Source organism: Paenibacillus mesophilus, assembly GCF_005938385.1.
Taxonomy (GTDB): domain Bacteria; phylum Bacillota; class Bacilli; order Paenibacillales; family NBRC-103111; genus Paenibacillus_AB; species Paenibacillus_AB mesophilus.
Map to the genome: position 1 here is coordinate 188,206 of NZ_VCRA01000004.1, position 57,671 is coordinate 245,876.

The window sequence follows — 57,671 nt, forward strand, 5'->3', positions numbered from 1 at the left end:
CTGCTTCCACCCCGGCTCCGGCTGCTTCCACCCCGGCTCCGGCTGCTTCCACCCCGGCTCCGGCTGCTTCCACCCCGGCTCCGGCTGCTTCCACCCCGGCTCCGGCTGCTTCCACCCCGGCTCCGGCTGCTTCCACCCCGGCTCCGGCCGCCACAACCGCCTCCGTGAAAGCCGAGGAAATTTACAAGAACAACTGCATGTCCTGCCACGGCGGCAACCTCGAAGGCAAGCCGGGTCCGAACTTGCAGAAGATCGGCGCGAGCAAGACGAAAGATCAGATCATGACGCAAATCACCAAAGGCGGCACCAGAATGCCCGGCTTCGAGAAAAAGATCGAAGCGGCGGACATCGAGACGTTATCCGCTTGGCTGGCCGACAAAAAATGACGGAATACGCGAACGTCTTCCATAACGTTCGCTCCTCCCGCCCTCTTTTCCTTCCGGAAAAGGGGGCGCTTGTGTTATGAGGGCGGATATGGTATGGTTTTCGCTGATTTTACCCTAACCCTTAAGGAGCGGCGCAATAGATGGGATTTATATCCGTGCTAAGCTTCGCCCACAGCTGCATAGGAGAACGGCTTCAGCCCGGAGACGTCGCGATCGACGCCACTGCCGGCACCGGAGCGGACACGGCCTTTCTATGCACGGCGGTCGGAGCCAAAGGCACCGTATACGCCTTCGATATTCAACAGGAGGCGCTCGATCGGGCGGCCGAACGCGTCGGCCGCGGGCAGGAGGCCCGGGGGCGTCTCCATCTGCTTCTCGAGAGCCATGCGAACATGCGGCAGGCGGTACCGTCCTCCGATCACGGACGCGTATCCGCGGTCATGTTCAACCTCGGGTATTTGCCGGGCGGCGACAAGCGGGTCATCACCCGTCCCGAGTCGACTTTGCCCGCGCTTGACGCGGCTCTTTCCTTGCTGAAGCCGGGCGGTATCGCGACCGTCGTGCTGTACCCCGGACACGAAGGCGGGCGCGAGGAAGCGGAGCGCGTCGAACAATGGGCGGAATCGCTTCCCGAAGAACATTACCAAGCTATCGTCTACCGCTTCAAAAACCGGAGCAACAACCCGCCCTATGTCATTGCGGTGGAAAAAAGAAAGGTGTAGAGTAGAACCATGCGCGATACTAACGAAAGCGAGGCACGATGACAAGCATGAAACCTTATCCACTGAAATTCAAGCCGGAAATGAAAGAACGGGTTTGGGGCGGACGGGCGCTCGAGCAGTTCGGTCTGGAGCTCCCGGACGGCCCGATAGGAGAAGGCTGGATGATAGGAGATCATCCGAACGGCACGACTAAGGTCGTCAACGGCGAGCTGGCCGGCATGGGGCTCGATGAAGTGCGCGCTGCGTACGGCAAGACGATGTTCGGCACGAAAGGCAATTCCGAACAAAACGGCCGTTTTCCGTTGTTGATCAAACTGCTCGATTGCAATGACGATTTGTCCGTACAAGTGCATCCCGGCAACGATTACGCGGGGCTCCCCGAAGGAGAGCTCGGCAAAACCGAGATGTGGTACGTGCTCGACGCCAAGCCGGGGGCCAAAATCATCTACGGGCTCCAAGCTGGCATTGACCGTGAATCGTTCGCGCAAGGAATTGCGGACAACCGCATTATGGATTGCCTACAGGAGGTGGAAGTAAAGGCGGGGGATTCGTTCTACATTCCGGCCGGAACGGTGCATGCGCTGTGTGCCGGGGTGCTTGTGGCGGAAATTCAGCAAAATTCCGATACGACGTACCGTCTGTACGATTATGACCGGCTCGGACTGGACGGCAAGCCGCGCGAGCTTCATATCGAAGACTCGCTGAACGTGACCGCCTACAAAGGCAGCGGAGCGACCCGGATGACGACGGACGTCGGCGTTCCGAACGTTTGGCTGCGTCTGGCCTCCTCGCCTTATTTCATCGTCGAGAAAGGCGTCGCGGACGGTTCATGGGAGCTCGCAACCTCTCCGGAAAGCTTCACGATCATCGTCGTATGCGAAGGCACGGGTACGCTTGACTGGGCCGACGGCACCATCCCGCTCGAACGGGGCAATTGCTTCCTGCTGCCCGCCGATTTGGGCGCCTACTCGTTGAACGGCCGGCTGACCGTATTGCGCAGCTATTTGCCTTAACTTAAGAACGAAGCGAATAAACGGGCCCACTTGCCCGCACGGGAGCGATAACGCTGTGGATCATCCATCCATTGAAATGATTTTCTTCTTAGTTTCCATTGGCTTTGTCGCCTCATTCGTCGATTCCGTCGTAGGCGGGGGCGGCTTGATTTCCGTTCCCGCTCTTCTGTCGACCGGCCTGCCCCCGGCCATCGCACTCGGCACGAACAAGCTGGGCGGCACGATTTCTTCGCTGACAAGCTCGATCTCGTTTTTGCTATCCGGCAAAATGGATGTCAAGCTCGTGAAGAAATGGTTTCCGTTATCGCTGCTCGGATCGGTGGCCGGCGCCTATACGGTCCGGCTGATTCCCCCCGACTTTCTGAAGCCGCTGGTCATTATCCTCCTGATTGCGGTAACCTTGTATACGCTGTTCGGCAAAAAGCGCGCAGTCCGTCCGACCGCTCCGCAACTGACCGGGAAAATCATCGCGGCGGGAGCCGTCGTGGCCCTGCTGCTCGGCTACTACGACGGATTTTTCGGTCCGGGCACCGGTTCCTTCCTGCTGTTCGCCTTCTTGCTGCTCGGCTTCGATTTCGTCAAAGCGGCGGGCAACGCCAAGGCGCTCAATCTAGCCAGCAATGTCGGCAGTCTCATCACGTTTGCGCTTATGGGCAACGTGAATCTGTATTACGGAATTCCGATGGGAATCTCCATGATCGTGGGCGCGCTAATCGGCTCGCGAGTGGCGATCCGCAAAGGAGCGGGCTACGTCAAACCTTTATTTATCGCCGTTACGACGATCTTGATCGGCAAACAAATTTGGGACATGCTCCTTTAGTTCCCCTAGAAGTGAAGATTTGCTTCGCAGCTTATTCCTATTACTTCTGGGGGAGCCCCCCTGTAAGAAGCTGAACTCCCATCATTTCCAAACAATGAAGAAAAAGGCTGCCGCGTCCGCGACAGCCTCTTCATTTTCTTATTCTCCGGGAACCCGCGGAAGCATAATGCGAACTTCCGTCCCCGCCTTGTCTCCCGACAGCTCGTAATGGCCCCCCATTTTTTGCAGCACCACTTCGCAAAAGTTCAAACCGAGTCCGATCGAATCTTCCTTGGTCGTAAAAAACGGATCTTTGACCAGCTTCATCATATCGGCCGCAATGCCGGGTCCGGAATCCCGAATCGTAATCATCGACGCTTTGTCGGACATATGCACCGACAGCCGGACGCCTCCGCCGATACCGTTCGAAGCTTCGAACGCGTTTTTGATGAACTCGTTCAACACTTCGCGCAAGTAGTGGGGGTCGATCAGCAGTTGACCGTCTTCGGACGGAAACTCGCACACGAGCGGCACGCCTTTTTTGATCGCTTCCTTCTGCAGGTTCGGAACGTATGACTCCAAAAATGACGATATCAGAACCGGGCGAAGATCGAGATGGAACGGTTTGCCCAAATGCAGCCATCGTTGGACGTAATTGTTGATCTCCGTCACCTGGTGATTCGCCAGCGTGATGTAGTGCCCTACGCTCTGAGAGACGAGATGATCGGACAAATGACTGGAGGCGAGATTCGTCTTCAGCGTCGTTTCGATCAGCTGCAGGCTCCCGCGCACGACCGCCAGCGGATTCAGGATACTGTTGGCCGTACCGGCCGCCATTTCTCCGATCAGTTTGCGCTTCTCGTTCGCGAGCTTCATTTCGTAGAAGTGGATTAGGCCGGAAATATCGAACAGCGCCGTATGATAAATCGGTCCGCATTCCGCTTCCTGCCTGTAGCAGTATAGCATGAGCTGTAGCCTGCGGTCCCCCGCCATCTCGTCGATAACGACACCGGCTATGTCTTGCTGTTGTTGAATGGCCAAGGATACGACCTTGCGCAGCTGCGAAGCTTCCGGCAGCTCGTCTCCTTCGCCGATTCCGTACATCATTTTGAATTTCGCATTTACGGATATCAGTCTCAATAATTCGTCGATCGTTGCGAGGCAGAAATCAATATCCGGCGATTCTGTGATGAAGTCGATACCACTCATTCACCCAACGTCCTTTGGCTTCTTGCTGGATCGGTCCCGGACAGCACCGGCTGACCGCCGCAACGGAAGCGCGTGCAGCCGTATCCCTTATCCGCGGAAGACCGTGATAACGCAAGGGAAACGAAAAACGATCGCTGTGCTCCTCCGATTTCGAGTGTACCATGAGGAGCGGTAAAGAAAAAGCTATTTCCGTTCGCGCTTCTCGTTCGGTATAATGGAATCAGGAAGAAAATGGACCGACTGACGAGAGGAGCTTCCCACCATGAATCCGCTGCATAATGCCGTCTGGCTCTACCTCGGCTCCGAAGCCAGAAACGCCGAAGAAATCGCCGCTCTTGCCGACTGGTGCGAACGGAACCGGGTCGGTAAAGTGATCGTGTACCTGAGCATGGACGGCCGGCGCAACGAATCGGTCATCGATCGGGTCGCCATGCTGACCGAAGCGTGCGCAAGCCGGAATATCGAGGTCCACGGCATGGTATCGACGCTTATTCAACGCGCCGACGACCGGAGCAGTCTGATACTCCAGGACAAAGACTGCTACTGCGTTGACGCCCATGGCATCTCCACTTTCGAAGAGCCGATTACCGGCAAAGGCTTCGTGCTCGATCCGCGCCATCCCGAGGTGATCCGCACCGTTCCGGCCAAATGCGCCGAGCTGCTTCGCACGTTTCCCGGGTTATCCGGCATTCATCTGGACTTCATCCGGTATTATCATTATGAAAGCCGGCTCGAGATCGACACGAAAAGCGCCGGGCATTGGATCGGTTTGCCGAAGGCCGGACAGCCGATACGGCTGGAGACGGCCGACGGAATCCGCACGACCTATTTCATCGAGCAAGCGAGCAACGTGTACAACGATCCGCCGATCGGGGACAAGCTTGTGCTTGCCCGCTCGTACCGGTATTGCTTCTGTGACGATTGCTTATCCGGCTTCGAGCGGCACAGCGGGCTGGCCATCCCCGGAACGTTGGACGATACTGCCGGCAAGGCAAGATGGCTGCTGGAGCGGCATCCGGCCGAGTGGGCGGAATACCGCGCTTCCATCGTCACGGATCTCGTAGGCTCGATCCGTGAGGCGATACGCGAGGAACGTCCCGACGCGTCGTTGTCGGCGGCAATATGGTATAATGCCCCTTACGGGAATGAGCTGCGCGGAGAACCGTTCCTTCCGGACAGCGAGTACGAATGCTTCGGCCAGAAATGGTGGGAATGGGTCGAACGCGGATACGTCGATTTCGTATGTCCGATGGACTATTGGATGAAACCGGGCAGCTTCGGAGGAATCGTCGACGGACAAATCCGCAAATCGGACGGTCGCGTTCCGGTATACGCCGGGTTATTGAAAACTTCCGAATTCGAAATCGACCGGAACGGTTACGAAGAATACGCCCGGCTCGCGGAAGCGGGCGGAGCTGCGGGAATTTGCTTCTTTCATTACGGCTCCTGGAAGCAGCTGCTCTAGAAGCACGGCGCAGCATAATTAATATTTTCATTTTGTACGGGTTGGAAGGAGGTCCTCCATAGATGCAGCGCGTGAAAACCGTTTTGAAGGAATGGGTACCGCCGCTTGCCATAGCCATCATCCTCAGCCTGCTGATCCAGACGTACGTGGCCCAGGCGGTCAAAGTGCCGAGCGGCTCGATGGAGCCGAACATCAACATCAACGACAGACTCGTTATGGAGAAAATGCTCAAGTTCACCACTTTCGAGCACGGCGATATTGTCGTCTTCAATCATGCGGCAGAGAACAAGGATGAAGTTCGATACGTCAAAAGATTGATCGGCCTTCCGGGAGATACGATCGAGGTCAAAGATGGGGTACTGCACCGGAACGGCGAGGCGGTGGACGAGCCTTACCTGAAAGCGAAAATGAACTATACGCTGGAGCGGGTTACCGTTCCGGACAACAAATATTTCTTCTTGGGCGACAACCGTAACAACAGCTACGACGCTCACCTGTGGCCGAACCGGTATGTAGACAAAAGCGAACTCGTGGGCAAGGTGCTTTTCCGCTTTTATCCATTCAACGATGTAGGGCCGTTGTGAACGCAACGGTTCTTTTTTTATACCAGCATGATTTACCGACAATATTAAGTAATGAAAACGATGGCGGAATCTGTTACAATATAGTTACAGGTTAGATACATGTAATACAATCCTTATTCCGTCATTCTCATCATTCAGAAAGAGAAGGTGAACTCTATGAGCAAATTGGCCATCGATGGCGGTACTCCGGTCCGCAGCCGGCCTCTGCCGCCGAACTATCCCGGCGCTCTCGTGTACGGCAAAGAAGAAGCCGATTTTACTTCCAAAGTGATATACGCGCAATCCCCTTTCCGTTATTACGGACCCGATATGCAAAGCGCCGTGGAATCGCTGGAAAATGCGATGACCCGCGATTTCAACGTACCTTATGCGCTGGCCGTCACATCCGGAACCGCTGCGCTTGTCGTGGCCATGAAGGCGCTTGGGATCGGGTATGGCGACAAGGTCATCGTACCGGCGAATACGTTCCTCGCTACAGCCGGTGCAGTCGTATGCAGCAATGCTGTTCCCGTCTACTGCGACGTGGACGAAAGTCTGAATATCGATCCGACCGATTTGGAACGGGTGTATGACGAGGATGTGAAAGCGGTCATCGTCGTGCCGATTCTCGGCAATCCGGTCGACCTCGATCCGATACTCGCTTTCGCCAAAACGAAAAATATCGCCGTGATCGAAGATATGGCCCAGTCGTGCGGCGTCCGCTACAAGGGCCGTTATGCCGGCACGATCGGCGATATCGGCACGTACAGCTTCCAGATGAACAAGATCATCACATCCGGCGAAGGCGGCGCCGTTGTCACGCACGACGTCAAGCTTATGGAGCGGGCGATCCGTTATCACGATCAAGGCATATTGCGCCACCGGGCCAGATATGGCATAGACTCTCCCGATGAGCAGAACGCATTCTCCGGGCAAAATTACCGGATGAGCGAACTCGCCGGAGCGGTCATGCTGGAGCAATGGAAGAAGCTGCCCGCGATCGTAGGCAACATGAAGAAGCATCACGACCGTATTGCGGCGGCGCTTCAAGCCGAAATCCCCGGCATCCGATTCCGGGCTTGCCCCGACACGGAAGGACATATCGGCTCGAACCTGGGCATCATTTTCCCGACGGCGGAAGCGACGACCCTCTTCAATAAAGCGCTTAATGCGGAGAACGTGCAAGCCCATGTGCTGTACGGCGGCAAGCCGGTGTACATGAACCCGTCGCTGTATCATCAGCGCACGGCGGAGAAGGACAATTTTCCGTACAACTATCCGTTCAAGCGGCCGGTCGTCATTACGGAACATATGTGCCCCCGCGCGGTAGACTTGATTCCGCGAACGACCTATATCCCCATTTCGCCGGTTCTAACCGACGATGACGCCGCCGATATTATCGAATCGGTCTTGAAGGTGCACCGCAGTTTGCAAGTTGTGGTGTGAAGCTGCAAAAACGACGAAAAGCCATCGCGGCTCTCGCGACGGCTTTTCGTATTCGGAAGGATGCGGTTGAAGTACGAATCAAGAAAACAATTGATAGTCCAGCGAGTAAGTGCCTGCACCGGCCATGGCGACGGCTACCGCTATCGCGATCAGCGCTACGTTGTACTCAATGCCGTTCGAAGTGACCCAATAGCCGTTGCGGCCGTGCACTTTGACGATCGCAACCAGCATCGTGATGACGATAAAGGCGGCGGCTACCGGCGTGAACAAACCCGCCGCGAACATGAGCCCTCCGGCAAGCTCGAGCAGGCCGGCGATCAGTGCCATCAATACACCCGGACGAATGCCGATCGAATCCAGGAAGCCTCCCGTCCCCTTCAGTCCGTAACCCCCGAACCAGCCGAAAAGCTTCTGGGCGCCGTGTCCCGCAAACGTAAGTCCGATCACCAAACGAACAAGCAGCAAAGCCGAGCTTAACATACAAAAAACCTCCATTAATTAAATTTTGTTTGTTACTTATTTTTTGTAAGTTAAGAATACAAGGTAAGGCTTACTTTTGTCAAGTAACTATGTTAAAATATTTGTAGCGAAAGTTTTAGGAGATGATTCATATGGAACACGCGGACCATAAAATGCACCTGTGTCCCAAATTCGAGACGGCGTTCGAGCTGCTCGGCAAACGTTGGACCGGTCTGATTATCCAAGTTCTGATGGACGGTCCCAAGCGTTTCAAAGATATATCGTCGATGATTCCGGATATGAGCGACCGGATGCTGACCGAACGGTTCAAGGAACTGGAGCAGGCCGGGATCGTAGTCCGCAACGTATATCCGGAGATGCCGATCCGCATCGAGTACGAGCTGACCGAGAAAGGAAAGGCGCTCCGTCCCGTCATGGATGCGGTTCAAAGCTGGGGAGACCACTGGATTACAAAATGAAGACCCGATCCGGCGGAAAACGAATAAGGACATATCCATATGCGCCTCACGTTGGGCATTGGACATGTCCTTATTTTCATTTCCGCGTCTACACGCGGAATTTCGTGACCGACTGCTGCAGCCGTTCGGCCAGACGGCTCATCCGCTCGGCTTGATCGGCCAACTGCTCCATCGTCGCAAGCTGCTCCTCGGTGGAGGCGGATATCGTCTGAGTTCCTTCCGCGCCCATCGCGGTTATTCGCGACATTTCCTGAAGCGAGGCGGATATTTCCTCGGAGCTGGCCGACATTTGTTCGGCCGCGGAGGAAGCCTCCTGGATTTGCTCGACTACGCTGCGGGTTGCCTCCAAAATGCTTTTGAACGACTCTCCCGATTCCCTCGTCATCTCCGCACCGTCCCGGACTTCCCGCTCTCCTTCCGCCATAGCTTGAACGGCATAGCCGATATCCGTCTGGATCGCCGCAACGAGCCGAATGACTTCCTGCGCGGACGATTCCGATTGGACCGCCAGCTTCTTCACTTCCCCGGCCACGACGGCGAAGCCGCGTCCCTGTTCCCCGGCCCGGGCCGCTTCGATGGAGGCGTTCAAGGCGAGCAGACTCGTACTCGAAGCGATGTTCGTAATAACCTCGACGATATCCCCGACCTCTCTCGAGCGCTGGTCCAGCTTCTGGATAATAGAGGACAGATCGGCTACGGTCCGGCTAACGCGATTCATCTGCTCTACCGATTTCTGGATGTTGCCGTAGCCGGCCTCGGCCGCCTTGGACGTTCTCAGCGAGGCATCGAAAGCATTGGACGACGTTTCCGCGATTCTGCCGATGCCGGATGCCATCTCCTCCATCGCCCGCGAGCTTTCCGTCGTCGATTGCGCCTGCGTATCCATGCCCGTGGCGATTTGCTGTACGGACGATACGATGTCCCGCGAAGCTTTCGTCGTCTCGTCAATCGAAACGGAGAGATTCCGCGAGGAGGACAACACCTGTTCCGCTCCGTCCTGCACCTGCACGACGAGCTTCTTCAGATGTTCGTTCATGACGTTGAAATCGGCAGCGAGCTGCCCGATCTCGTCGCGATTGCGCACATCGAGCCCCGCCGAGGTAAGATCGCCTTCGGCGATGCGTTTCGTCCGTTCCGCTACGATAACGATCGGCTTGGAAATATGCCGGGCGAACAACCAAATGACGACGGCTCCCGCCGCCATGCATACGGCCAGCGTCACGATCAGATTGGATAGAATGCGCTTCTGTCCGCCGTTATAATCCTGCATGTACGAGCCGGCGGCCACGATCCAGCCCCATTTCGGATCGAGCTCGGCGTACGATATTTTCATCGCTTCCTTCGTCGAATTCGGCAGAGGCCAGTTATAATAAGTGTTTCCTCCGCCCGCTTGCGCCTTCTTCACCATATCCTGTATGTAATAATATCCGTTGCTTGTCTTCTTCTCCCAAATGTTCTGCCCTTCGAGGCTCGGGTGGGCAAGCAAAGTTCCCGTCGAATCCAGTACGAAGAAATACCCGTTCACGCCGATGTCGATTCTCGGGTTGATCGAGCGCTTCCCCTCTTTGTCCTTCTCGCCGAGCAGCATCACTCTGACTTGCTCCTTCGCCTCTTCGAGCGGCATTCGTCCGCTCTTGACGGAAGCGTCCATCAATTCGATCATCTCGATCGTCATTCGCACGTTGCTCTCCAGCTTGCTCTCGATCAATTTGTCCGACTCCGTCTTCGATACGCTGTAGCTGACGATACCGACGATCAGCGTAGGCAAGGCGAGCAAAAACAATGATACGGCAATCATTTTCTGCTGAATTTTCCAGCTTTTCCGTTGTCCGGCAGGCTTCATCCCTGTCCTCTCCCCTATTCTCTGTCTGGAACGTTCTTCCACTATATTTCGTCATCTTATCGCATATTCCTTTCATTTACAACATTGTTACATTCGAGTGTGCCCGGCATGCATAAATTGCGATTGTTGCCGAATACTACATGTACAGGCTTCCGATTCAGGAGCTATCCCTTCACGTTTCCGGAGGTGCCCCCGCTAATGAAATACAAAGCTACGCTGATTATGACGCTGTTCGGCTGTGCGCTGTGCTTATTCAATTACTCGGGTCTCGATCCGGACAATATTTATTTGTTTATGTTCAGCGTGCCTGTGTGGCTGATCGAAAGCGTCAGCGATATTCATTACTACAACATATTCGCCGTCTATTTCCTGACTATCGCTTCTTACGCCCTGTTCGGCGCGATCGGCGACTACTTCCGTTTAAGAAGAAGAGCCCGTTCCTGATCGGAAACGTCCGTTTCCGCCGGAAGGGCTCTTCTGGCTTTCTCGCTTAAATCGGAAATACGGTCCGAACGGCGGCGGCGATTTCCCGCGCCATCGTCAGTACCCGGTGAAGAGATGTGCTTTGCAAAATCCAATATTGCTTCGGTCCGTCCGCATTGACAATCGCCGCGATCGAATAACGGCCTACGGGAGGAAGCTTTCTGCCTACGGATTTACCGGGCTCAAGCGGATGATTGGCCACTTGGAACAAGCCGATCGATGTAGGGAGTCCGAGGCATGCATCGATCGCGACGGCGATTTTTCCGTCCGGAATTTCGGTCAGCCGACGTTCCAGATTGCTGGCATCGCAAGGGGTATCCAAAGTCCCGATCACCTGCCCGTATCCGGCCTCTCGCAGCAGCGTCCCGACAAGCGGCCCGAGAGCGTCCCCCGTAGACCGGTCGGTGCCGATACAGACGAACACGATATCTTCCACCGATATCCCTTGATCCCGGATGGATTTGAAAAACTCGGGAAGTCGGTCACCTTTCACTTTTTGCCGAACCGGTTCAAGCCCCATTACACCCCTCCTTCCCTTATCTCGTATCGCCTCGCCGATGTCATGACCGTATGGTACAATATAGTCGCTTAAGCACTATCACGTTACAACCTACCGTGATAGTTCCTTAATACGCACTCTGTTCATAAGGAGAACACCATGCGACTGCTCGACGCTTTAGCTACTCTTACGCTGCTATACTGGCTTATCGCCCTTAATTCGGCCCTGCCCGGCCTTAAATTGCTTCGGCCGCTTCCCCGTTCGTCGGATACAGGGAGCGATACCCCTCTCGTATCCGTCATTATAGCCGCGAAGGAAGAGGAGGCCTCCATCGCGGACACCGTGCGCCATCTGCTGGCCCAGGACTATCCCCGCATGGAAATCGTCGCCGTGAACGACCGTTCGCTGGACGGAACGGGCAAACGTCTGGACGAGCTGAAACGATGGTCCGAGCAGCGCCCGTCAACCCGCATACCGCTTCAGGTCGTGCACGTCACAACGCTTCCCGACGGCTGGCTCGGCAAAAATCATGCGTTATATCAAGGCTATTTGCAAGCCAAAGGGAAATATTTGCTGTTCACCGATGCGGACGTACGCTTCCATACGTCGACGATCCGGGATGCGGTCGAATACATCCGATCATCCGGAGCCGATCATTTGACGCTTGCCCCCATGATGGTCGCCAAACGTTACTGGCTGCGCGCCTTCGTTCAATATTTCATGTTCTCGCTGTTCCTGTTCTTGCGTCTGTGGCGCGCCAACGATGACCGGCAGCATCGCTTCGGCACCGGCATCGGGGCGTTCAATATGATTACCCGCAAAGCGTATGAGGCGATCGGCACCCACCGGGCGTTCGCGATGCGGCCCGACGACGATTTGCGTCTCGGTATGCTCGTCAAGAAAGCCCGCTTCAGGCAGCGTCTGCTTATCGGCAAAAACCACCTGGAGGTCGAATGGTACCCGTCTCTCCGGGAAGCGGTAAAAGGGCTGGAGAAAAATATGTTTTCCGGCTTCGGCTACCGTCTCCCGCTGGCGATCGGCGCCGTGATCGGACAAGTGCTGGCCTTTTTCGGACCGTTCGCCGGACTGCTGCTGCTGCCGCGGTGGAGCGGCTTCGCCTACGCCTGCAGCGCGGCCATTATGACCGTGCTTTATGTAGCCAGTACCCGGCGCCTGTCCCGTCATTCGGGTAGCGACGCCGTCGCGCTCCCCGTATCCGTCTGGATCCTCATCCTCGTGCTGTCGCGCTCCGTCTATTTGACGCTTCGCCGCGGAGGCATATATTGGCGCGGGACGTTTTACCCCTTGTCTCGGCTGCGGGACAAATAAATGAAAAAAGGAGGAAGGCGGGAACGCCTTCCTTGTCACGGTACTGCCTAAGTTGGTCTTCGAATTACTTTTTCAGCAGCCTCAGCTCTTCGCACAGCGCCTCGATTTCACGGATGCTGAAATGCTGCTTATTCATCACGACGTCATACATATCGCGCAAGTCTTCATACTTATCGAGATCGAAATGGTCCGGCTTGATCGACTGGGCCGCCACGACCTTCAGCTTCCCCTTGATTCCATCCACCATGAACGCCACATTATCCTCGGACTTGACGGTTAAATCCATCGATTCCATCCCTTTCTCCGGTTAGGATTCTTTACGGAACAACGTACCTGCTCTTTGATGACCGGATTTACCGACCACAAAGTCCCGGCTGTCAGTCAGGGCGGAAATTCCGTTAAAGTTCCTTAGCGTTTTTAACGATTGTACCATGTCGATCCGGGAATGCCCAGCTTTCACGACGAATCCATGCGCAATTTTCGGCGGCAGCGTTCGACCTCCAGTCCGGCCGGCGCCCATTTGCCTCGGGCATCCGTATATTCGACCACTCCGATGCGCACAGTATTACGTGTACGCACTCTTGAGGCGATATATACCGGAAAAGGAGCGAAAAAACGATGGAAAACAAAACGCATACCGGCAATTATCGAGGAACGGCCCATATGAAAGCGGAAAATCAGGACATGGCGTTCGTCAACGACATCGTTGAGAAAGAGCCGTCCGAACAAACCGTCCGCGGTGAAAAATCGGGCAAATCGGCAACCCATACGGAATTGGAAAAATTCGATTAATCCGGTTATCGGATCGGGCTCTGCCTTCCCATCCCCGCCCGATATAGCCTGACGATGTTCTCGGCCGCTTCCGCGAGCAGCGTATCGGCGCCCCGCATCGCCTCGTCCAGCGTCATCGGCCGGTTGGCGATACTGAATAAGGCCGCGATACCGTGCTCGTACAAGGCTTCCGAGCCTTCGCCAAGACCGCCGGACAAGCATACGACGGGCACGCCCGCACGGCCTGCCGCATCAGCAATGCCGGCAGGCACCTTACCGAAAGCAGTCTGCCCGTCGGTGCGTCCTTCGCCGGTAATGACGAGGCTGGCCCCTTCAGCCGCACGCTCGAAACCGGCCAGCTCCATGATGACGCGGATGCCCGGCTTCAGCTCGGCGTTGCAGAACGCAAGCAAGCCCGCTCCGAGTCCTCCGGCCGCACCCGCGCCCGGCACGTCGCGCACCAGCCGCCCGTTATGGGCGGCTATTCGCTCTGCGTAATGGGCCAGCCCGCTATCGAGCTTGTCCACCATCTCCGGCGTCGCTCCCTTCTGAGGTCCGTAAACGGCCGAAGCGCCTTCCGGTCCGCACAGCGGATTCGTAACGTCGCTCAGCACCGTAACTTCGGCTCCGGCGAGCCGCGGGTCGATGCCGGCCGCATCGATCGATGCAACGGAGGCGAGCAGACGGCCGCAGCCGTGCCCGGCTATTTCCCGGCCGTTCTCGTCGAGGAAGCGCACGCCGAGCGCCTGCGCCATTCCCATGCCTCCGTCATTCGTGGCGCTGCCGCCGAGTCCGATCAAGATCCTCGTCGCTCCCCGTCCCAATGCGTCGCGAATCAACTGTCCCGTCCCGTACGTCGTTGCCGCCATAGGGTCGCGCGCATCCGCCGCCAACAACGGCAAGCCGGAGGCGGCCGCCATCTCGATGACCGCTGTGCGTCCGTCATGAAGGACGCCGTATGCCGCTTTCACCGGCTCGCCGAGCGGACCGGCTACCGTCACAACGAGCCTCTCGCCGCCGGCCGCCGCAAGCACTGCGTCAACCGTACCTTCCCCGCCGTCCGCCATCGGCACGATCGTTACTTCCGCTCCGGAAACCGCCTTCATGACACCGGAACGGATCGCTTCCGCCGCTTCCACCGACGACAAACTGCCTTTAAACGAATCGGGCGCAACAACGACGCGAAAGCCGGAATCCGTCTTTCCACCGTTTGCTCCGATGTTGTCCATCCCGCTCATCCCAGCTTCCTCCCTTCTCATCCGATTCGATTCACTACATTAGCGGGCCTTCCGGCCAGAAATGCTTCCACATTCCTTGCCGCCATCTCCATCAGCCTAGCGCGCGCTTCGCCCGAAGCCCAGCCGATGTGCGGCGTAATGACGCAGTTTCGGGCAGACAACAGCGGGTTGTCGGCCGCCGGTGGCTCCGAGCACAGCACGTCCAATCCGGCTCCGGCTATCGCGCCCGAATTCAAAGCGTCGGCAAGCTCCTGCTCCCGGACGAGCTTGCCCCGTCCCGTATTGATCAGGAAAGCGTTCGGCTTCATTAGCGACAACGTTTCCGCCCGGATCAACCCTTCCGTCTCCGGCGTTAACGGACAATGCAGCGTAACGACATCGGCTTCCGCAAACAACCGCTCGAGAGGAACCAAGCCGACGCCTTCGGTTGCGGGCTTCTTGCCGCTGCGGTTCGTCGCGATTACGTTCATTCCGAATGCTTGTCCGATCGCGGCTACCTGCTCGCCGATGCCGCCGATTCCAACGATGCCGAGCGTCTTGCCGGCCAGCTCCACGAGCGGCGTCTTCCAGAAGCTGAAATCCGGGCTTGTCGCCCAAGCCCCGCCCCGGACCGCTTCGTCGTGCAGACCGACACGATGGCACAGCTCCAGCAGCAGCGAGAATACGAGCTGGGCGACCGAGGCGGAGCTGTATGCGGGCACATTCGTTACCGGGATGCCCCGCTTGGCCGCTTCGGCCGTATCGACAACATCATAGCCGGTGGCCAGCACCCCGATATAGGAGAGCTTCGGCAGGCGACCAAACACCTCGGCCCTCACAGGCGTTTTGTTCGTTAAAATAACGTCCGCGTCTATCGCCCGCTCCACAATCAATTCCGGCGGCGTTCTATCGTAAACCGTCAAATTCCCGAGACTCTCGAGCCTCGTCCAGCTCAAATCGCCCGGATTGAGCGTATACCCGTCCAACACTACGATATTCATTCATGATCCCCTCACCTTCTGATCTGTATAGCTGCATTTTAACTCAACCCCGCTTTCGGCGCCAATATTTCCTTGGCGAGCCACTTGCGCGGCATCCGCCGGCATGCATACAATTGATAAGATGAATGTTTCACGTCGTTAATTATGAATAGCAGGAAAATTGGAAAAGGGGGCCCATGATGAACGAGTGGATTTCCGACCTGCAAGCCCGATTCGCGGCCGTCACCGATCGGAAGGAAGCCACTGTGATGAAGGCGTACATGCGCGGACAGTTCGAATTTGCGGGGATCAAATCGCCGCTTCGCACAGCGATCGTCAGAGAATGGTTGTCAGGCCGTGGGGACGTGCCCGCCGCGCTGCTTGAAGAAACGGTACGCGGGCTATGGGAGCTGCCCGAACGCGAGTATACTTATGCTGCCTTGGATTTGCTGGCCAAGCAGGCGAAACGGTTGAACGAACGGCACCTCGAGCTGCTCGAAACACTCGTCGTGACAAATTCATGGTGGGACACGGTCGACGCTCTCGCCGCAAGCCTGATCGGCCCGCTCCTCCTCCGACACCCGCAGCTTGCCCCGGTTCATGCGGAGAAATGGATCGCCTCGGACAACATATGGCTGCAGCGAACCGCCCTGCTGTTTCAATTGAAATACAAACGGAGCACCGACCCCGATCGGCTGTTCGACTATATCCGCCGGACGGCGGACTCCCGGGAATTTTTCATTCGGAAAGCGATCGGCTGGGCGCTGCGGGAATATTCGAAAACCGATGCCGAGGCGGTCATCCGGTTCGTGGAGCTTGCGCCGCTGTCCCCTCTGAGCCGGCGCGAGGCGCTCAAATGGTTGGACCGGCAGTCCCCCGGGCATAGCCGCGGAAAAGAACGGACAACCTAGGTAGACCGGCGGTTCCCTCCCGCCTATGAGTACAGTCTTGGAGTAAGCGCCGTCAATATAAGCGGACCGTCCCGGGTTATGGCAACCGTATGCTCGTATTGGGCCGACCTTTTGCCGTCTACGGCCCTTGCGGTCCAGCCGTCGGATTCGATCTTCACCTTCGGTTTGCCGGCCGTCAAGATCGGCTCGATCGTGATGACCATCCCTTCCTCCAGCCGGATGCCTTTACCCGGCTTGCCCGTATGCCGGACAGGCGGCCATTCGTGAATGGAGCTGCCGATGCCGTGTCCGGTAAAATCGGAAAGCACCGCGTAGCCTTTGGCGGACGCAACTCGCTGGATCGCGTGCGCGATGTCGCCGATCCGGCTTCCGGGAACCGCTTGGGCGATTCCGGCGTACAAACATCTTTTGGCGGTCCGCATCAGCCGCAGAGACGACGCCGATACGCTGCCCGCGGCAAACGTCCAGGCCGAGTCGGCCAGCCAGCCGTCGCGGTTCACTACCATATCGACGGTAACGATATCCCCGTCGCGAAGCCGATCCCGGCTTGGCATGCCGTGGCAGGCGACATCATTGACGGAGGCGCAAGTGGCGTAAGGATAGCCCCGGTATCCTTTCTGTTCCGGAGTCGCCCCGCGCTCGGCCAGAAATTTCTCGACGAAGCCGTCTATCTCGAGCGTGGACACGCCGGGACGTATATATGTTTTCAACGCCTCTCTGCAGGAGGCGAGTATGGAGCCGGCCCTTGCCATGCGGGCGATTTGCTCCGGTGTTTTCCAGTCCGTCATTTTTTTCCTCCTGAGAGCTTTGCTTTAGCAAAGCTGACTTCGTAAGCATACTCTGAGCTTTGCGTAAGCAAAGCTGACTTCGTAAGCATACTCTGAGCTTTGCGTAAGCAAAGCTGGCTTCGTAAGCGTTACTGAGCTTTGCGTAAGCAAAGCTGGCTTCGTAAGCGTTACTGAGCTTTGCGTAAGCAAAGCTGACTTCGTAAGCATACTCTGAGCTCTGCGTAAGCAAAGCTGGCTTCGTAAGCGTTACTGAGCTTTGCGTGAGCAAAGCCCGCATTCTTCTAGGCAACCGCACCGTTTTGAAGTATACTCAATTAGAACTTTCGGCGTACATAAGCTTCATTTTCCTACGGAAAGGTAGAGATTCCTTTTGAGCAAACCGAAACTGCTGGAGCTGGACATTGTCCGCGCGGTCGCCATCGTCGCCGTGCTGCTCATTCACGCAACGTCCACGCCCCGGGTCGAACTGCCGCTCTGCTCCCGGTCGCATACGCTGTACTTCGGCATCAACAATATGAGCTACTTCCCGGTGCAGGCTTTCATCCTGTTGAGCGGACTCGTCTTGTTCTACAGCTACTTCGACAATTGGAGCGTTCGCCGCGTCCCCGGGTTTTACCGGAAAAGGCTGCAGTTCATCTTGATCCCGTACTTGATATGGTCTTGCTTCTATTACTTGTTCGATCAATGGCTGAATCCCGCGGTCGAGGTGCATTTCTCGCTGCAGGAGTTCGCCAAGCTGCTTCCATGGGCGGAAGCCGGCTACCATTTGTACTTCATGGCGCTTATCATGCAATTTTATGCGCTGTTTCCGGTTCTCGTTACACTGGCCAAGCTGTGGCGCCCGCTGGCCCGCTATTTGTGGCTGTTCGGCATTGTCGTGCAAATTGCCTTCAGCATTTACAGCCAGTACGCCGCCGAACCGCTCCCGCACGGCGACCGTCTGTTTATTTCATATTTCGCCCTATTCTGCATCGGAGGCTCGCTCGGCATGAACTACGAACGATTCGCCGGCTGGCTGAACCGCAATATTTATTGGGTAACCGCCGCCGCCGCGTCCACCGGCTTCGTTTTCCTGCTGCTCAGCCTGCAAGCGCAGTACGGTACGCAGTTCCGATCCTGGGAATTCGAGCTTCTGTTCAACGCTTACCCGATATTGGTCGCGATCAGCTTTATGTGGATCGGCCGGCACTGGCTATCCAGCGCTCCCCGATGGGCCGGCGCTCTATCGTCGCTCGGCGCGGCTTCGTTCGGCGTCTATTTCATTCATCCGGCGCTGCTCGGCTACTACACGATGCACGCTGCCGTCGCCCCCGGCGGGTGGGAGTACCATGCCGCTCTATGGGGAGGCATCGTCCTCATCCTTGTCGTCCCTTGGGTCATCGTCAATCAGCTGAAGCGGGTCAAAGCGTCCTGGATTTTGTTCGGCAAATGACGTCTGTTACTATGACGCGAAAGGAGCCTGCCCATGCATACGTTCTCCCTGATAACCCGCCAGCGTGATCAAATGATAGACATTACGCAGCAAGTTGCAGAGCTCGTGCTGCAAGAAAGCTTTCAGGAAGGGATTGCGGTCGTATACTGCCCGCATACGACCGCCGGTATCGCCATCAACGAGAACGCCGACCCGGACGTAAAGCACGACGTGCTTATGCGTCTGGACGAAATATACCCGTGGAACCATCCGAAATACCGGCATGCGGAGGGCAACACGGCTTCTCATCTGAAAGCGATCACGACCGGTACGTCCCAAACGGTCATCGTCCATAACGGCAGGCTCGTTCTGGGACGATGGCAGGGCATCTACTTCTGCGAGTTCGACGGTCCCCGTCAACGAACGTTCTATGTGAAATTGCTCAACGGATAAAGACGGCGGCAACGGCGAAGAGGGCGTTTCCATTAGGAAACCGCCCTGAGGCTGTTGAAAAAGTCTGCAGAGAGAAGAAGCGCTTAAGGCAAGAGGTGGGGGAATGCACTCCACTTCCGTTAAAATCGTGTTGTTTATTTGGAATTTAAGCGGGTACAACACGATTTTAAAGTCAGCCGCTTCGCTTTACGTACATCTCCCCCACCTCTTTTAGTATTCCAATTCTTACTTTGACTTTTTAATGTCAACGTCCCTCGAGCCGCCTTACGCGGTCTTCCAGCCGATCCACGCGTTGACGCAGACGGTCCACCTCGTTGTCGGTACGCCTCAATTGCTGCTGCAGACGATCGGTTTCCGTTTCCAGCCGGGCGACCCTCTGCTCGAGCTGCCGCCCTGGACCGGGTCCGGGAGGAAAGGGTCCGGGCCCCGGCGGAAACGGCCCCGGAGGCCGCGGAATGAAAATCGTTTGTCCGGCATAAACTTGCCCTGGCACCGTAATCCCGTTTGCCTGCATCAGCGACTGGACGGTTACCCCGTAACGGCTGGCGATCGAATACAGCGTATCCCCTGGCTGCACTACATAATTCATCGGAATTCCTCCAATATTGCCCATGATGAAGTACGATTATCCCGATTTCAATGTATGCGCCCGGTAGGTGTTTTGCCCAGGGCATTCGCCCGGATACGGCAACTTTTCGCGCTTAACCTACTTTCGAGCGGATTTGGACGACCTCAATCGTTTGGGCGGTAAAGCCCGCGTACAGCGACAGCGCGCCGACAACTGCATGCAGCACGTTCTCCGCCGTCTCCAAATGCATGGAGCCGAGCCACTCCGGCCGGATGAAGCCTATGATGCCCATAAGCCCGAAACCGATGCCTGCCGCTTTCGCAAACCATACCGCATTCTCTTCGCGGCCGGACGCCAATATTCCCGCAACGCCGACGATCAGGTGCACGACATTATACAAACCGTCGAAATGGATGAGGCCGAACAAATCCACTACGAACAAGCCGATAATCCCGAGAAGCAGAAACAACGCTCCGACCGCTCCGGCAAATCGCTTAACCATGCGATCCCTCCTTTCCGCAACATGCAATTACCTGCCTGATGCGACTTTGAGCCCGATAAAGCCGTTCGAACGATGTACTACAGCTTATGAGCCCGTCCGGTGAAAAAGACCTCTCGTCCGGCATTCGGCACGGCTCGTTTGCAGAACGCATTTTGTGATAGAATGAAGTCCAAACCATGGAATCAACAGAAAGGGGGACCGAGCGTGAGCATCCGGATTGTTTCACTGAATGTGGGGAAGCCGCAATCGTTCATCTATAAAGGAACCGACGTCCCGACCGGGATATTCAAAAAACCGGCCGACGAAGGTCCGATCGCTCTGTCCGCTTTGAACTTCGAGGGGGACGGACAAGCCGATTTAGTGAACCATGGGGGACTCGATAAAGCAATCTGCGTGTATTCGTACGAGTACTATGCTTATTGGGAGCAGGAGCTGCGGCGTAAGCTCGATTACGGAGCTTTCGGGGAAAACTTGACCGTGCTCGGCATGACCGAGGATCAAGTATGCATCGGCGACATTTACGCGATCGGCAACGTCCGCCTTCGGGTTACGCAGCCCAGACAGCCGTGCCACAAGCTGGCGAAAAAATACGACCTGCCCGAGCTTCCCCTGCTCGTACAAAACACCGGCTACACCGGCTTCTACATGAGGGTGCTCACTCCCGGACTGTTCGACCGCACCCTCCCGCTGACTTTGGAGCGCCGTCATCCGCACGGCATCACGGTCGCTTACGCCAACACGATCAAGCATCATGACAAGCATAACCTCGAAGGGATACAGGCTCTGCTTGCCGTCGAGGAGCTGTCTCGAAACTGGCGGGTTTCCTTCGAGAAGCGTCTCGCGGGCAACGAACCGTCTGCCGACGAAAGACTGAAAGGTACGAAGTGAATGCAAAGAAAAAACCGGCTGCGCGCTTTCCTGAAAGGATTAGCGTGTGCCGGTTCTATTCGATGGCTCGGTTTCGGTGCCAACTGGTTTAAAAGTATGGTCCTTGGTCGTCCGGATTACTTTCACCGAAATGATCGATGAAGCATGCGGCCGCTTCGGCTTGAATGTCAAATTCACAAAGTCGTTCAGCTCCAGCTCGAGCCCTATTTTCCGAAACGCTTCGATAAAATCGCCGACCGTGGGCTTCTTGCCGATATCGCAATAAATGTGCAATTCCTTGATCGCCTTGCCATACCGGTCTATATACTCTACGGTCGAGTAGTATCTTTCCTTCAGCATACGGCACCTCCTCGAGTTTAAACATATGATGGACCGAAAAGGTGTTGGACCGTCCGGACGTTCCCGACACATTCGGCGGCCCGGCGGCCGTAGACAGCTCCTTAGGCCCGTAGCTTTGCGTCCCCGCCTTTCGGCGAGTTTGCCTTTTTCCGATTGTTCGAATCTTCAATACCTCTTTATCATACAACACATATCGACACTTTCATAGACCATTTATCCTATTCATACAGCTACTTAGGACCTATTTTTTATGCCAAAAATGCCGGAGCTGCAGCGCCTGGTTTCCACTCAGGCCATACACCCCCGGCATTTGTAACAAAACTGAAATGTTATTTTCACTTTCCCTTAAGGTTCAAGCCCTATAATAAACCTCGACCCCCTTTTTCATATATAACATGGAAGACCCGCGGCCCGTTGCTTGCGGGTCGATTTTTTTTATTTGGACCTGTTAATCAAAAAAACGGAAGCTGCCTGTAATCCGACGTCTCGATGCGGTAAGTGCGATCGTCTACCAGCAGGTAGCCCGGCTTCCCGGACAAGGCGTCCGGATTCGCAATCGGGTCGTAGTTCCGGGCTTCGAATGTAAACGGCGCCTTGAATCGAAGGTACGGGGTAAATTGTCCGATTCTGCGGACAGCCCTCTCCGATCCTTCCCGGATGGCGCGGCAAGCGTCGGCGGAGCTCAAATGTTCGGCCGACTCCAGCCCCGTACCGACTTTCGTGACCGCCGTCTCGATATCCGGGATGAACATCCGCGCCTCCAGCGCGGCCTTATCGTCGCCCGCGAGAAAGATGGTAGGGACCCCGTGCATGCCCGCCCATTGGGCAAACGCCGCGAACTCGCCGATATAGACGCCGTTCAGCCGGTAATATTGGACCCTCAAGGAAGAATACGTATGACATAACGGTGCGTCGATCGTGCCGGCCATCGCATGCTGTCCGACATACAGCAGCGCGGTATAGTCCGGCAACGAATGATGCGGGAAATCTTTGCCGTACCGGATGTAGCGGCAGCCGCGCAAATCTTCCGGGTAAAGCCCCCCGTTTCCGTGCCCGTCGATCACGTCCACCTCCGCATCCGGATAAACCGCTCTGATTCCTTCCACGCAGGCGTTCGTTTCCAGCGCCAATTGCTTCATGCCGGGACGCTTCATCGCTTCGTCCGTCGTTCTCGTCTGACTGAAGCTGTCTACGCCGGCGGCCCCTTCCAAATCGGTCATGATCAAAAATTTCATATAATTCCCTCCACTATATGGGATGCACTCTCCCCGTCCGCACTCAGCTGGTCAGGGTAAGTCCTTGGTAGGTCACGTTTGCGGCGGTAACGGTCGTGGTTGCCGCCGCGTCCAATTCAATCGTCGTTTTGCTGTTTTTGATTACTCTGGCGTTTAACGCCGCTCCCCCCGCGCCGGCCCCGGCCACCGTAATATTCATCCCTTCCGGCAACCCCCTATAGTCCGCATTGACGGTATTCAAAGCGGTCAAAGTGGCGCTTCCCGCATTGATCGACGCCGTCACGACCACTCCCGTGTAAAGAGACCCGAAACCGATTGCAGGGCCGCTGACATACCATTCCGGCTTGCCCGACGCATTGCAGATCATATCGCCGAATTTCTGCGTCAAATTATCGGTCGGTGCAGCTGACCACTGCACGGGCAAGTTGGCAGCCCCGAGGTACGCGGTGCCGCCGGCGGCCAAATGCTTGATCGCATTGTTCCGCAGTTGCACGGAAAGGAAGCGGGAATCGGCTCTGATGCCGAATTTCGGCCTCTTGGAAGCATCTGTCGGGCTGACGGTATTGTTCTCGATCAGGCAGTTGTAAATCCCCCAGGAGGCAAGACGTATCGCCGCGGTCGAAACGGTTTTCCCGCCCCGGCAATTTCGCAGCGTGTTCCCGCCGATAACGCCGTCGTTCGTATAATAATATAGAATAATTCCATTTTGAGCATATTCATCGGCCGTATTGTTCGTTATGCTGAAATTTCGGACGGAATGGAGCGAAATCGCTCCGATCGTATCGCCCGACTCCACCGTACCGCCGAAGCCCGTAATCCGGTTTCGGTTAATAATGACACCTTCCGCCGGACTCGTATCTTTTCCTTGTACGACAATGCCGTAATACCCGTTCCCCCCGGTTCCCTGAACGACCACGTTACCTTCGATCACCACGTTTCTGAGCACCGGGTTGGCGACAAAGCTGCCTCCGATCGCGGCAAGGATGCCGGTCTTGCAATTCTCGATGTAATTGTCGAGAAACCATATGTTTTCCCCGCCATGCGTATCCAGCCCTTCCCAGGCGGGATTGTTCAAAAATTTGTTGTTCGTCACCCATACATTTTTGACGAGAAACGAGCCTTCGTTCGTCCCTTCTCCGCCTGTCGCAAACGTATACGCGTTTCCGGCCGAAGTGGTCGTTGCCGTATCGAAGGTGCTCCCGGTTACGATAATGTTCTCGCATTCCACCATAACCATCATGGCGCCGTAAGACCAGCGATAGAACGTGCAGTCTTCGACAAGAACGTTCGTGCAATACTTGACGACCAGCGCGTACAAACCTTGGATCTCGGTAAACATGCACCGGACGAACGTTAGTCCGTCCGCATATTCCGCCCGCACGCCGTCGCGCGATATCGTCGGGTTGCCCGAGGTAATGGCCGTGCCGTTCCGAATGGTCAAGTCGTAAAACGCGATATTCGATTTACGGCTGCCGGCCGATCCCGCAATATAAAAGATGCGTCCGGTCAGGCTGCCGTGCTCCCGAATCGTCGTAACGGACAAGCCCGCACCCTGAAACGTCAAGTTGGACGAAACCGATAATGGTGTTCCGACCCGATAAATGCCGGGAGGAAAGTATAGAACCCCTCCGCCAGCCGGCATGCCGTCTATCGCGGTCTGAATGGCCGCAGCATCATCGGTCGCGTCGTCACCGGCAGCCCCGAACCATTTGACGTTGATCGATTCCGTCTCCACAATCCGTTTGAACCGGGCCCCCGACGTCGAAACGAGCACCAGACCGGTATTGTCGGGAGTCGTAACGTCCGTGGCATCGTAATAAAAATGGCCCTCGTGCCCGGCGTCCTTGACGTAATAAATGACGTTCGCATCGGGCAGCGTATTCGCCCGAAGGTCCGCATAAGTCGTCACGACCATGCATCCGGCGGCGTTCATCGTATTCATCATCGCCGAATGGGCCCCGGCTTTCCCGTAAACCGCATTCGTCGCCGGGATAGACTGGCCGTACGATTTGGACGCTCCGGCCAATAGCCCGCCGGCTGCGGCCGCCGCGCCGGCCGCTCCGATCGAAGCCAATAAGTGTCTTCTGCTCATCCGTTTGCCCAGTACGAGTGATTCGTCCTCCGGTCGATTCATGGCGTGGTTGTTGGTATCCTCCGACATAGATCTCTTCCCTTCATACGGATTTTTCGTGAACGGTTTCGAAGGCTAACGGAATTTTGCACGCCGCACCCTCGCGGATATCATAAACGAAGCCTTTGGCGAAATCTTCCGGATCGGCAAAGCCGCGTACCGGCGTAACGTCCCCGATCCCGAAAACGAACCGGTTTCCCTGCCGCTCTTCGACGCGTTCGATCCGGTAGCTGCCGTTGCGCTCTCCGTCCGTTTCAATGTACAGATAAGAGCCTGCCAAGCGGGCTATCTCCGCATAGGAGTGATCCAGCTCCACGACAATCCGGTTTTCCGTGCGGAGTTCTTTCGTGAAATCGACGACGGTTCCCGTCAACGCTCCCCGCTCCGTCCCGATCATGCCGCCCAGCACGGTGCCGTCATGCATATAACCGTAAGCCGGAATCCCGCTCTCTTCGGAGATTATACCGAAGAAGCCCTTGAACGCATACTTGTCATCGACGATATAGGTCGTATCGGGATCGAGCGAATTGACGATGTAATCCGTTCGTCCGCTGACCAGTTCCACCCGGACTGCGGCGGCCCCGGTTCCGGCAAAAGGTTTTCCGCCGACTTTCAGCGGCACCCGGCTGACGGAACGGATAAACCGGCTGCCGTCGTACGCCTCGATAACCGAAACGAACTGGCTGTCCAGAAGCTCCCCGGTCCGGCGGACGATCAAATATTTCAAGCGCTTCGGATTGCCCGGTTTGTTGCGCGGAGGCTCCCCGTCGGCCAGAGCGACCTCGTCCGCATCGCCCAGCATGGTCAGGCGCAGCCGTATATCCGCAACCTCCGGCAGCACCTCCCAAGTGTCCTGTATGTTCCATTCGACGCTGAACGCGCTCGGAGGGTTGACGTCCCGCTCCACACTGCGCAAATAATGAAAGCCGCTTCCCTTGTAGCCTGCGCCGCCCGGCTGGTCGCGCTCCTTCTCGCCGAAGGCCGTATGGGGGCCCGCATATGTACCGGTCGGCTGACTGATGAGGGTCAGCTCCTCCGTCGATACGGTTTCCCCGGCTCCATGGAAGCTGAAGTGATGATCGGAGCCGCCCTTCACGCGGAAAAAATCGACCGCGTAAGAATGGAATCCGTCCGCTCTCACGTAAGCGGTCGTCCGGCGGTAGCGCACCGTCTGCGGATATGCGTTCGGGGCTTCCGCATCGATCAGCTTCACCCGTTCACCGTCATCGAAATGCCGCGGAATCCCTACCCATTGCTCGCATTGCTTGGACTTGTCGACCACTACGGTATTGTGGCTGATCGTATTGCTGACCCACTCCACCCGATTCGGGTGGCCCCCGGTATATTCGGGATATCCCAGATCCGGGGCCAGATCGAGCCCGAACGCATGAATGCCGATATTCAACGCATCTCGATGCCCGTGACCGCTCGTTCTCCCGTAGTACATCCACAAATCCCTTAAGGCGCGTCCCCCGGTCTCCTCTCCGTCCCGCAGAACGGCAAATCCGTACCCCGTCAAATTGACGCTTCCGAGCCGGAGCGGACCGTGTTCGGCTACAATACTCCTTACCTTCTCCGTCAATGCGTCGGGATCCCGGGAAAATACATCCCCGCTGATGCCATCCAGCCGGTTGCCGTTCAGCAAATACGCCGCCTGAGCATAGATCGGGTCGCCGAACCGTTCAAATGCTTTCAACATATCCGTCATTTTCAGCGCAAACCCCGGCTTGCCCGTCAATCCGGAATCTCCGATCTGGGGGGTGTAGGCATCGATCATGATTAACGGGTATTGCGCGAACATTTTCCGGAACTTTACGTTCCTGTACAGATCGGCTGACGGATACTTATCGTAGGCACCCAGTACGTCGGCGATATCCTGGTGCTGCTCCAGCCACAATCGGTTGTATCCCGCTCCCGCCGACGGAGGGAAGCCGTCCCGGTCCACCTGGTTCACGAGCCGGGGCAGCAGGTTTCCGCCCGTGATCCGGTACGGCTTTACCGCAAGCCCCCCCGCGCGGAACGCGAAATCCAGCCATTCCTTCGTCTCCGGGAACGAATCCAGCACGACTGCCGCTTTGGCAAGCACGCTGACCGTCCTACCGTTAGTGCTGAATATTTGCGCTTTCTTCACGCCTTCATACGCTTGACGGACGATGCCGTCCTCGATGTTCCTTCTGACGTCGGCTCCGGACGTCTTCGGGTTCGGCAATCTATAGCGCTTAGCCTGGGCGCTCAAATATGCGACGATTTCCGGATCGTCCGTCGCCGGAAAGAACGCATCGTACGCCGTAATCAGGTTGTCGATGACCCACTGCTCCCATAGGCAGCCTATCGCTTTTCCTTGGCCGGTTCCGCCATGGGAGTTCAAGTAGGCTTCCGGGTCGAATGCCGCGATATCGAGAGCGGGATAGACGTCCGCGATTCTGTCGAGCAGAATCGTGCCCGCAACCGCATATTTTCTTTCCCCCGTGAATACATAAGCATCGCGAAGCCCGGTTACCGCATTTTCTATAAGTCCTTTGCTCCCCTGCCCGTACCAAAGAAACCAGTGGATATAGTGCGCTATAAACGTATACCGGTTCCCTTCCCCGTCCGACCACCCATACCCGTCGTCCACGCACCAGTCCGGCCCCTTTTCCGGGTAGAGCCGGTTCACGAGCAGGCTGCGGTCGGCCGATTCCGGCCTGAAAATGCCGTGAACGTCCAGTCCGCTCGCATAATAAGCGCCGAAATCGTTCGTAGGAAACAAATAGCCGCTGCTCGGATCCTTGATTTTCCAAGGCATGGTCAGCGGGTCGGCCGAATACGGGTAGTTTCCGTAGGCGTCGATCTGCTTCCCGGTCACGGGACTGCCAACCCGCTGATTGACGGCGTAGCTGCGGGGAAGCGTCTGGGGCGGGACGGCGCGCCACAAATAATCGTATCCCGCCGCCAGAAACCGGTCCGCTTTGGCAACAGCGTCGTCCCGCAGCCTTTTCGCCCAATCGAACTTTCGGATATTGGCTCGTGCGCTCGAAAGCTTCTCTTCCGTATATAAGGTGCTGCGCGTTTTCCGATACGAGGTAACATCCATGGATAGCCCTCCGGACTGCATCATTGATTTCTATAATCGGTATAAGTATAGGACATGTATCAATTATTCGAGACTTGACGTACTCAATCCAAAAAAAACGGTCCTTTTTGCACTCAAACGCGATCAGAAGTATAATACATGTATTATAAGAAAAACGTCTATCGACGTAATTCAAGGATGAGCGACCGCGATCTAGAGGAAGTTTTTCCTGGTTCAGAAACTCGCACTTCGCTTTAACGCTTTAGCGAAGTTAAACTTTCTGAAACGATAAGAAAGCGAGAGATGTTATGAGAAGAAAGACCGATTTTCGATATACCGAGCTTGCCGATCTTTTGCGCAAAAAAATTTTGACGAAAGAAATCAAACCCGGACAGTTTCTGATGTCCGAGAACGAGCTTCACAATCAATACCGGGTAAGCAGGGTAACAGTACGCAAAAGCCTGGAGCTGCTGCTGAACGAAGGCCTGATCATCAAAAAAGCGGGCCAAGGCAGCATGGTTCCCCATGATTTGACCGTCGAAGAAGGCAAACAGAAACTGCTGCGGATCGTCGCTATCTCGCCCTCTCATTTCGTCGATCACTGCATGCCGATCATCATCAGACGCTTTCAGGACCTCCATCCCGAGGTCGAGGTGAAGGTGCTGCGGTTTCCCCACCCTGAATTTTGGAGCAATATTCGCAACAATCGCGAATTGGGGTTTCAACCCGACATCATGCTGCTGACCGACAGGCATTTCCATATGTTTTTGCAGACCGGGGATTTCGCCGATCTTCGTCCGATGCTCGGTGCGGACTTGAATACGCTCTACTCCCGATTGACTTCGGCTTTTCGCACCCGCGAGGTCGTGAAGGCGCTGCCGGCCGGTTTTTCCCCGGTTTATTTGGCTTACAATCCGCTTCTCTTCAAAAAATACGGCGTTCCCGAGCCGGACGGCAGATGGATCAAGGAAGATTTTATCCGCACGGCCCAGAAGCTGACGATCGATACGAACGGCGACGGTATTCTGGATTTGTACGGCTTCTCTTTGTCCAGCATGTTGAGCCGCTGGTCGGTGATCGCTTTGCAGCAGGGCGTCAATTTTCATTCGTTCATCCATACCGAACCTATGGAAAATACGTTGACATTTATTCATGACCTGTTGTATCGATACCGGGTCGCGTATCGCCATTCCGTCTCGGAATTCGACTTGGAATCCCATCCCTTCCTTCATCAGAGAACGGCCATGATGCTGACGACGTCGATTGAACTGGCCGGCATGCGGCAGGCGCGGCTGCCGTTTGAGCCGGGAGTCGCCTACTTGCCTTTCGGCGATACCCGCAGGACGACCTTGGCAGCCAACGTATTTGCCGTACATTCCGGTTGTACCCAGATGGAAATGGCCGGACATTTTCTACGGACTGCCGTACGCCCCGATGTTCAGGAAGAAATCGCCCGTCAAACCGGGCAGTTGTCCGCCATTCCGTCAATCAATGAGAAGGTGTGGGAGAAAGGGTACCTCGATAAGCTGAACATCGCGGACGGCCAAATCGACAACAATTTCTTCGTTCATGACCTCGTTCCTCATAAACAGGACCTTTATAACAGGCTCCACACCGGTATGCAGCTGTTTTGGACCGGAATGGAATCGGCCAAAGATTTTGCCAAACGCCTCATGAACCATACTCCCCGCTAGAGTCGGGGAGGAACTCCTCTTCCGACGCCGGACTAGAGATCCTGCAGCGAGACTTCGCAACGCACGGACCCCGCTCTCGGATGGCCGGCCTCGATCGATGCGGCGAATCGATTCTCTTCCGCTCTGATAAACCATTCCACTGCAAAGGAACCGCCCGCAGGGGCCAGAGAATCGGTTTGATGCACGGCGCTCCGGTTCAAAATCTCGATGCCTTCCCCGACCAGCCTGACCGTAACCGGCCGTTTCATATCCGGGCTGCCGCCTTCCTGCATGACCTCCGTCGATAGCCCGCCAATATTGCCGACTGTCGCGCGGATACGGAACAGACGCGCCCCTAGCGGAGTCGCCTCCACGTTCGCCACGATCAAGCGGGGACACATGGCCGCGTGCCTGAGCACAAACCCGGTCGTTCCGGGAACGACCCCCTCCATATCGGGCGGATACATGAACCGCGCGCTTCCCGCCATCATGCCGCCGATTTCCACCTCGCCCAGCTGCGGGTGGCCGAACGTCCGCCAAGGCATGAAGATCCGGCTGCCATGGCCGTCGTGAAAGGCGAGAAGGCGCCGCATATATTCCTCCCTCATCTTGTCGTCGGATCGAATGATCTCGTTCGGCTGCAATCCGATACTCGTAAACCCGAAGCCCACTTCGATCACATAATGGGAAATTCCGAGCTTCGCGTAGGCCCAATCGTTCGAATTGCCGTTCAACCGGATCGGAGCGCCGCCAAAATTGTAATTGTCGGTGGACATGAGCGGAAATCCGGTTATTTCCTCCGCCAGTTTGCCGATCTGCATCGTAGTCCGCAAATCACCGGCATGAAATTGGGAATCCGGCTTATACGATGTCCGCAGCACGGCGTGCGTTCCGCAATGAAAATCGACGCCGGCGAAAATATTCGGATGCGCGACCTGGAACTCGGCAATCGCCCGCATTTCCGGCTCGGATAAAGGAAAAGCGGATGCGACCGCGCCCGGCTTCCATTCGACGGGATAGCTCCGGTTGAAGTCGACGCGACGCGGGCTCGCCGGAGGCGTGCCGTCGTAGTCGCGGATCAGTCCTTCTTGCGCCACATGGTAGAAGGCGCCTTCCATGTCCCCCGGTTCCCTCCGGATCATGAGCCGGGGCTCGTCGGGGTGCTCCTTGTAAAGTCCGAGCGGATCGCGCCAACGCATTTGCAGCACATATCCGTCCCCGTTTATATCCTGAGGCAGCAATTGGTTTTTGCGAAAAGTATCTTCGTACCGATTGCGGATATCGATTTGCGCCGACAAGGCATAGTCGCTCCCGTCCGGGTCCGCGCAAGGCACGATGTAGAACGCCACCCGCTTCAGCAGCTCGCGGTAGTCGTCCACCGTCAGCAGCGCGTGGAGGATATGCAGCGCCGCCGTAATTCCCGCTCCCTCGATGGCGTGAAGACCGGCCTGTATGTAATAGGCTCCCTTCGATTCGGCCGGACCCGTCGACGGGTCGTTGACTTCGGCCAAATATACGTGTCTGCCTTGTTTCGTCTGCGCGAGCGGGATCAGCCGAACGAAGGAAGGATGCTCCGACTGGATTTGCTTCAGGAACCCGGTCCACTCCTCGTATCGATAGAACGAATCGTACTTTAATGACGCCAAACGCGTTCACCTCCTGCGTTTTCCGCTTCGTATTGCAGCGCTTACATTTCACCAAAAGGCCAGCAGCGTCCCCGCGCCACCTCTACGTAAAAGCACCTGTCTTTCCGGAATTAAGTATACTCCGTTCAGTTTTATAATACAAGTATAAAACTAGTATCGTTTTTTTATTAAAAAATGAGAATTGATTATTAAAATTATAATACATGTATTGTTTTTATTTTTGTAACAAAAAAGGCTGCAACGGCAGCCCCACTCTCAACGTCTGCCGCTTGCCGCCATATGTGCTCTTACCGTTTCCCGGATTCCACGCTCGTAGGGTGTCGCCGGCAGCGGGCCGATACGCTCGAGGTATTTGGCTCCGCTCAGTACGAAAGGCTCCTCCGTCAAATACAGCATCTCCCTTACCTCGCGCATGAACGGGTTGAACAGCCCCAGTATCGCAAACGTTTTTCTCCCGATAGAACGAACCGGCTTTGCCTGCCCCGCTTCCGCCTGCGCGATGCGAACGAGCTCCGCCCCCGTAATCGTATCCGCTCCGGGGATATGCCATATCTCTCCGTAAGCATCATCGTTTATGGATAGCTCCACTACCGCTTTAGCGGCATCGGGCAAATATACATATTCGCGCGGTATGTCCAACTTGCCGACGAACATGGCGGACTTCCGCTTGGCGATTGCATCCAATGTTACATGCAGCATGGAGTTCGGGACGTCCGGGCCGTAAAAATCCGGCAGGCGGGCGATCAACGCACGCGCTCCGTCCCGATGGGCGTCCATAATAACCCGCTCCATCTCCAGCCGCAGCTTCCCTTTGCGCGTATGCGGGCGTTTCGGATGCTGCTCCGTTGCAGGCGAGGCCGCAATTTTGCCATAAGCATAAATATTGTCGATGACGACCGTCTTCGCCCCCGCCTCCTTCGCCCCGCGCATGACCGACGCCGCAAGAGGCAGCAGCTTGTCGCCCCATTCCGGATAAGGGATTCCCATACTGTGATAGACGACGTCCGCTCCTACCGCCGCTCGGGCTATATCCTCGGGGCGCATCGCGTCCCCCGCCGCGACCGTAAGCAGCGGATCGTTACCGCAAGTGTCCGCCAGACGCTCCAGCTTTTCCTTCGACCTTCCGAACGCCACCGTCTCGATGCCCCTGCCGAGCAGTTCCTTCACCAACTCTCGTCCCATGCCTCCGGCCGCTCCCAATACAATCGCCCGTTTCATTCCGATTCCTCCTTGTTTTTTTATTAACCAAAGGTCAATTAAACCGCAAAAAAAATTCGCCATCCTTAACGGAAAAAACGACGTTATTTAGCTATTTTATACTCATTTTTTTCCTCTATTTAGTTGCAGCCGGACGGTATCGGCAATATAGCGTCGATTACTTCCGCTATTTTGCTACCGGTTCCAGTACAACGACGGCCTTATCAGCACGCTTCGTTCCTATCGCAGCCCCCGTACCATCAAACCGACATACTGCTCCGCCAAGTCGCGCAGATGGTCAATCGTCTGATCGGTATGCAAATAATAGGCGACAAACCCGTGCAGCGATAAAAACAAGCTCCATGGAATCGTCAACGCCACGTCCCCCGTTGAGCCCGATTCCCGCAGCAGCTGCAGTACGGCTGCCGCGAAACGGTCGTAGGAAGCCATCTGGGCGCTGCGGGCCGCTTCGTTCAGCTCCGATTGCTCCAGCATAAACATGATCTCGTAATGCGGCTTATGGTCCAGCCCAAAGCGGATATAGGCCGTAAAGATCCGTTCGAGCGTCGCCGCAGGGTCTCCCGTATGCTCACGCATCGCCTCGTCCAACCTGTCGTTCAGCTTGTCGAAATCGGACATGACCATCGCGCTGAATAAAGCGGCTTTGTCCTTGAAATGGTAGTAGAGCGCCCCATGGCTGTACCCCAAACGTCCGGCTATCCCCCGCATCGAAACGGACCGGTACCCTTGGGTGACGAAAAGATCGCGCGCCGCCTGCATAATTTTTTCTTTGTCCAGCTCTTCGTCTACCGCTTTCCGGGGAGTCATCGTTTATCCGCTCCTTTTTTTGACCAGTGTTCAATTAATATCATACTCCGCTTTCGCTTCAACGTCAAATCGTGGATTGCCAGCCTTGCGCGACTATGGTACTGTTAAGATAATCGGTTATTTGATTTAAGTTACCATATTCTAAATAATGACGGTGATCCGATTTGAAACATGAAGAAGAGATCAAGCTTATCGTCCCGAAGCGGGAAGGTCAGATCAGCGCGATGTTTTCCCGGGGAGGTCCCCGCGAAGGCGCAGGCCGCAAAGGGATCGGCGAGACGCGGAAAGTATCGGTCACTTTGCCCGGGCCGGCGTGGGAAGAGCTCGATCGCCTGTGCGCCGAGCAGCGCATGTCGAGATCGGAGCTTATCCGGGAGCTTATTATGGAGCATTTCTCGGACAAAGCGAGCAAGCGGGTGGACGGATGAGAGTCGCTATCCCGCAGCCCGTATTGTCCGACGCCTTGCAGCAGGTCGCTAGAGCGGTCCCGGCCAACAGTCCGATCCCCATTCTGTACGGCATACATATCCGGTTTCACCCGGTCGGAGTAACCGTGGCCGCCAGCAACGGCGTGATGACGATCCATACGGATATCCGGCAGGACGTAGCGGAATTTCCGACCGGACCGGCTCCAGAACAAGAGGCGGCCCTTGTCGTTCCGGCCCGTTATTTGATCGATATCGTCCGCAAGCTCCCTCCGGCCCCCATCCTATTGGAACTTACGAACCGGCAAACGCTGACCGTACGCTCGGGCGACGGCCAATTCCGTTTATTCGGGCTGGATCCCGCGCTGTTTCCGGAGACGCCCCGGATGGATCGGGCCGATTGGCGGATGACCCTGTCCAACGGTTTGCTGAAATCGATGATCCGTCAAGTCGCATTTGCGGTGTCCTCATCCGAAGCCCGGCCGCTGCTGTCGGGCGTGCTCTGCAAGTTCGACGGGCGGAATCTGCGGTTCGTCGCTACCGACAGCGTACGATTTGCCTCCCGGACGTCTCCCGTAGAACAGCAAGGAGACCCGCACGTTTACACTGCGGTCATTCCCGGCAAAGGATTAAGCGAGCTCGCCAAATTGCTGGACGAAGAAGGCGAGACGGCGATCGTCGCGGACGAAGCGCATATCCGTTTCCGGTCGGCGGGCATGTCGCTTTACTGCTCCTTGCTGCAGGGCGCTTATCCTCCGATCGACAAGCTTGTGCCTTCCAATCCTATGACGGAAGTAACGGTCGATACGTATCGAATTTTGCGGGCTATTGAAAGGGTGACTCTGCTGGCCGGCGAAGGAAGCGTCGTTCAGCTGCGCACGAATACGGAGCAAACGATGGAGCTACTCTCCGGGACGACGGAAATCGGCGACGTTCGGGAGGAATTGCGGATCGAGAGCATGATCGGACCGCATGTCGCAATCTCTTTTAACGGCAAATATATGGCGGACATTATACGCGCCGTCGACAGCGAGAGCGTGACGTTCCGTTTCACTGACAAGCTGGGCCCCATCACTGCCGTACCTGTCGGGCAGCGCGCTTCGGCGCTCTATTTGCTGACCCCGATCCGGACGGCCATCTAATATGCAAACTGTTGTTCGCAGGCAGCCTCTTCCCCTACAGTAAGCTGTCGGTTTGGGATATAGTCATGAGAATACCGGATAAGGTCATTAACGCCCCCTGTTCCCCCCAAACGGTTCTTCCTATAATCAAATCATCCGAACAGAATCGCACTTTATTGGGGGGACGCAAATGAATAGACTGAAATCATCCATGATGTTGCTGCTCATGATCGCCATACTGTCCGCATGCGGCAAAGGAGAAAGCGCGACCGGCGCGGCTGACAAGGGGGACAAGGGCCAACCGGCGGAGGTACCTCCGAAGCCGGCGACACTGAACTTTTTCTACAACGGCTACTCGAAGCAGCTCGTAGAAGAGCTTCAGCAGAAGGTAGAAGCCAAATACCCCCACATCAAGCTGAACATGATTATTCACGGCAAAGGCAGCACGATCGAAGATACGCTCGCGGCCGGCACGAACCTCGATCTCGTCGCCTTCTCGGCGGGAGGACTGTTCACCGTAATCGACTTGCAGCTCGCTACCGATATGACCGATCTCGTGAAGAGGCACAATTTCGACCTGAACCGCTTCTCCCCCTCGGTGCTGGAGACGATCAAGTCGTATTACGAGGGCGGCAAGCTCATGATCATGCCTTACGAATTGAATAACAACGTGCTGTACTACAACAAGAACATTTTCGACAGGTTCGGGGTAGCTTATCCGAAGGACGGCATGACCTGGAACGAAGTATACGAAATGGCCAAAAAACTGACCCGTGTCGATAACGGTGTACAGTACGAAGGGTTCCAGTACAACCATTTGAACCTGGTATACAAAAATCAGATGGCCCTCCCCTTCGTCGACCCGAAAACGAACAAAGCGGCGATCAATACGGATCAATGGAGAAAATGGCTGGAGCAGATGACCCGGTTTTATCAGTTCGACGGGAACCATCTGATCGGCTACGGGGACGGCGTCTTTATCCGGAGGCAGGAAGTGGCGATGTATACCGGGCCGAGCTTGCTCGATCAGCTGCCCGATGCGGTCAGCAAAGGCATGGAGTGGGATATGGTCAGCCTGCCGCGCTTCGATGGAATGGAAAGCATCGGCTCGCAAATGAACGCCCCCTTCTACGCGATCCCCCCGACAAGCACGAACCGGGATGAAGCGTTCCGAGTCATCGCTTACCTGCTGTCCGACGAAATACAGGGAGCGAACGCAAGAAAAGGCCGGGTTCCCGTCGTGAAAAGCGAAAGCGTCGTCAAAGATTTCGGTGTCGATCTGCCTGTGCTGAAAGGGAAAAATACGGCCGCGTTTTTTAAAGATACGATCGGCAAGCCGATTACCGTAACGAGATACGACGGCATCGCGAGATCGACTTTCACGGAAGTCGCCGTCGACGGGTATTCCAAAGGCAAGCTGGACGTCGCGGCGGCGCTTCGCACGGCGGAAGAAGAGATCAACAAAAAGATCGCCGAAGCGCAAAAAAATGCAAAGTAGGACTCCAACGTTTCGTTCAAATCCATCCGCATCCAGCGAACATCGTCCGGCGGCAGCCCGGGCGGTGTTTGCGCGTTTCCCGGCGTTTTCTCTTATTCGCTTTTCGGCTATCTCTGCTAAAATACTAGTACAACGTCATACAAGGGGGGCACATTCGATGAGAACCGTCAATAAGAAGCCGTTTCTTCACGCTTGGCTGCCGGTCGCGGCAATAGCACTGCTGATGAACGGCTGCACTTCGGGCCTCTCGGACCAAGAAGGACCGGCGAACGACGATTCGAAACGGGGAGAGCCGCCCCGGAAAATCAGCATAGCGATCAACGGGCAATCCAGCACGTTCCCCCCCGGACTGGACGAGAACAACAATCCATATTTGGACTATATCGAGAAAAACACCAATTTGGACATACAGGTGATGCTTCCCCCGGCAAACGGCTATGTCGATAAGCTGAACGTCATTATGGCGTCCGGACAATTGCCCGATATGATCAATACAGGGAGCGCCGCTTTTTTGTCCACCTATGTGAAGCAAGGAGCTTTGAAGCCGCTTAACGAGTACATCGACAAGTACGGGCCTGATCTGAAACGGCTGATTCCGCAAGAAGCGTGGGACCAGGTGACGATGAACGGGAACATCTATGCGATACCGAGCTTGAACGAAGTAATGGGTACGCAAATCATGTACGTCCGCAAAGATTGGCTCGACAGGCTCGGGCTGAAGCCGCCCCGGACGCTGGACGAATACAAGGAAGTGATGCGGGCGTTCGCCAAGAACGATCCGGACGGCAACGGGAAGGACGATACGATCGGGTTCAGCATTACCGACCAGCTGGGCAGAACGGCTCCGATTTTCGGCGCCTTCGGCACGCAGCAAAATTCGTGGTACGAACGGAACGGGAAGCTGGTCTACTCCGCCACTTTACCCGAGACGAAGGAAGCGCTTGCATTTCTGGCGGAGCTGTACCGCGACCATATACTGGACCGGGACTTCCCGTTGAACAAGGCGGAAAACTTGGGCGACAAGGTCGCCTCGGGCAAAGTCGGCCTGTACTCCGCCGCCTGGTTCGACACGCGGGGGCCGATCGAATTAAGCCGGCGAAACGATCCGAAAGCGAATTGGATTCCGCTCGAATATCCGACCGGCAAAGACGGCCAAAAAGGAACGTACAGCATCTCCTCCGTGCGCTCCTACAATGTCGTTCCGGCCACAAGCGAGCGTACCGAGGAGGTCGTCAAGCTGCTGAATTTCATTGGCGGCCAAGGAAACCAAACTTTGAAGCTCGGCTTCGAGAATGAAGTGTGGTCGATCCAGGACGGCAAGATGGTCGCCGATTTCGAGGCGCATAACAAGCATCTGTACCGCGGCATTTACAGCTCCTTGTGCGATACCGTAGTGCCGGAGGTGACGAAGCGGCGGCTCGATTCGCTGGGCGAACATTTCCATTTGTGGGACAACGTGCAGAGAATCCATGCCAACCTGATCAAAGCGCAGTTTAACGGAGCTCCTACGCCGGCCATGGGCAACTACAATTTCAAGCTGCTGAAAATTCAGGACGACGCCTTCACGAAAATCGTGATGGGCCTCTCTCCTCTTGACGAGTTCGACCGCTTCGTCGAAGTATGGAGGCAGGAAGGCGGCGACGAAATTACGAAGGAAATCAACGATTGGTATAAGGCCGATCATCGATGACGCCAGAAGGGTTGTGGCCTGCAGCATGCACACCGTATTGAATCGGCTGTACGATCGGTTTACGAGGCACATTCAAGTGCGATTAACGAGCTATTTCCTGCTCATCCTGCTCCCTCTCGTATTGGTAGGCTTATTCGCCAATGCCAGATCCCAGCAAATCGTCGAGCACAAAACCGGTGAACGGACGAAAGGGACGCTCTTGTCCGCCGCCGAATACATCGATCTGATCGTGCAAAACGTAGACAATTTATCGATGCTCATCTCGACCAATACGCATCTGATCGGAATGCTCGAGCGTGCCGGCCCGGAGCCGGGCCCGCAGTCGATCTTGGATTTCACGCAAATTTTCAAGGACATTACCGAGACGACCTCGATCCATCAAACTTTGGCCGGAATCTCGGTGCTGCACCTGCCTTCCGAGTACATGATCATTTCCAACTATGGAGGCAAACGGATACAAGGCGCTAGAGAGCATGAAGCGATCCGGATGGCCATCGAAGGCAACGGGGCGCGGGTCGTCTACTCCCCTACCTCGAAGTCCGATACGCTGGACGGGACGTTTACCGGCGACCGCATATATTTTTTGCGGACGATGGACTTGTACAACCGGTACAGGCAGCCTAACATCTTGATGTTGTCGGTCAAGAAGGAAACGCTGCTTAAGCTGATGGGCTCCCTGCTGCCGTCCCGGAACGCGCAAATTTATTTGCACACGGCCGGCGGCGAACTGGTCGTCGGCACGGAAGGGGAACAAGCTCCCCCGCTCCCGGCGCTCGGCGGTGAAAATATCGCCGTTCCGGTCGCTGATGGAGGAGAAGAACGGATGCTCACCGTTCGGGCTCAAGCCCGCTATTCCAACTGGTCGCTCACGATGATGCAGCCGGAAAGCGAATTGAACCGCGAGACCGGGCAGCTGCGGCTGTATACGTATTTCATGATCGGGTTGAGCGTGCTGCTTGCCCTGGGGATTGCCTGGGTCGTATACAGGAGCATAGCGTCGCCTCTGGACAGTCTTGCTTATGGGATGAAGCAGGTCCGGACGGGCAATTTGAACATTCGGCTCAGCAACAACCGCAAGGACGAGCTCGGCTATTTGACCGGAACGTTCAACCAGATGGTCGACGACCAGAGGCAGCTCATCCAAGGCTATTACGAGCAGCAGCTGCGGCTGTCCAAGACGGAGCTCAAGTTTTTGCAGTCCCAGATCAACCCGCACTTTCTGTACAATACGCTGGATTCAATTTATTGGATGGCCAACCAGTACGAGGCGAACGAAATCAAAGAAATGGTGCTGAACTTGTCCAAATTTTTCCGGCTAAGCTTGAATAAAGGGCGCGAAACATTCCCGCTCCGCGAAACGGTCGACCATTTGCATTATTACATCCGCATTCAACAAATCCGGTTCTCCCAGCGCGTATCCGTACAGTATGACATATCCGAGGACAGCGCCGGTATTCCGGTTCTGAAGCTGCTGCTGCAGCCGATCGTAGAAAACGCGATTTTGCACGGCTTGGAGAAGCAGGACCAGCATGGCGAGCTTAAGATAACAAGCCGCTTGGAGCAGGACCGGCTCGTGCTGAGCGTCAAGGACAACGGGGTCGGCCTGCCCCCCGACCGCCTGCGGTATATCCAGCACGAGCTCGGCAAGCTGCAGGAAGCGCAGCTGCTGCTGACTCCGTTCGAGGAGGAAGGCGGCAAAGACGACTTATTCGGTCTGCGCAATGTGACGGCCCGAATGAAAATGTACTACGGCGCGGAAGCCGGCTTGACGATTACAAGCAAGGAAGGCGAAGGAACCGAAGTGATTCTATGGCTTCCGCTCGAGAAATGCGAGGTGTACGATGAATCTGCTGATCGTTGAAGACGAGCCGCTGCTGCTGAACTCGCTCGCTGGCGATATTCCGTGGGAGCGGCACGGCATCGAGGTGATCGGGCTGGCTTCGAACGGTAGCGAAGCGCTCCGGCTTATTGCCTTGAAACGGCCCGACCTGGTGCTGCTCGATATCCGGATGCCCCAGATGGACGGACTTACTCTGGTTCAGATCGTGCGCAGCCAAGATCCCGATATCAAATGCATCATCTTGAGCGGGCACGATAATTTCTCGTTCGCGCAGAAGGCGCTCGAGCTCGGAGTGAGCCATTATTTGCTCAAGCCCGCGGGCGAGACGGAAATATTGCGGGCGGTTACGGATGCCGCCGGACAGCTGCGGCGAGAGCTCGAGGAGCGCCACAGCCGGTCTATGCTGCAGCACAAATGGCAGGAACATTTGCCCCGGCTGCAGGAAATGTTTCTGCAAAATTGGCTGGCCGGCAAGTACGCTCCGTGGGAAATCGAGCGGCGCAGCCGGGAACTGCTGATCGAGCTTCCGGATAGCGGCCCGTTCGTCGCGGCGATGATCGACATGGACCCGTTAAGCGCGGAGGAACGCCGGTTCGAGGCGGACGATAGGCCGCTCCTGCAATTTTCGGCGAACAGTATCGTACGCGAGTTTCTGACGACGTCGGCGCTCCGCAGCTGGGTATGCACCAATACGGCGGGCGCGACCGCCGTCATTTTCGCCGATACGGTCCCTCCTTCCGAGCCGAACAGCTTGCTGCTGCAAGTTCACTCCACCGCCTCCAAGCTGCTCGGCGTCATCAAGGAATGCCTGAAGCTGACGGCGAGCGTAGGGGTCAGCGGCATGGGCGGCTCGTTCGAGGATCTGCCCGATCTGTATAAGCAAGCCCGCAAATCGCTGCAGGAGCGTATCGTATTCGGAAACGACATCGTCATTCCTTACCGCGAGGAGCAGAGCGGGAACGGGATGACCGTCCCTCCGGCAACACTTGAGAAGGAGCTGGAAATCGGTCTCGAGACAGGAGATGCGGTCAAGGCGGCGGCGGCGCTCGAAGAGCTATGGAACAGCGGGATCGGCGCGGCCGATACGGTGGAGCACGTGCGCGAGCATTTGCTGTATGTAAGCTCTTTGTTCGTCCGTTTGATCGGCCGTCAAGGATGGTCGGTCCTGCAAGTCGTCGGGAACGATTACGATTATTTTCATAACCTGCACGCTTTGGCGACGAAGGAACAGGCATACGAATGGCTGCATCGGGTGGCGCAGCGCTATATCGACTATTTGCAGTGCGAGCGGAATTCGGCGATGAGCGGGACGATCAGGAAAATCGTGGATATCGTGGACCGGGACATCGACAAGGAGCTTAGCCTGTTTGCCGTGGCCGACCGGTTGTACGTCAATTCGTCTTACCTCAGCAGGCTGTTCAAGCAGCAGATGGGCAAGCCGTTCACCAGCTATGTGCTGGAGCGGAAGATGGAGCGGGCCAAGTCGCTGCTGCTGAACGGCTGCAAAGTGCATCATGCCGCCTACCTGGTCGGTTATAAGGACGACAGCTATTTTGCCCGCGTCTTCCGCAAATATTGGGGTGTCGCTCCAAGCGAGATCAAGCCGTAACGCATAATCCGCCGCGCCGGCATCGTTTCCGCCGCTTCGGGGCACCCTATAGGCGATCATTTCCATACTTCAATCGGAGGTGAAGATGCAATGGAACAGCGCGGCAAGGAGCGGCTGGAGCAGGATTTGGCGGATGCCTTGACCGAAGGGGAAATGGCGGGAAAAGATCCGGACGTCGCGGCTCTCCGGCGCCTCAGCCCGAGATACGAAATCCGTTCGCAAGCCGAGCGGGACCCTATCGTCGAGGAAACGAAAATCGTCCGCGGCATCGTGCGGGAAGTGGATGACCGGTACGACGATTACATAGCGCGCGCTTCCCGCAGCGAGGACGGCGACAGCCGGGAAAGCTGAATCGAATGAGCAAAGCGGAAAGCCGGCCGGGACGCCCCGAACCGGCTTTTTTCTTCATCTTGAACGGGATAATCGGGTTGTCATCCCTCCTTGTCTCTTCTACAATGAAGATGGAGGTGAAACGCCGTGCGGCTATACTCGAAGGACGCCTATTTGGAGAGCGACGAATTCCCGTTTCGCGCATTTCTGTACTCGACGATGCCCGAACGGCCGGACCTTGCCCATTATCACGATTTTATCGAGCTCGTCTATGTAGCCGAAGGGCGCGGAGAACATCTGTATAAAGGCTGCTCCTACCCGATATCCAAAGGCGATATTTTCGTCATTCCGCCCTTCGTGCAGCATGACTACAGCGTGATCGGCGATACGCCGTTGGACGTGTACAACGTCATGTTTTTGCCGTCCTTTTTGACCCATGAGCTGCAAGCGCTGTCAAATATGACGTCGTTTTTCAACTTTTTCTATGTCGAACCGTTTTTCCGGCAAACTCTCGATTTCGAGTCCCATATGAAGCTGTCGATTCTCGAAGGGCAGGAACTCAAGCAGCGTCTGGAACGCATGATCGAGGAGTTCGACCGGAAATCGCTAGGGTACCGAATATCCATTAAAGCGCTGCTCATCGAGATGCTCGTCTGGCTGAGCCGGCGTTACGAGGAGAGGATCGTCGTCCCTCCGATCCATGCGAGCCAGTCCAAGGCGATCCAATCGGTATGCAAGTTTCTCGAGCATCATTACGCCCAGGACATCAGCCTGGAGCAAGTATGCCAAATGTGCGGGATGAGCCAGTCCAGCTTTACGTTCAAATTCAAGCAGACGATGGGCAAAACGTTCACCGAATACCGCAACGAGGTGCGGATTCACTCCTCGCTGAAGCTGCTGCGCGAAACCGACGACAAAATCATCGCCGTAGCCGAGTGCGTCGGCATCGGCGATTTGAGCCATTACAATAAGCTGTTCAAGAAGCATACCGGGTTAACCCCGCGCGAGTACAGGGCGAAATATAGGCACGATCCCGGCGAAAGCTAGTATATAGAGACTGTCGATTAACTGCTAGAGAAGCGTGAACACGCCGTTCCAAGTGAAAAGATACCTTCTTCTGCTCAGACAGCTTGTTTTAAACTCCTGGATTGATAAGGATGTAGCGGTTGGAATTTAAATCCAAAACTCGCCAGAAGGTATCCTTTTCACTTTCCACTCCTTTATTCACCAGTTAATCGACAGTCTCATATACCTGCTTATTCGTCCTTGCTCCGGATCACTAGAAGATGGCCGTCACGAATCTCCACATGGCCCGTCTCCCCGATGATTACATTGCTGATTCCGAGCGATTGCCCAAGCGTCAGCGTAGCGTCCGTCAACGGATACAGAAAGCCTTGCAGCGTAATGCCCGACGCCTCCAGACTGAGGGGTAGCAAAGAAACGTGGGTGTAGTTCCCTTTGACTAACGTGACATCCAGCTGTGCCGGACCAAGCAATAGAATCTCGTTGCAAGCGTCGACGATGGAACAGCGGACGCCCCGCTCCATTCCTTTGCGCAGCAGGTGCACATTGGCCAGCGAATGGTCGAACCGGCTGCCGAGCGCGCCGAGCAGTACGATTTCCTGCGGATTGCGCTCCAGCGCCCAATTGAACGCCATCTCCGTATCGGTCCAATCTTTCATGACGGGATCGCAGTCGATGAAGCTTTCGCTGTGACGCCGCACTTCTTCCCGCTCCTCGGCCGTCACCGAGTCAAAGTCGCCCAGCGCCAGCGTCGGCCTTCGGCCGTTTCGGACGAGGAACAGCGCTCCCCGATCGGCTCCTACGAGCACATCCCGCGGGCGTAATTGCTCAAGCGCCCACTCGCCCAGCGTCCCGCCCGTCACGATCACAACTCTGTCGGACATATGCCGTTCCCCCGAATTCATAATGGCACTTCCCGATACTCCGCCTCGCCGATTATAATGGACGCTTGTCCTTGCGTAACATCGGTCATCCACGCCGCGAAGGAATCGGCCTCGGCTTCGCGCGGCCAGCAGCTGAGCGTTACTTTGTCGGTGAATTGCGTCTCGCCGAGCATCGTTCCTTTACCGCGCAGCTCGTTGTCCACCTTGCCGTGCCACGTGTAGTCGATCTCCACCAGCACCTCCCGATGAAGCGCAAGCGTGACCGGCTCCGCCGCGGCCAAGCCTTCAACCGTGGCGTCGGTATAAGCGCGAATCAATCCTCCCGCGCCCAGCATGATTCCCCCGAAGTAACGGGTCACGACGACTACGGTATTTTTCAACCCTTGATTTTTAATGACCTCAAGGATCGGCTTGCCTGCCGTGCCGCTCGGTTCACCGTCATCGGACTGCTTCTGGAATTGGTCGCGCTCCCCTACCACATAGGCGGAGCAATTATGCGTAGCCGACCAATGCTCCTTCTTGATCTGCTCGATGAAGGCGACCGCTTCCTCCTCGCTTTCCACCGGCTTGACGTGGCCGATGAACCGCGATTTCTTGATGACGATTTCGGCGGACGCCTGCCGCTTCACCGTCCGGTATTGCTCCAGCATTCGTCTCACCCTCTCTCCCGGCTGTCGTATGAAAGGGGCGGGCAGGTCAAAGCGCATCCGCCTTCGACTTGCCCGCCCTTATTCGTTTTCCTTACTTGCCCAAGCGCGCTTCCAGCTCCGCCTTCTCCTTCTCGTAGCCCGGTTTGCCGAGCAGGGCGAACATGTTTTTCTTATAAGCCTCGACTCCCGGCTGGTCGAACGGATTGACGCCGAGCAAGTAGCCGCTCACGCCGCACGCCTTCTCGAAGAAATAAGCCATATACCCGAACGAATAGGCCGATATGTCCGGAATCGTCACGATCAGGTTCGGCACTCCGCCGTCGGTATGGGCGAGCATCGTACCTTGGAACGCTTTTTTGTTGACGAAATCCATCGTTTGGCCGGCCAGGAAATTGAGACCGTCCAAGTTTTCCGGGTCGGTGCCGATGACGATTTGCTCGGGAACGTTCGCTACCTGAATGACCGTCTCGAACAGGTTGCGCGAGCCTTCCTGAATAAATTGCCCCATCGAGTGCAGGTCGGCGGAGAAATCGACCGAAGCGGGATAAATGCCTTTCTGGTCCTTCCCTTCGCTTTCCCCGTAAAGCTGCTTCCACCATTCGGATACGTAATGGAGCGAAGGCTCATAGTTGACGAGAATCTCGATTGCTTTGCCTTTGCGGTACAGCGCATTGCGCACGGCGGCGTACTGGTAGCTTGCATTAGCCTCCAAATCAGGGCTGCTGTACTCGCGGGACGCGTCAGCCGCTCCCTGCATCATCGAATCGATATCGATACCGGCAACGGCAATCGGCAGAAGACCTACCGCCGTAAGCACGGAGTAGCGTCCGCCTACGTCGTCCGGGATGACGAACGTTTCGTAGCCTTCGGCGTCGGCCAGCTTTTTCAAGGCGCCCTTCTCCCGGTCGGTCGTCGCATAGATCCGCTTGCGTGCTCCGTCCTTGCCGTACTGGCGTTCCAGCAGCTCGCGGAAAATCCGGAAAGCGATGGCCGGTTCGGTCGTCGTGCCCGATTTCGAGATAACGTTGACGGAAACGCGCTTGCCCTCCAGCAATTGCAGCAGATGCGTCACATACGTCGAGCTGATGTTATTGCCTACGAAGTACACTTCCGGGGTGTTTCTCTTTTCTTTGGGAAGCATGTTATAGAAGGAATGCGACAGCATTTCGATCGCGGCTCTTGCTCCCAGATACGACCCGCCGATCCCGATGACGACGAGCGCGTCCGAATCGGATTGAATGCGCTTCGCAGCGTCGCGAATGCGCGCGAATTCTTCTCTATCATACTGCGTGGGCAGCTCGATCCAGCCCAAATAATCGGCTCCCGCTCCCGTTCCGCGGTGCAGCTGCTCGTGGGCCAGGCGAATCGGTTCCCGGAAATAATCGATTTCGTGCTGCTGCACGAAGGCTAGCGCTGGGCTATAGTCGAATTGAAGCTTTTGGCTCATGAATAGTCCTCCTCGAAACTGGCGAAGTATAATTTTTCTATGCTTGTTCATGTCATTAATGTTACAGATAGAATACTTGAATTGTCCGAGCAAAAGCAAGTAAGGTCAGGTCATTCACAGAGGATGCCGGAAATGCTACAATAGTTCTAGGACCAGCAGCACTCCAGGCACTATCTTCGCTGCAAATATCTCGAGGTGAATACGATGAAAAAAATCGGCTTTATCGGCCTGGGAACGATGGGTCTGCCTATGGCGGCCAATCTGCTGCGCAAAGGCTACTCCTTGTCCGTATACAACCGTACGGCGGAAAAAAACGCGGAATTGGTTCGCCAAGGAGCGGAAGCTGCAGCTACTCCAGCCGACGCGGCCCGGGATGCGGACGTTTTGATTACGATGCTCAGCAACGACACCGCCATCCGGCAAACGTTTTACGATCCAAAAGGAATTATGGAGGGCATTCGTCCCGGCATGACCGTGATCGATTGCAGCACCATATCCCCACATATGAGCAAAACCCTTCATGCAGAACTTGCCGAACATGCCGTCCACTTTCTGGATGCGCCCGTAACGGGCAGCAAGCCGGCAGCGGAGAACGGTACGCTTTTGTTTATGGTTGGCGGGAACGAAGAAGCATTGAACGAACAAAAGGACGTCTTCGAGGCGATGGGCAACAAGATCGTCTATATGGGACCTTCCGGGTCCGGATCATACGCCAAGCTGGCGCATAATACGATGGTCGGGATCAACGCCATCGGCTTCATCGAAGGTATGGCGCTGGCGGCCAAGGCGAACGTCGATTTGGATAAATTTTACGAAATCGTCATGGCCGGCGGAGCTAGCAGCAAGCAAGCCGAATTGAAAGGCCCGAAAATATTGGGACGCAATTTCGACACTCAATTCTCGATGCAGCTGATGCATAAAGATTTGCGTCTCGCTTCGCAATTGACCGACCAGCTCCAATTGACCGCACCGCTCCTCAACCTCGCCAAAAACGTGTACGAAATGGGACTCAGCAAAGGACTCGGCGAGCAGGACTTGTCCGCGATCGTGCAGTGCTACGAAGAATGGATGGACAAGAAAATCGAAGCTTGCAAGCATAATGAAAGCCAACCCGAAGTGCTTCTTACGAAACAGGATTTGAACATCGAACGCCGCCGCAGCGTGCGCGTCCCGATGAACATCCGTCTGCTTCTCTCGGTCTACCAATGGGAGCAGGAAGGTTCGTTCTCCGGGCAAAATATTGAAGGCACGCTATACGATTTGTCCGACAGCGGCCTTCAAGTGACCAGCACGTTCCCGCTGGCTCAAGATATGTTCATCGTGATCCATTTCCCGCAGGAGGCCGAATTGCCGCCGATCACAGCCCGGATCATCCGCGTGTTCTCGGACGGAGGCTTGTTCCGCTACGGCTGCATGCTGTCCGGACTTCCGCCCCACACGCGCATCAAGCTGGAGGAATACATTCAAGAGAAGCTTCAGGAAACCGAGACGAAAGAGCAGACGTAATCGGTTATCGTTTTCACGTCCATTTTGAACGTAGCGTTCGCCGGGACTTCGAATTGCGTTCCGCCCTTGTACGGCCTCCACTCGGTTTCGCCCGGAAGCAGCACGAGCAGGTCGCCTGCCGTAATTTCCATAATTTCAACCGTATCCGTCGTAAACTCGTATGTACCCGGGAGCATAAGGCCAAGCGTTTTTTTGGAGCCATCCGGAAAGACGACGGTACGGCTAGTAACGCCCCCGTCGAAGTAGACGTTTGCTTTTTTCGATACGGTTACATTGTTAAACTGGGACATATTGTGGACACTCTCCCTACTTATATTCGAATAAGTCCCCGCCGCTCGGTACGAGCACGCACCGCAAGCGTACGGGTTTACAAAAAGAGTCCTTTTGGGACTCTTTTTGTTGTTATTCATCATCTAAAATTGAATGGATATACGCGGTCGGATCTACAGCAGTGCTTTCACCTTGGCCACAACGTTATCGACCGTGAATCCATACTCCACAATGATTTTGCCTGCCGGTGCGGAAGCGCCGAACGTACTGATGCCGAGCACCGCTCCGCCGTCTCCTACGTAACGCTCCCATCCGAGAGGATAAGCCATTTCTACGGCAAGACGGGCTTTCACGCCGGACGGCAGCACCGATTGTTTGTACGCTTCGGACTGCTTGTCGAACAGCTCCCAGCTCGGCATGCTGACGACGCGGACGCGGACGCCTTCTGCCGCAAGCTTCTGCTGTGCTTCGACGGCCAGCGATACTTCCGATCCCGTTGCGAGAATGATCGCCTGCGCGGCTCCGCCGGACGCCTCGGATACGACATAAGCGCCGCGGGCGATTCCTTCGCGGGCTTTCTCGGCCGTTCCTTCGAGATTCGGCACCGCTTGGCGGGTCAATACGAGCGCGACCGGGCCATTTTTGTTTTCCAAAGCATAACGCCATGCTTGCGTCGTTTCGTTCGCATCGGCAGGGCGGATGACGGTTACGTTCGGAATGATGCGAAGCGCGGCGAGCTGCTCGATCGGCTCATGAGTCGGACCGTCTTCGCCTACGCCGATACTGTCGTGCGTCAGCACGTAAGTAACCGGCAAATCCATGATGGCCGCGAGACGGACAGCCGGACGCAAGTAGTCCGAGAACACGAAGAACGTTCCGCCGTAAGGCTTGACGCCTTTATGCAGAGCCATGCCGTTCAGTGCCGCTCCCATCGCGAATTCGCGGACGCCGAAGTAAACGTTGCGGCCGCTGTAGTTGTTGCGGGTGAACTGGCCGAGACCTTTCATATGCGTCATCGTCGACGACTCCAGGTCGGCGGAGCCTCCGATGAACGAAGCAATTTTGCCGGCGAAGGCGTTGATGGCGTTACCGGACGCATTCCGCGTTCCGATCCCTTTGTCAGCCGGGCTGTACGTCGGCAAATCGGCATCCCAGCCTTCAGGCAGCTCGCCTGCGACGGCTGCTTTGAATTGCTTCGCCAGTTCCGGATGAGCCTGCTCATACTTGGCGAACAGCTCATTCCATGCCGCTTGCGATTGATCGCCTTGAGCTTTCAGATCGGCGAAATGGGCGCGGACTTCAGCCGGTACGTGGAAATGCTGGTCTTCCGGCCACTCGTAAGCTTTCTTCGTCAGCACCACTTCGTCAACGCCAAGCGGCGAGCCGTGCGGTCCGACATGGCCGCCCTTGCCTGCTTTGTTCGGGCTGCCGTAGCCGATAACGGTCTTCACTTCGATGAGCGACGGGCGCGGGTCATTCTTCGCAGCAAGCACCGCCTGCTCGATCGCGGCCAAATCGTTGCCGTCCTCGACGCGGCTGTAATGCCAATTGTATCCTTCAAAGCGCGCCTTCACATTTTCCGAGAACGACAAATTCAATTCGCCGTCCAGCGAAATATCATTGGAATCGTACAGGACGATCAATTTGCCGAGCTGCAGATGGCCGGCCAACGAAGCCGCCTCGCCGGAGATCCCTTCCATCAAATCCCCGTCGCCGCAGATGACATATGTATGGTGATCAATAACTTTCAAATTATCGCGGTTGTAAGTTGCTGCCATGTGGGCTTCAGCCATCGCCATGCCGACTGCGCTTGCAAATCCTTGTCCGAGCGGACCGGTCGTAGCGTCGACGCCTGCCGTGTGGCCGTACTCCGGATGACCCGGCGTTTTGCTGCCCCATTGGCGGAAATTTTGCAGCTCCTCGAGAGACAAATCGTACCCGCTCAGATGCAGCAGGCTGTACAGCAGCATGGAGCCATGTCCCGCCGAGAGGACGAACCGGTCGCGGTCGATCCATTCCGGATTGGACGGGCTGTGCTTCATCAGTCGTGCATATAGGGCATATCCCATCGGAGCCGCACCCATAGGCATCCCGGGATGCCCGGAATTCGCTTTTTGTACTGCATCGATGGACAGCGTGCGGATCGTGTCGATCGCCAGCCGATCGATCGATTTCGTTTGAGACGTCATTAATCCATTCCTCCCAAAAATCGGTATTCGCCGCGTCTCGGGTGTCTCCCGGGCGCGAACCCCCCTCTTTCTCCAGCGGACAGTTCAGTCGCTTGCATTATTGTACCATTTGATGTGCCCGTTTACCACAATCTCCGATTGAAAAAGTGTCTTTCGCTTTCATTTGTCAAAAAGCTCAGACAAGGTGCACATGAAGCCCCGCACCCTACGCAGGTTCATATAAAAACTTTATCAACGTGTAAAAGCTTTTGCATCTGGACTAGGCACATTTGTACGGCCAAGTACCGGTATGCAAAAAACCGGAGGCACTGCCCCCGGTTTCATCTATCTATATTAGTTAGCAATAAACTCCTGAACCCATTCACCGTTGTAGTAGGCGACTCCGATTTTCGTAAAGTTCGGGCTTAAAATGTTTTGACGGTGCCCTTGGCTGTTCATCCATGCATTCATGACTTCCTGCGGATTGCGCTGTCCTTTGGCAATGTTCTCGCCTGCATACGAGTAGTTAATGCCATAAGCTTTCATCATGTCGAACGGAGAACCGTACGTTGGGGAGTTATGGTCAAAATAGTTGTTGTTGTACATATCTTTGGCTTTATCGAGAGCCATGTTCGTAAGCGCCGGGTCGCTCGCAAGCGGCGAAAGTCCGGCCTTTGCGCGTTCTTGGTTAACCAGGGATACGACTTGATCGGCATAAGCGGAAGCGGTTGTTGTCGCGGAATCGCCCGCACCTTGGCCGCTGCCGGCGGAACCGTTGTTTGCCCCCGTGTTCGAATCCGGCTTTGCGGTGCCTTGGTTTGCGTCCGGTTTCGTCGTACCTTGGTTCGTTCCTGCATTCGAACCTTGGTTCCCGCCGTAATACCATTTATTCCCGCCATACTTCGTACCGTAGTCGACACCCGTATTCGGGATATAGAATGTCATTCCAGGCCACACTATAGTCGTGTTCGAGCCTTGAATGTTTCGCAGCAAATCGTTAATGGAAATTCCGAAGCTCTGGGACACTTTCAACGCCGAATCATTGCCCGCAGACGTACTTGGAGCGGCATAAGCCGATCCGGCTCCGGCTATGACACTGAGTGCAATTGCTCCTGTCACTACAGATTTCTTGAAACGCATGGAAAACATCCTCTCCTTATTTTGGCCTGCGAGGTTAGCTGACGGGTTCGGGTCAAAGAGCAATCACCCGGCCATAGCAGTGGCTTCACCCCGGAAACATTGGGTTCCCCGCGCTTTCTGGAAGCTTCGGCCTTATTCGAATTCCCCATGAAAAGAACCGGCATACTTCGCAGCGTGCCGTCTTTCCTGCGGTCGTTCCATGATAACATGGTACATATACCGGGTCACTGCATAAAGATTTCCATCAGAGCGCATTCGCCCGCCCCGCGTAATTCATAACCCGGCACCGATAATGCATTTTACAGGCTCGGCAAGATGATCTATGATGAGGTCAACGCTGCTTTTTTACATGGGAGGAAGCACGATGGCCGTCGTCATGTTCAGATCATCGGACTACATGCCGGATGATTTCCCGTTCACCGTTTCCTTGAAATCCGAGAAGCGATACACGAAACCAACCCATTCCCACGATTATTTGCAGCTTTGCTATATGGCATCGGGCAGCTGTTACCATTGGGTGAACGGCCGGCGGTGGGATTTGCATGCGGGGGATCTGTTTGCCATTCCGCCGTTTGCCGCGCATCGGTTGGAGAATCGGCCCCATTTTCCGTTCCGGATGGTCCAACTCGATTTTGCCGCAGAATTCGTCTCGCAGCAGTCATTGGATGTTCTCCCGAACCGGCATGAACCGCTGCCGCAAGTTCAACTGGCCGCCCCGCATCAAGAAGCGGTCAATCAGCTTACTGAAGCGATCATGACGGAATGGAGCAACCGGGAAGCCGGCTATAAGCTGGTTATCCGCGCGGAGCTGATCAAGCTGATCGTTCTGCTGGCGCGGCAATCCGCACGCCAAAAAGCCTGCGATCCGGGGGGCGCCCGAACCGCAAGCCATAAACATACCGTATTGGAAGCCGTCCGTTATATCGAGAGCCATTTTGCTGAGCCGCTTCGACTGGAGGACGCCGCCTTCGTTTCCTCCTTGTCACCCGATTATTTCAGCAATCTGCTCAAGCAGCTTACCGGCAAAACGTTCGTCGAAACGTTAACCGGCGTGCGCATTCGCCATGCGAAGCGACTGCTGGCGACAACCGATTTGAAAGTGATCGAAGTATGCTTTCAATCGGGCTTTCAAAACGTCGGACACTTCAACGAAGTGTTCAAGCGATTAACCGGAGTATCGCCGAAACAGTACCGGCTTTCCTATCGAGATCGGAACTAATCTTCGATTCGCAGCCCATAGTCCGGGTCAAGCCGGCACGCTACCGTTTGCCCGTCGGCCTGGATCGTTACCCTGTCTTCCTTAAGCCAAACAAGCTCGGTCGGCTCCCGTCCGGATCGATGAACGCTTATAAATAAAGCGGAACGCCCTTGTTGGCGATGAATCCACCCGGCTTGCTTCTTTGCCGGGTTATCCGCCGTTCCCGGCGCCAGCACCCCGGTAACGCTGGAGGACGGTAGCACGAGAAGCGTAGTCGAAAGCGCAATCCCGCTCTCCCCGCCATCCGGCTCGCCTATGCAGCTGACTGAGGAAACGCCGGAACAGCCGTCTCCCTTACATACGCCGCCGATTGTAACCAATCTGGGGTATTCGATAAAAGATGGGAGCGCCGCCCCCGATTCGGATGCCGGATTCGTTACGGACGATGTTTCAGCCCTCTTCCACTCAATCGTTTGACAGCCCGTGTAATAAGGGAGATCGAATATACAGTCGCGGTCGGAAGTAACTTCCACCCAATCGAGCAGCCAGTCTGACGCCAGCAGCACGTGCCGGTTTATCACACAGCCGGGATACGCTTCGTCGGATCTGAACCACCCCAGATGAAACCGGCCCGAACCATCCGCTTCAAAGCGGAGGCATTTGCCTGTATGAGGCGCTTGGGGCTTGCCGTCCACCGTAACGGTATGATGTGAAATCGTCGCCGCGTACCAATCTTTCCGCATCGCCGACCCGTAAGGGACCATGCCGGGATCGGTGATGAACGTTCCCGCCGCACTATGGTACAAAGACAAATGAAGCTTGTCGTAATGCCCGTGAGAGCCGCCGTGGGGACCGAAATCGAGTAAATAACCGAGCTCATTGCCGTGCAGCCGGCCAATGGCGTACCCGGAATCGGGCAGCAGCAAGGAAGGACGTTCCGGCATCTTATCCAAGAGGTCACGCTCTCCGGCCCCGAACAATACCGCCTCCAATCCTTGCCGTCCGCCTGTCCCGCCGTACAGCTGCCTGTACGCTTCCGCCAACATAGGCTCATACTCCGGTTTCCCGAATTTCCTGCTAGCCTGCTCCATCACTTCGGCTATTTCCCGCGCATAAGGCTGGCGTTCGTAGGGCCCGTCGTGAAGCGCGGGCAGTCTCCCGTTAACATTGGCAAGCTGTGCAAGCAAGTCGGCCATATCTTCTATCGATTGGCCCTTGCTGCCGCGCAGCCGGTATAAGTCGATCCCGAATCGGCCGGCCATTTCCGCCGCAATCCAATACGCCCGCAAGACGAATACGTGGTAATATACACTTCCCTCGTGTTCGAACCGGTCCGGATATACGCCGATCGACAAATGATGGGCAAAGCCGCCCTCGGCTTCAATCAAGCTTCTCAAGCCCCGCTCGTTGTCTGTGACCGCATAAACGGCACACAAAGCCGCGAACAGCCAAGCCGTGTAGTTGCTCTCCGGCGTTCGTTTCTCGAATACGAGAACCCGGTGCGATTCGGTCAAGTTCGCTTCCAGCATGGACGCGAACTGCACGACAAGCCCCCAATGTTCCTCCGCGAACGCATACCCCTCATCCCTCAGCAGCAGCACCGCCCGCAGAATGACGGACGCCCAGATCGATTCCGTCAACGCTTGATGGAATACCCGACCTTTCAGCATCCAAGACGACGCTTCCGGATGAATCGGAAAGCGCGGGTACAGTCGAGCGTATTCGAGAACGATGTCGACGGCCAATCGCGCATATCGGTTTTCTCCGGTTGCGGCGTATACGGCCGATGCCTGAAGCGCATACCGGGCCAGACCCTGATGCTTGAACACGAGCCACGCACCGCGAAACGGCTCGCCGTGCAGGACGCAACCGTACTGGCAGCGGAACGTATCCGTTTCGGTCTGCGCCGGATCGAACAGCAGCTCCGTATGATGCTCCGGGCATACGTAAACATGCCACCAGCCGCCGGGAGACGACGGAACGTTCAATGCCTCAGCGGGCAGATCATCCAGCTCCGTACGCAGCCGAATGATCTCTTCGCGGTACCATGAGTCGCGTGTGTATTTGTCTTTAAGGCTCATCGCATGAACATCCCGCCGTTGATTTCGATCGTCTCTCCCGTCAAATAGGCCGACAAACCCGAGACGAGAAACAACACGGCTCCCGCCACATCGTCAGGCGTTCCTTCCCGCCCCATCGGGATCGAGCGTATCGTCGCTTGCCGCCCCTCTTCGGAGGTGAAGGTCGCATGAAACGCGGTGCTCCCGATAAAGCCGGGCGATACGGCGTTTGCGCGAATTCCGGCCGGCGCAAGCTCCTTGGCCAGTCCTTTCGTATACGCCATAACCGCCGCTTTGCTTGCCGCATAAATAGCCGCTCCCGGTCCGCCGCCGTTATGCGCCGCCACCGACGACATATTGACGATGCTTCCCCAGCCGTTCTCGACCATGCCGGGAATGACCTTTTTACATACGAATACCGTGCTTTTGAAATTAACGTCCATAATCGCGGCGTACAGCTCTTCCGTCATGTCCGCATTCGGACATCTCCGCACAAGATGACCGGCATTATTGACCACGATATCGATGGTCCCGCCGAGCGCCGCCTCTGCCTCGTCGACAAGCCGGGATGCCTGCGCCGCTGCAGTCAAATCCGCTTGAACAGCCGCGGTCCGTCTTCCCATCCGGCGGATCGCCTCCGCCGTTTCCACCGCTTCCGTCATACTGCCGTTGTAATGCACGGCCACGTCGGCACCCGCTTCCGCAAGCCTCAGCGAGACAGCCTTGCCGATTCCGCTCCCGCCGCCAGTTACTAATGCCCTCTTGCCCTTAAGCTCTATGTTCATCCGCATATCCCTCCATTGGTATCGATAGCTTCGCGGATATCCGCGCAGCCAGCCTGTAACCGATCTCCGCCATGCCGGGGTCGGACGGGTGGATCATGTCGATCGACAGCCCTTCAACCCGAGTCAACAGCTCCGGCCCCTCCAATATGTGTACGTTACTCCGGCCGAGCGTACTCACCACATCGCGCAGAGTCTGCCTGAACTGCTCCAAGGTGCCTTTGGCCACTGTGCCGTCCCCGGAGAATGCGGGGTTGAAATCGCGGTAATGCGGAAACGGCGTGATGCAGAAGAGTTCACGTTTCCCATTCGAATCGGCCAGCGTACGGATCATGTAGGACGTCCGCTCGGCATATTCCTCCAGAGTAAAGCCGGCCCCTACCATATTCACCGAAACGCACAGCACGCCCGCGTCCCAATCGTCGCAAGACGCGATGTAATCGGCGATTTCCGGCTCGCAGTAAGCGGAGCCGCTCGAGCCGAGATTACGGATATCCGCCCCCAGCAGCCGCGCAGCCTGATGGACGTAAGTCAAATGGTTGGCCGTAGCTGCCGATCCTTGCGTAATAGACGTTCCGTAGGCGATCATGCGGAGATCCGGGAGCTCGGACGGCTCGGGCGGACGGATGCCTTGCCCTTCGATACCGACGAAATGCACGGGCGCCCCTCTAAGTACAAGTCTCCAGACGCGGGGCGAGAACGCCATCCGGCTCGACGCTTGCTCCGGCAAGTCCCGCAGTCGCGCCGGATATTCCAGCTCCAGCGTCTTCGTACCGGCAGCGACGTTCGTTCGCGGTCCCTGAAACGGTCCCCAGAACGGGATCACCTCGCACGATCCGACCGGACATCTAAGCGTAACCGCCACTTTATCGCCATCCGATCGGAAGCGGATTTCGGCGCCGACCGGCATGAGCATTTTCTCCTGCGATTTCTCGTTCAGGCACAGCCGTACATGCTCGGGCACTCTTTGCAGCCGTAACCCGTCCTGCCCCGGAACAGGGACGAGCTGGGCAACGTTATGAAGCCGGACCTGGTCATGGATCAATCCCCACTCCTCCTTTCCTTATAAGGGTATCGTACCGGGAACGGGGATATGATTCCTCCGGTTTTCCTTACCTTTATTCCGGTTTTCCATGAAATGCGGCTTTGGTTGATGAGCCGCTGCGACTTTAAAACAAAAAAACCGCCCGTTTAGTAGGGCGGCTAGGCTGACTTTACCGTTATCCGTCAATCGATTTGAATGGATACGCTTTGTACTCCCCGTTGCCCGACGAGTATTTTGAAATATTTCCATTCACCGGTATACCTTCAAAATAGGCGCCGATGCAACCGGTGGTGCATTTGTGTCCGGATAGTAAAATGTTCAATTCCTTTACGGCATATCGCGCTTCCATTTCACGCATAAAGTCAAAAACTCTTTTGATGTAGCTGCGGATTTCTTCAACGCCTTTATATACACTTGGATCCGGGACTGCTCCGGCCATTTTCACTTTGCTTTTTGGGAGTCCGTCGGCTTCGCCCAAATCGAAAACATCCAGTCTTGCATCAACGATCGCTTTTATTCCCGTTGCTATTTCTGCCGTTTGGATCGCTCTTTCTTGCAGAGAAGAAAATACATGATCGAACTTTATATTTTGCAGAGCGTCTCGTGAATGCCTCCCACCACCTGAAGAGGCGGGGGCTTCTTGTTTCAACGATCTCTGCCTTTCCTTGGAGAAAGGTCTTATAGGATCTCCACAAGCGTTCGATGCTTTCCGCATCCCGTTCGGGGGCAACCCTCCCTACGGTGTTCGGTCCATCAAGCTGGTATGTTCAAGGCCCGCTGCAAGATGATCTTGGCCGAGACGATGTCTCTGTCTTGAATCCGTCCGCACGACTCGCATTCATGGATCCGGATGGACAATGTTTTCGGCACAGACGCGCCGCACAGACAGGTTTGCGATGTGCCGTGGGCAGGCACTTGAGCGAATCGCTTTCCTTGTCTTTTGGCTTTGTAAGACAGATACGTGATAAATCGGCTCCATCCGGCATCCGAAATGCTTTTGGCCAGACGGCGGTTGCGGACCATGTTCCTGACCTTCAACTCTTCCACTGCGATCAGATTATAGTCACGGACGATGCGGTGCGATTGTTTATGCAAAAAGTCTTTTCGCTGCCGCGCGACTTTCTGGTGGGCCTTGGCGACCTTACGTTTAGCCTTCTTCCGGTTGTGGGAAGCAGGTTGCTTGCGGGAAAGCTGCCGGTGCTTCCGTTTCAGCTGCTTCTCCGCTTTGCGTAGATACCGGGGGTTGTCCACCTTCGTTTCATCAGACAGCGCCGCAAACGTGTTCAGCCCGACATCAATGCCCACAGCGGATTCCGCTGTTTGCGCCGCTTCCGCATCAGGCACTTTCACGCTGATATTGATCATCCACCCGTCCACATACCGTTTCACATTGATTTGCGTCACGTTCGCAGGGTCAAAGGGACGGTGGGCATTCATGTTGACAACGCCGATTTTGGAAAGATAGACATACCCTGGTTTGGCAAACGTCTTTTCAACAGCACCGGGTTGCGGATAGGTAAAGGATACGTATCGGTCAACCGACTTGTAGCGGGGGGTACCCGGCTTCACCGCGGAAGAAACGCTGATACGCATCATCCAAACGCTGCAAACAGTCCTGCAGTACCTGCGAATGAACGTTCTTGTATTCGGGAAACTCCTTCTTGAAGGCAGGCAGTTCATTCTGCTGCACGGCATAGGTG

55 protein-coding genes and 2 riboswitches (1 of these 57 running past the window's edge) are annotated in these 57,671 nt (G+C 56.0%); of the genes, 26 read left to right on the plus strand and 29 right to left on the minus strand.

Annotated elements, in window-relative coordinates:
• The 4 genes from FE783_RS38205 to FE783_RS08465 form a co-directional block, all read left to right on the plus strand.
• The coding region (locus tag FE783_RS38205; RefSeq protein WP_238402944.1) for a c-type cytochrome at positions 1-386 on the plus strand (386 nt) is incomplete at its 5' end.
• A 140-nt stretch (positions 387-526) separates the two neighbouring features.
• The gene (mnmM, locus tag FE783_RS08455) at positions 527-1,108 is read left to right on the plus strand and encodes a tRNA 5-(aminomethyl)-2-thiouridylate-methyltransferase MnmM (RefSeq protein WP_138878919.1); all 582 of its coding nucleotides are present in this window, start codon (positions 527-529) and stop codon (positions 1,106-1,108) included.
• Positions 1,109-1,155: 47 nt separating this feature from the next.
• On the plus strand, positions 1,156-2,121 hold the full coding sequence (locus FE783_RS08460) for a type I phosphomannose isomerase catalytic subunit (protein WP_138878920.1): 966 nt from the start codon (positions 1,156-1,158) through the stop codon (positions 2,119-2,121).
• 55 nt (positions 2,122-2,176) lie between these two features.
• Positions 2,177-2,941 carry a sulfite exporter TauE/SafE family protein gene (locus FE783_RS08465; RefSeq protein WP_138878921.1) on the plus strand — a complete coding sequence of 255 codons (765 nt, stop codon included), beginning with the start codon at positions 2,177-2,179 and terminating at the stop codon, positions 2,939-2,941.
• 138 nt (positions 2,942-3,079) lie between these two features.
• Here the strand turns inward: FE783_RS08465 and FE783_RS08470 are convergent, their stop codons facing one another.
• On the minus strand, positions 3,080-4,129 hold the full coding sequence (locus FE783_RS08470) for an ATP-binding protein (protein ID WP_138878922.1): 1,050 nt from the start codon (positions 4,127-4,129) through the stop codon (positions 3,080-3,082).
• A 262-nt stretch (positions 4,130-4,391) separates the two neighbouring features.
• Between FE783_RS08470 and FE783_RS08475 the strand changes: the two genes are divergently transcribed.
• The 3 genes from FE783_RS08475 (at position 4,392) to FE783_RS08485 (ending at position 7,603) form a co-directional block, all read left to right on the plus strand.
• Positions 4,392-5,594, plus strand: coding sequence for a glycoside hydrolase family protein (locus FE783_RS08475; protein ID WP_138878923.1), 1,203 nt, complete (start codon positions 4,392-4,394; stop codon positions 5,592-5,594).
• A 62-nt stretch (positions 5,595-5,656) separates the two neighbouring features.
• Positions 5,657-6,178, plus strand: coding sequence for a signal peptidase I (gene lepB / locus FE783_RS08480; protein WP_138878924.1), 522 nt, complete (start codon positions 5,657-5,659; stop codon positions 6,176-6,178).
• Between the two features lie 156 nt (positions 6,179-6,334).
• Positions 6,335-7,603: a DegT/DnrJ/EryC1/StrS family aminotransferase gene (locus FE783_RS08485; RefSeq protein WP_138878925.1), complete on the plus strand. Its 1,269-nt coding sequence runs from the start codon at positions 6,335-6,337 to the stop codon at positions 7,601-7,603.
• 78 nt (positions 7,604-7,681) lie between these two features.
• On the opposite strand, the gene FE783_RS08490 is transcribed toward FE783_RS08485, so the two are convergent.
• The gene (locus tag FE783_RS08490) at positions 7,682-8,083 is read right to left on the minus strand and encodes a DoxX family protein (RefSeq protein ID WP_138878926.1); all 402 of its coding nucleotides are present in this window, start codon (positions 8,081-8,083) and stop codon (positions 7,682-7,684) included.
• Positions 8,084-8,214: 131 nt separating this feature from the next.
• On the opposite strand from FE783_RS08490, the gene FE783_RS08495 reads away from it, so the two are divergent.
• The gene (locus tag FE783_RS08495) at positions 8,215-8,541 is read left to right on the plus strand and encodes a winged helix-turn-helix transcriptional regulator (protein ID WP_138878927.1); all 327 of its coding nucleotides are present in this window, start codon (positions 8,215-8,217) and stop codon (positions 8,539-8,541) included.
• An 88-nt stretch (positions 8,542-8,629) separates the two neighbouring features.
• Here the strand turns inward: FE783_RS08495 and FE783_RS08500 are convergent, their stop codons facing one another.
• Positions 8,630-10,384, minus strand: a complete 1,755-nt coding sequence (locus FE783_RS08500) for a methyl-accepting chemotaxis protein (RefSeq protein WP_138878928.1) — start codon at positions 10,382-10,384, stop codon at positions 8,630-8,632.
• A 198-nt stretch (positions 10,385-10,582) separates the two neighbouring features.
• Here FE783_RS08500 and FE783_RS08505 point away from each other — a divergent pair, with 198 nt between their 5' ends.
• The gene (locus tag FE783_RS08505; protein WP_138878929.1) at positions 10,583-10,828 is read left to right on the plus strand and encodes a hypothetical protein; all 246 of its coding nucleotides are present in this window, start codon (positions 10,583-10,585) and stop codon (positions 10,826-10,828) included.
• Between the two features lie 46 nt (positions 10,829-10,874).
• Here FE783_RS08505 and yyaC read toward each other — a convergent pair whose 3' ends face one another.
• Positions 10,875-11,387, minus strand: a complete 513-nt coding sequence (yyaC, locus tag FE783_RS08510; RefSeq protein WP_138878930.1) for a spore protease YyaC — start codon at positions 11,385-11,387, stop codon at positions 10,875-10,877.
• Positions 11,388-11,525: 138 nt separating this feature from the next.
• Between yyaC and FE783_RS08515 the strand changes: the two genes are divergently transcribed.
• Positions 11,526-12,695 (plus strand): glycosyltransferase family 2 protein, encoded by a 1,170-nt coding sequence (locus FE783_RS08515; protein WP_138878931.1) that lies wholly within the window; start codon positions 11,526-11,528, stop codon positions 12,693-12,695.
• 64 nt (positions 12,696-12,759) lie between these two features.
• Here FE783_RS08515 and FE783_RS08520 read toward each other — a convergent pair whose 3' ends face one another.
• Positions 12,760-12,990 (minus strand): DUF1128 domain-containing protein, encoded by a 231-nt coding sequence (locus FE783_RS08520; protein ID WP_338015831.1) that lies wholly within the window; start codon positions 12,988-12,990, stop codon positions 12,760-12,762.
• Between the two features lie 323 nt (positions 12,991-13,313).
• Between FE783_RS08520 and FE783_RS37440 the strand changes: the two genes are divergently transcribed.
• Positions 13,314-13,487 (plus strand): hypothetical protein, encoded by a 174-nt coding sequence (locus tag FE783_RS37440; protein ID WP_158301683.1) that lies wholly within the window; start codon positions 13,314-13,316, stop codon positions 13,485-13,487.
• Between the two features lie 5 nt (positions 13,488-13,492).
• Here FE783_RS37440 and FE783_RS08525 read toward each other — a convergent pair whose 3' ends face one another.
• Both FE783_RS08525 and FE783_RS08530 read right to left on the minus strand, forming a co-directional pair.
• On the minus strand, positions 13,493-14,704 hold the full coding sequence (locus FE783_RS08525) for a glycerate kinase (protein WP_238402945.1): 1,212 nt from the start codon (positions 14,702-14,704) through the stop codon (positions 13,493-13,495).
• A gap of 17 nt (positions 14,705-14,721) precedes the next feature.
• The gene (locus tag FE783_RS08530; RefSeq protein WP_138878932.1) at positions 14,722-15,684 is read right to left on the minus strand and encodes a D-2-hydroxyacid dehydrogenase; all 963 of its coding nucleotides are present in this window, start codon (positions 15,682-15,684) and stop codon (positions 14,722-14,724) included.
• 179 nt (positions 15,685-15,863) lie between these two features.
• Here FE783_RS08530 and FE783_RS08535 point away from each other — a divergent pair, with 179 nt between their 5' ends.
• Entirely contained in the window at positions 15,864-16,574 is a 711-nt protein-coding gene (locus FE783_RS08535; RefSeq protein ID WP_138878933.1) for a DNA alkylation repair protein, read from the plus strand.
• A gap of 23 nt (positions 16,575-16,597) precedes the next feature.
• On the opposite strand, the gene map is transcribed toward FE783_RS08535, so the two are convergent.
• Positions 16,598-17,362 (minus strand): type I methionyl aminopeptidase, encoded by a 765-nt coding sequence (gene map, locus FE783_RS08540; RefSeq protein WP_138878934.1) that lies wholly within the window; start codon positions 17,360-17,362, stop codon positions 16,598-16,600.
• A 370-nt stretch (positions 17,363-17,732) separates the two neighbouring features.
• On the opposite strand from map, the gene FE783_RS08545 reads away from it, so the two are divergent.
• A complete protein-coding gene (locus tag FE783_RS08545) occupies positions 17,733-18,794 on the plus strand; it encodes an acyltransferase (RefSeq protein WP_138878935.1) in 1,062 nt (353 codons plus the stop codon).
• Between the two features lie 33 nt (positions 18,795-18,827).
• Positions 18,828-19,226: a secondary thiamine-phosphate synthase enzyme YjbQ gene (locus FE783_RS08550; RefSeq protein ID WP_138878936.1), complete on the plus strand. Its 399-nt coding sequence runs from the start codon at positions 18,828-18,830 to the stop codon at positions 19,224-19,226.
• 244 nt (positions 19,227-19,470) lie between these two features.
• Here FE783_RS08550 and FE783_RS08555 read toward each other — a convergent pair whose 3' ends face one another.
• Together FE783_RS08555 and FE783_RS08560 are read right to left on the minus strand one after the other, a co-directional pair.
• Positions 19,471-19,815, minus strand: coding sequence for a LysM peptidoglycan-binding domain-containing protein (locus FE783_RS08555; protein ID WP_138878937.1), 345 nt, complete (start codon positions 19,813-19,815; stop codon positions 19,471-19,473).
• A 112-nt stretch (positions 19,816-19,927) separates the two neighbouring features.
• A complete protein-coding gene (locus tag FE783_RS08560) occupies positions 19,928-20,296 on the minus strand; it encodes a DUF4383 domain-containing protein (RefSeq protein WP_138878938.1) in 369 nt (122 codons plus the stop codon).
• Between the two features lie 204 nt (positions 20,297-20,500).
• Here FE783_RS08560 and FE783_RS08565 point away from each other — a divergent pair, with 204 nt between their 5' ends.
• Positions 20,501-21,184: an MOSC domain-containing protein gene (locus FE783_RS08565; protein ID WP_420799719.1), complete on the plus strand. Its 684-nt coding sequence runs from the start codon at positions 20,501-20,503 to the stop codon at positions 21,182-21,184.
• A 39-nt stretch (positions 21,185-21,223) separates the two neighbouring features.
• On the opposite strand, the gene FE783_RS08570 is transcribed toward FE783_RS08565, so the two are convergent.
• The 4 genes from FE783_RS08570 to FE783_RS08585 all read right to left on the minus strand — a co-directional run bounded on the left by FE783_RS08570 (position 21,224) and on the right by FE783_RS08585 (position 27,962).
• A complete protein-coding gene (locus FE783_RS08570; protein WP_138878939.1) occupies positions 21,224-21,523 on the minus strand; it encodes a hypothetical protein in 300 nt (99 codons plus the stop codon).
• Positions 21,524-21,594: 71 nt separating this feature from the next.
• Positions 21,595-21,677, minus strand: a riboswitch (cyclic di-GMP riboswitch).
• A 298-nt stretch (positions 21,678-21,975) separates the two neighbouring features.
• Entirely contained in the window at positions 21,976-22,758 is a 783-nt protein-coding gene (locus FE783_RS08575; protein ID WP_138878940.1) for a M55 family metallopeptidase, read from the minus strand.
• A gap of 43 nt (positions 22,759-22,801) precedes the next feature.
• On the minus strand, positions 22,802-24,919 hold the full coding sequence (locus FE783_RS08580) for a glycosyl hydrolase family 28-related protein (protein WP_138878941.1): 2,118 nt from the start codon (positions 24,917-24,919) through the stop codon (positions 22,802-22,804).
• Positions 24,920-24,932: 13 nt separating this feature from the next.
• Complete coding sequence (locus FE783_RS08585; protein WP_158301684.1) at positions 24,933-27,962, minus strand: heparinase II/III domain-containing protein; 3,030 nt, start codon at positions 27,960-27,962, stop codon at positions 24,933-24,935.
• 287 nt (positions 27,963-28,249) lie between these two features.
• Between FE783_RS08585 and FE783_RS08590 the strand changes: the two genes are divergently transcribed.
• Complete coding sequence (locus FE783_RS08590) at positions 28,250-29,635, plus strand: extracellular solute-binding protein (protein ID WP_138878943.1); 1,386 nt, start codon at positions 28,250-28,252, stop codon at positions 29,633-29,635.
• 32 nt (positions 29,636-29,667) lie between these two features.
• On the opposite strand, the gene FE783_RS08595 is transcribed toward FE783_RS08590, so the two are convergent.
• From FE783_RS08595 to FE783_RS08605, 3 genes are all read right to left on the minus strand, one after another.
• Positions 29,668-31,260, minus strand: a complete 1,593-nt coding sequence (locus FE783_RS08595) for a M14 family metallopeptidase (protein WP_138878944.1) — start codon at positions 31,258-31,260, stop codon at positions 29,668-29,670.
• Between the two features lie 255 nt (positions 31,261-31,515).
• On the minus strand, positions 31,516-32,478 hold the full coding sequence (locus tag FE783_RS08600; RefSeq protein ID WP_138878945.1) for an SDR family NAD(P)-dependent oxidoreductase: 963 nt from the start codon (positions 32,476-32,478) through the stop codon (positions 31,516-31,518).
• A gap of 219 nt (positions 32,479-32,697) precedes the next feature.
• Positions 32,698-33,285 (minus strand): TetR/AcrR family transcriptional regulator, encoded by a 588-nt coding sequence (locus FE783_RS08605; RefSeq protein ID WP_138878946.1) that lies wholly within the window; start codon positions 33,283-33,285, stop codon positions 32,698-32,700.
• A 164-nt stretch (positions 33,286-33,449) separates the two neighbouring features.
• On the opposite strand from FE783_RS08605, the gene FE783_RS08610 reads away from it, so the two are divergent.
• The 8 genes from FE783_RS08610 to FE783_RS08645 all read left to right on the plus strand — a co-directional run bounded on the left by FE783_RS08610 (position 33,450) and on the right by FE783_RS08645 (position 42,845).
• Complete coding sequence (locus FE783_RS08610) at positions 33,450-33,713, plus strand: ribbon-helix-helix domain-containing protein (RefSeq protein ID WP_238402946.1); 264 nt, start codon at positions 33,450-33,452, stop codon at positions 33,711-33,713.
• A complete protein-coding gene (dnaN, locus tag FE783_RS08615; protein ID WP_138878947.1) occupies positions 33,710-34,852 on the plus strand; it encodes a DNA polymerase III subunit beta in 1,143 nt (380 codons plus the stop codon). Before FE783_RS08610 ends, dnaN begins: the two co-directional genes overlap by 4 nt.
• Before the next feature lie 169 nt (positions 34,853-35,021).
• Positions 35,022-36,329, plus strand: coding sequence for an ABC transporter substrate-binding protein (locus FE783_RS08620; RefSeq protein ID WP_138878948.1), 1,308 nt, complete (start codon positions 35,022-35,024; stop codon positions 36,327-36,329).
• 157 nt (positions 36,330-36,486) lie between these two features.
• Positions 36,487-38,019 carry an extracellular solute-binding protein gene (locus FE783_RS08625; RefSeq protein WP_238402947.1) on the plus strand — a complete coding sequence of 511 codons (1,533 nt, stop codon included), beginning with the start codon at positions 36,487-36,489 and terminating at the stop codon, positions 38,017-38,019.
• 25 nt (positions 38,020-38,044) lie between these two features.
• Positions 38,045-39,880 (plus strand): cache domain-containing sensor histidine kinase, encoded by a 1,836-nt coding sequence (locus FE783_RS08630; protein ID WP_138878949.1) that lies wholly within the window; start codon positions 38,045-38,047, stop codon positions 39,878-39,880.
• Complete coding sequence (locus FE783_RS08635) at positions 39,861-41,468, plus strand: response regulator (protein ID WP_138878950.1); 1,608 nt, start codon at positions 39,861-39,863, stop codon at positions 41,466-41,468. Before FE783_RS08630 ends, FE783_RS08635 begins: the two co-directional genes overlap by 20 nt.
• Before the next feature lie 90 nt (positions 41,469-41,558).
• The gene (locus FE783_RS08640) at positions 41,559-41,819 is read left to right on the plus strand and encodes a hypothetical protein (RefSeq protein WP_138878951.1); all 261 of its coding nucleotides are present in this window, start codon (positions 41,559-41,561) and stop codon (positions 41,817-41,819) included.
• A gap of 126 nt (positions 41,820-41,945) precedes the next feature.
• Entirely contained in the window at positions 41,946-42,845 is a 900-nt protein-coding gene (locus FE783_RS08645) for an AraC family transcriptional regulator (protein WP_138878952.1), read from the plus strand.
• Between the two features lie 209 nt (positions 42,846-43,054).
• Here the strand turns inward: FE783_RS08645 and FE783_RS08650 are convergent, their stop codons facing one another.
• The 3 genes from FE783_RS08650 to FE783_RS08660 all read right to left on the minus strand — a co-directional run bounded on the left by FE783_RS08650 (position 43,055) and on the right by FE783_RS08660 (position 45,802).
• Entirely contained in the window at positions 43,055-43,705 is a 651-nt protein-coding gene (locus tag FE783_RS08650; protein WP_138878953.1) for a thiamine diphosphokinase, read from the minus strand.
• Positions 43,706-43,722: 17 nt separating this feature from the next.
• Complete coding sequence (locus FE783_RS08655) at positions 43,723-44,355, minus strand: YigZ family protein (RefSeq protein WP_138879198.1); 633 nt, start codon at positions 44,353-44,355, stop codon at positions 43,723-43,725.
• A gap of 91 nt (positions 44,356-44,446) precedes the next feature.
• Entirely contained in the window at positions 44,447-45,802 is a 1,356-nt protein-coding gene (locus FE783_RS08660) for a glucose-6-phosphate isomerase (RefSeq protein ID WP_138878954.1), read from the minus strand.
• 204 nt (positions 45,803-46,006) lie between these two features.
• Between FE783_RS08660 and FE783_RS08665 the strand changes: the two genes are divergently transcribed.
• Positions 46,007-47,308, plus strand: a complete 1,302-nt coding sequence (locus FE783_RS08665; protein ID WP_138878955.1) for an NAD(P)-binding domain-containing protein — start codon at positions 46,007-46,009, stop codon at positions 47,306-47,308.
• Here FE783_RS08665 and ppnP read toward each other — a convergent pair.
• The 3 genes from ppnP to FE783_RS08680 form a co-directional block, all read right to left on the minus strand.
• The gene (gene ppnP / locus FE783_RS08670; protein WP_138878956.1) at positions 47,278-47,598 is read right to left on the minus strand and encodes a pyrimidine/purine nucleoside phosphorylase; all 321 of its coding nucleotides are present in this window, start codon (positions 47,596-47,598) and stop codon (positions 47,278-47,280) included. The two genes, FE783_RS08665 and ppnP, sit on opposite strands and share 31 nt — an antisense overlap.
• 153 nt (positions 47,599-47,751) lie before the next feature.
• Positions 47,752-49,767, minus strand: a complete 2,016-nt coding sequence (gene tkt / locus FE783_RS08675) for a transketolase (protein ID WP_138878957.1) — start codon at positions 49,765-49,767, stop codon at positions 47,752-47,754.
• Positions 49,768-50,100: 333 nt separating this feature from the next.
• Entirely contained in the window at positions 50,101-50,886 is a 786-nt protein-coding gene (locus FE783_RS08680; RefSeq protein ID WP_138878958.1) for a CAP domain-containing protein, read from the minus strand.
• A gap of 8 nt (positions 50,887-50,894) precedes the next feature.
• Positions 50,895-51,028: riboswitch (cyclic di-AMP (ydaO/yuaA leader) on the minus strand.
• A 222-nt stretch (positions 51,029-51,250) separates the two neighbouring features.
• On the opposite strand from FE783_RS08680, the gene FE783_RS08685 reads away from it, so the two are divergent.
• Positions 51,251-52,105, plus strand: coding sequence for a helix-turn-helix transcriptional regulator (locus tag FE783_RS08685; protein ID WP_158301685.1), 855 nt, complete (start codon positions 51,251-51,253; stop codon positions 52,103-52,105).
• On the opposite strand, the gene FE783_RS08690 is transcribed toward FE783_RS08685, so the two are convergent.
• The 6 genes from FE783_RS08690 to FE783_RS37940 form a co-directional block, all read right to left on the minus strand.
• Positions 52,102-54,165 carry a heparinase II/III domain-containing protein gene (locus FE783_RS08690; RefSeq protein ID WP_138878960.1) on the minus strand — a complete coding sequence of 688 codons (2,064 nt, stop codon included), beginning with the start codon at positions 54,163-54,165 and terminating at the stop codon, positions 52,102-52,104. The two genes, FE783_RS08685 and FE783_RS08690, sit on opposite strands and share 4 nt — an antisense overlap.
• The gene (locus FE783_RS08695) at positions 54,162-54,929 is read right to left on the minus strand and encodes an SDR family NAD(P)-dependent oxidoreductase (RefSeq protein ID WP_138878961.1); all 768 of its coding nucleotides are present in this window, start codon (positions 54,927-54,929) and stop codon (positions 54,162-54,164) included. Before FE783_RS08695 ends, FE783_RS08690 begins: the two co-directional genes overlap by 4 nt.
• Complete coding sequence (locus FE783_RS08700) at positions 54,913-55,971, minus strand: SGNH/GDSL hydrolase family protein (protein WP_138878962.1); 1,059 nt, start codon at positions 55,969-55,971, stop codon at positions 54,913-54,915. Before FE783_RS08700 ends, FE783_RS08695 begins: the two co-directional genes overlap by 17 nt.
• 175 nt (positions 55,972-56,146) lie before the next feature.
• Positions 56,147-56,620, minus strand: coding sequence for a histidine phosphatase family protein (locus tag FE783_RS08705; protein ID WP_238402948.1), 474 nt, complete (start codon positions 56,618-56,620; stop codon positions 56,147-56,149).
• Positions 56,621-56,724: 104 nt separating this feature from the next.
• Positions 56,725-57,567 carry an RNA-guided endonuclease InsQ/TnpB family protein gene (locus FE783_RS37935; protein WP_338015832.1) on the minus strand — a complete coding sequence of 281 codons (843 nt, stop codon included), beginning with the start codon at positions 57,565-57,567 and terminating at the stop codon, positions 56,725-56,727.
• Positions 57,506-57,671 carry the 3' portion of an RNA-guided endonuclease InsQ/TnpB family protein gene (locus FE783_RS37940; protein ID WP_238402968.1) on the minus strand. Its footprint extends 137 nt past the window's final position, so 166 of the gene's 303 nt are visible here — the last part of the coding sequence; its start codon lies off the right edge, out of view; its stop codon occupies positions 57,506-57,508. The genes FE783_RS37935 and FE783_RS37940 overlap by 62 nt, the downstream gene beginning before the upstream one ends.

Coding starts and splice junctions, on each gene's coding strand:
- mnmM (WP_138878919.1), top strand. CDS start 527: ATGGGATTTATATCCGTGCTAAGCTTCGCCCACAGCTGCATAGGAGAA.
- FE783_RS08460 (WP_138878920.1), top strand. CDS start 1,156: ATGAAACCTTATCCACTGAAATTCAAGCCGGAAATGAAAGAACGGGTT.
- FE783_RS08470 (WP_138878922.1), bottom strand. CDS start 4,129: ATGAGTGGTATCGACTTCATCACAGAATCGCCGGATATTGATTTCTGC.
- FE783_RS08475 (WP_138878923.1), top strand. CDS start 4,392: ATGAATCCGCTGCATAATGCCGTCTGGCTCTACCTCGGCTCCGAAGCC.
- lepB (WP_138878924.1), top strand. CDS start 5,657: ATGCAGCGCGTGAAAACCGTTTTGAAGGAATGGGTACCGCCGCTTGCC.
- FE783_RS08485 (WP_138878925.1), top strand. CDS start 6,335: ATGAGCAAATTGGCCATCGATGGCGGTACTCCGGTCCGCAGCCGGCCT.
- FE783_RS08490 (WP_138878926.1), bottom strand. CDS start 8,083: ATGTTAAGCTCGGCTTTGCTGCTTGTTCGTTTGGTGATCGGACTTACG.
- FE783_RS08495 (WP_138878927.1), top strand. CDS start 8,215: ATGGAACACGCGGACCATAAAATGCACCTGTGTCCCAAATTCGAGACG.
- FE783_RS08500 (WP_138878928.1), bottom strand. CDS start 10,384: ATGAAGCCTGCCGGACAACGGAAAAGCTGGAAAATTCAGCAGAAAATG.
- FE783_RS08505 (WP_138878929.1), top strand. CDS start 10,583: ATGAAATACAAAGCTACGCTGATTATGACGCTGTTCGGCTGTGCGCTG.
- yyaC (WP_138878930.1), bottom strand. CDS start 11,387: ATGGGGCTTGAACCGGTTCGGCAAAAAGTGAAAGGTGACCGACTTCCC.
- FE783_RS08515 (WP_138878931.1), top strand. CDS start 11,526: ATGCGACTGCTCGACGCTTTAGCTACTCTTACGCTGCTATACTGGCTT.
- FE783_RS08520 (WP_338015831.1), bottom strand. CDS start 12,990: ATGGAATCGATGGATTTAACCGTCAAGTCCGAGGATAATGTGGCGTTC.
- FE783_RS37440 (WP_158301683.1), top strand. CDS start 13,314: ATGGAAAACAAAACGCATACCGGCAATTATCGAGGAACGGCCCATATG.
- FE783_RS08525 (WP_238402945.1), bottom strand. CDS start 14,704: ATGAGCGGGATGGACAACATCGGAGCAAACGGTGGAAAGACGGATTCC.
- FE783_RS08530 (WP_138878932.1), bottom strand. CDS start 15,684: ATGAATATCGTAGTGTTGGACGGGTATACGCTCAATCCGGGCGATTTG.
- FE783_RS08535 (WP_138878933.1), top strand. CDS start 15,864: ATGAACGAGTGGATTTCCGACCTGCAAGCCCGATTCGCGGCCGTCACC.
- map (WP_138878934.1), bottom strand. CDS start 17,362: ATGACGGACTGGAAAACACCGGAGCAAATCGCCCGCATGGCAAGGGCC.
- FE783_RS08550 (WP_138878936.1), top strand. CDS start 18,828: ATGCATACGTTCTCCCTGATAACCCGCCAGCGTGATCAAATGATAGAC.
- FE783_RS08555 (WP_138878937.1), bottom strand. CDS start 19,815: ATGAATTATGTAGTGCAGCCAGGGGATACGCTGTATTCGATCGCCAGC.
- FE783_RS08560 (WP_138878938.1), bottom strand. CDS start 20,296: ATGGTTAAGCGATTTGCCGGAGCGGTCGGAGCGTTGTTTCTGCTTCTC.
- FE783_RS08570 (WP_138878939.1), bottom strand. CDS start 21,523: ATGCTGAAGGAAAGATACTACTCGACCGTAGAGTATATAGACCGGTAT.
- FE783_RS08575 (WP_138878940.1), bottom strand. CDS start 22,758: ATGAAATTTTTGATCATGACCGATTTGGAAGGGGCCGCCGGCGTAGAC.
- FE783_RS08580 (WP_138878941.1), bottom strand. CDS start 24,919: ATGTCGGAGGATACCAACAACCACGCCATGAATCGACCGGAGGACGAA.
- FE783_RS08585 (WP_158301684.1), bottom strand. CDS start 27,962: ATGGATGTTACCTCGTATCGGAAAACGCGCAGCACCTTATATACGGAA.
- FE783_RS08590 (WP_138878943.1), top strand. CDS start 28,250: ATGAGAAGAAAGACCGATTTTCGATATACCGAGCTTGCCGATCTTTTG.
- FE783_RS08600 (WP_138878945.1), bottom strand. CDS start 32,478: ATGAAACGGGCGATTGTATTGGGAGCGGCCGGAGGCATGGGACGAGAG.
- FE783_RS08605 (WP_138878946.1), bottom strand. CDS start 33,285: ATGACTCCCCGGAAAGCGGTAGACGAAGAGCTGGACAAAGAAAAAATT.
- dnaN (WP_138878947.1), top strand. CDS start 33,710: ATGAGAGTCGCTATCCCGCAGCCCGTATTGTCCGACGCCTTGCAGCAG.
- FE783_RS08620 (WP_138878948.1), top strand. CDS start 35,022: ATGAATAGACTGAAATCATCCATGATGTTGCTGCTCATGATCGCCATA.
- FE783_RS08625 (WP_238402947.1), top strand. CDS start 36,487: ATGAGAACCGTCAATAAGAAGCCGTTTCTTCACGCTTGGCTGCCGGTC.
- FE783_RS08630 (WP_138878949.1), top strand. CDS start 38,045: ATGCACACCGTATTGAATCGGCTGTACGATCGGTTTACGAGGCACATT.
- FE783_RS08635 (WP_138878950.1), top strand. CDS start 39,861: ATGAATCTGCTGATCGTTGAAGACGAGCCGCTGCTGCTGAACTCGCTC.
- FE783_RS08640 (WP_138878951.1), top strand. CDS start 41,559: ATGGAACAGCGCGGCAAGGAGCGGCTGGAGCAGGATTTGGCGGATGCC.
- FE783_RS08650 (WP_138878953.1), bottom strand. CDS start 43,705: ATGTCCGACAGAGTTGTGATCGTGACGGGCGGGACGCTGGGCGAGTGG.
- FE783_RS08655 (WP_138879198.1), bottom strand. CDS start 44,355: ATGCTGGAGCAATACCGGACGGTGAAGCGGCAGGCGTCCGCCGAAATC.
- FE783_RS08660 (WP_138878954.1), bottom strand. CDS start 45,802: ATGAGCCAAAAGCTTCAATTCGACTATAGCCCAGCGCTAGCCTTCGTG.
- FE783_RS08665 (WP_138878955.1), top strand. CDS start 46,007: ATGAAAAAAATCGGCTTTATCGGCCTGGGAACGATGGGTCTGCCTATG.
- ppnP (WP_138878956.1), bottom strand. CDS start 47,598: ATGTCCCAGTTTAACAATGTAACCGTATCGAAAAAAGCAAACGTCTAC.
- tkt (WP_138878957.1), bottom strand. CDS start 49,767: ATGACGTCTCAAACGAAATCGATCGATCGGCTGGCGATCGACACGATC.
- FE783_RS08680 (WP_138878958.1), bottom strand. CDS start 50,886: ATGCGTTTCAAGAAATCTGTAGTGACAGGAGCAATTGCACTCAGTGTC.
- FE783_RS08685 (WP_158301685.1), top strand. CDS start 51,251: ATGGCCGTCGTCATGTTCAGATCATCGGACTACATGCCGGATGATTTC.
- FE783_RS08690 (WP_138878960.1), bottom strand. CDS start 54,165: ATGAGCCTTAAAGACAAATACACACGCGACTCATGGTACCGCGAAGAG.
- FE783_RS08695 (WP_138878961.1), bottom strand. CDS start 54,929: ATGAACATAGAGCTTAAGGGCAAGAGGGCATTAGTAACTGGCGGCGGG.
- FE783_RS37935 (WP_338015832.1), bottom strand. CDS start 57,567: ATGATGCGTATCAGCGTTTCTTCCGCGGTGAAGCCGGGTACCCCCCGC.